This is a genomic window from Micromonospora sp. I033 (genome assembly GCF_053890995.1).
This window is the reverse complement of the sequence record NZ_JBSSLX010000022.1, coordinates 1-48,281: the sequence shown is the minus strand read 5'-3', so window position 1 is coordinate 48,281 and position 48,281 is coordinate 1. Positions and strand designations below refer to the sequence as shown.

Annotated in this window: 41 protein-coding genes and 1 tRNA gene; 23 read left to right on the top strand and 19 right to left on the bottom strand. The window is 74.5% G+C overall.

The window, feature by feature from the left end:
• Window positions 1–577: 577 nt before the first annotated feature.
• Complete coding sequence (locus tag ACW0Q9_RS06570) at window positions 578–1,084, top strand: inorganic diphosphatase (protein WP_091266984.1); 507 nt, start codon at window positions 578–580, stop codon at window positions 1,082–1,084.
• 63 nt (window positions 1,085–1,147) lie between these two features.
• Here ACW0Q9_RS06570 and eccD read toward each other — a convergent pair whose 3' ends face one another.
• Complete coding sequence (gene eccD / locus ACW0Q9_RS06565) at window positions 1,148–2,554, bottom strand: type VII secretion integral membrane protein EccD (protein ID WP_456179033.1); 1,407 nt, start codon at window positions 2,552–2,554, stop codon at window positions 1,148–1,150.
• Window positions 2,555–2,654: 100 nt separating this feature from the next.
• Between eccD and eccCa the strand changes: the two genes are divergently transcribed.
• From eccCa to ACW0Q9_RS06545, 4 genes are all read left to right on the top strand, one after another.
• Entirely contained in the window at window positions 2,655–6,599 is a 3,945-nt protein-coding gene (eccCa, locus tag ACW0Q9_RS06560) for a type VII secretion protein EccCa (RefSeq protein ID WP_456179032.1), read from the top strand.
• Window positions 6,600–6,669: 70 nt separating this feature from the next.
• The gene (gene mycP, locus ACW0Q9_RS06555; RefSeq protein ID WP_456179031.1) at window positions 6,670–8,004 is read left to right on the top strand and encodes a type VII secretion-associated serine protease mycosin; all 1,335 of its coding nucleotides are present in this window, start codon (window positions 6,670–6,672) and stop codon (window positions 8,002–8,004) included.
• Window positions 8,005–8,050: 46 nt separating this feature from the next.
• A complete protein-coding gene (locus ACW0Q9_RS06550; protein WP_456179030.1) occupies window positions 8,051–8,878 on the top strand; it encodes a phosphatase PAP2 family protein in 828 nt (275 codons plus the stop codon).
• Between the two features lie 30 nt (window positions 8,879–8,908).
• Window positions 8,909–9,631 (top strand): phosphatase PAP2 family protein, encoded by a 723-nt coding sequence (locus ACW0Q9_RS06545; protein ID WP_456179029.1) that lies wholly within the window; start codon window positions 8,909–8,911, stop codon window positions 9,629–9,631.
• A 21-nt stretch (window positions 9,632–9,652) separates the two neighbouring features.
• Here the strand turns inward: ACW0Q9_RS06545 and ACW0Q9_RS06540 are convergent, their stop codons facing one another.
• The 6 genes from ACW0Q9_RS06540 to ACW0Q9_RS06515 all read right to left on the bottom strand — a co-directional run bounded on the left by ACW0Q9_RS06540 (window position 9,653) and on the right by ACW0Q9_RS06515 (window position 15,011).
• Complete coding sequence (locus ACW0Q9_RS06540) at window positions 9,653–10,831, bottom strand: MarP family serine protease (protein WP_456179028.1); 1,179 nt, start codon at window positions 10,829–10,831, stop codon at window positions 9,653–9,655.
• 86 nt (window positions 10,832–10,917) lie between these two features.
• Window positions 10,918–11,610: an NUDIX hydrolase gene (locus ACW0Q9_RS06535; protein ID WP_456179027.1), complete on the bottom strand. Its 693-nt coding sequence runs from the start codon at window positions 11,608–11,610 to the stop codon at window positions 10,918–10,920.
• Window positions 11,607–12,212: a TlpA family protein disulfide reductase gene (locus ACW0Q9_RS06530; RefSeq protein WP_456179026.1), complete on the bottom strand. Its 606-nt coding sequence runs from the start codon at window positions 12,210–12,212 to the stop codon at window positions 11,607–11,609. Before ACW0Q9_RS06530 ends, ACW0Q9_RS06535 begins: the two co-directional genes overlap by 4 nt.
• A complete protein-coding gene (gene nth, locus ACW0Q9_RS06525) occupies window positions 12,209–12,988 on the bottom strand; it encodes an endonuclease III (RefSeq protein WP_456179025.1) in 780 nt (259 codons plus the stop codon). Before nth ends, ACW0Q9_RS06530 begins: the two co-directional genes overlap by 4 nt.
• A gap of 59 nt (window positions 12,989–13,047) precedes the next feature.
• Entirely contained in the window at window positions 13,048–14,271 is a 1,224-nt protein-coding gene (locus ACW0Q9_RS06520; protein WP_456179024.1) for a CapA family protein, read from the bottom strand.
• An 80-nt stretch (window positions 14,272–14,351) separates the two neighbouring features.
• Complete coding sequence (locus ACW0Q9_RS06515) at window positions 14,352–15,011, bottom strand: adenosylcobinamide amidohydrolase (RefSeq protein WP_456179023.1); 660 nt, start codon at window positions 15,009–15,011, stop codon at window positions 14,352–14,354.
• Window positions 15,012–15,230: 219 nt separating this feature from the next.
• On the opposite strand from ACW0Q9_RS06515, the gene ACW0Q9_RS06510 reads away from it, so the two are divergent.
• From ACW0Q9_RS06510 to ACW0Q9_RS06470, 9 genes are all read left to right on the top strand, one after another.
• Complete coding sequence (locus ACW0Q9_RS06510; protein ID WP_007073398.1) at window positions 15,231–15,908, top strand: Crp/Fnr family transcriptional regulator; 678 nt, start codon at window positions 15,231–15,233, stop codon at window positions 15,906–15,908.
• A 121-nt stretch (window positions 15,909–16,029) separates the two neighbouring features.
• The gene (locus ACW0Q9_RS06505; RefSeq protein WP_456179022.1) at window positions 16,030–16,773 is read left to right on the top strand and encodes a metallophosphoesterase family protein; all 744 of its coding nucleotides are present in this window, start codon (window positions 16,030–16,032) and stop codon (window positions 16,771–16,773) included.
• Window positions 16,774–17,050: 277 nt separating this feature from the next.
• A complete protein-coding gene (locus ACW0Q9_RS06500; RefSeq protein WP_456179021.1) occupies window positions 17,051–17,695 on the top strand; it encodes a TetR/AcrR family transcriptional regulator in 645 nt (214 codons plus the stop codon).
• 16 nt (window positions 17,696–17,711) lie between these two features.
• Window positions 17,712–18,506 carry a TIGR03084 family metal-binding protein gene (locus tag ACW0Q9_RS06495; RefSeq protein WP_456179020.1) on the top strand — a complete coding sequence of 265 codons (795 nt, stop codon included), beginning with the start codon at window positions 17,712–17,714 and terminating at the stop codon, window positions 18,504–18,506.
• Window positions 18,503–20,182 carry an acyclic terpene utilization AtuA family protein gene (locus ACW0Q9_RS06490; RefSeq protein ID WP_456179019.1) on the top strand — a complete coding sequence of 560 codons (1,680 nt, stop codon included), beginning with the start codon at window positions 18,503–18,505 and terminating at the stop codon, window positions 20,180–20,182. Before ACW0Q9_RS06495 ends, ACW0Q9_RS06490 begins: the two co-directional genes overlap by 4 nt.
• Complete coding sequence (locus ACW0Q9_RS06485) at window positions 20,179–21,318, top strand: acyl-CoA dehydrogenase family protein (RefSeq protein ID WP_456179018.1); 1,140 nt, start codon at window positions 20,179–20,181, stop codon at window positions 21,316–21,318. The genes ACW0Q9_RS06490 and ACW0Q9_RS06485 overlap by 4 nt, the downstream gene beginning before the upstream one ends.
• Window positions 21,315–22,916, top strand: coding sequence for an acyl-CoA carboxylase subunit beta (locus ACW0Q9_RS06480; protein ID WP_456179017.1), 1,602 nt, complete (start codon window positions 21,315–21,317; stop codon window positions 22,914–22,916). The genes ACW0Q9_RS06485 and ACW0Q9_RS06480 overlap by 4 nt, the downstream gene beginning before the upstream one ends.
• Window positions 22,917–22,924: 8 nt before the next feature.
• On the top strand, window positions 22,925–24,883 hold the full coding sequence (locus ACW0Q9_RS06475; RefSeq protein WP_456179016.1) for an ATP-binding protein: 1,959 nt from the start codon (window positions 22,925–22,927) through the stop codon (window positions 24,881–24,883).
• On the top strand, window positions 24,880–26,043 hold the full coding sequence (locus ACW0Q9_RS06470) for an acyl-CoA dehydrogenase family protein (RefSeq protein ID WP_456179015.1): 1,164 nt from the start codon (window positions 24,880–24,882) through the stop codon (window positions 26,041–26,043). The genes ACW0Q9_RS06475 and ACW0Q9_RS06470 overlap by 4 nt, the downstream gene beginning before the upstream one ends.
• A 57-nt stretch (window positions 26,044–26,100) precedes the next feature.
• Here the strand turns inward: ACW0Q9_RS06470 and ACW0Q9_RS06465 are convergent, their stop codons facing one another.
• Window positions 26,101–27,303 carry a GH25 family lysozyme gene (locus tag ACW0Q9_RS06465; RefSeq protein ID WP_456179014.1) on the bottom strand — a complete coding sequence of 401 codons (1,203 nt, stop codon included), beginning with the start codon at window positions 27,301–27,303 and terminating at the stop codon, window positions 26,101–26,103.
• Window positions 27,304–27,514: 211 nt separating this feature from the next.
• Here ACW0Q9_RS06465 and ACW0Q9_RS06460 point away from each other — a divergent pair, with 211 nt between their 5' ends.
• A complete protein-coding gene (locus tag ACW0Q9_RS06460) occupies window positions 27,515–28,237 on the top strand; it encodes a hypothetical protein (protein WP_456179013.1) in 723 nt (240 codons plus the stop codon).
• Window positions 28,238–28,291: 54 nt separating this feature from the next.
• On the opposite strand, the gene ACW0Q9_RS06455 is transcribed toward ACW0Q9_RS06460, so the two are convergent.
• The gene (locus ACW0Q9_RS06455) at window positions 28,292–30,076 is read right to left on the bottom strand and encodes an alpha/beta hydrolase (protein WP_456179012.1); all 1,785 of its coding nucleotides are present in this window, start codon (window positions 30,074–30,076) and stop codon (window positions 28,292–28,294) included.
• 255 nt (window positions 30,077–30,331) lie between these two features.
• On the opposite strand from ACW0Q9_RS06455, the gene ACW0Q9_RS06450 reads away from it, so the two are divergent.
• Window positions 30,332–30,796, top strand: coding sequence for a hypothetical protein (locus tag ACW0Q9_RS06450; protein WP_456179011.1), 465 nt, complete (start codon window positions 30,332–30,334; stop codon window positions 30,794–30,796).
• On the opposite strand, the gene ACW0Q9_RS06445 is transcribed toward ACW0Q9_RS06450, so the two are convergent.
• The 7 genes from ACW0Q9_RS06445 to ACW0Q9_RS06415 all read right to left on the bottom strand — a co-directional run bounded on the left by ACW0Q9_RS06445 (window position 30,783) and on the right by ACW0Q9_RS06415 (window position 38,584).
• Window positions 30,783–32,303, bottom strand: coding sequence for a protein kinase domain-containing protein (locus ACW0Q9_RS06445; protein WP_456179010.1), 1,521 nt, complete (start codon window positions 32,301–32,303; stop codon window positions 30,783–30,785). The genes ACW0Q9_RS06450 and ACW0Q9_RS06445 overlap by 14 nt on opposite strands.
• A gap of 30 nt (window positions 32,304–32,333) precedes the next feature.
• Entirely contained in the window at window positions 32,334–32,816 is a 483-nt protein-coding gene (locus tag ACW0Q9_RS06440) for a hypothetical protein (RefSeq protein ID WP_456179009.1), read from the bottom strand.
• A gap of 110 nt (window positions 32,817–32,926) precedes the next feature.
• Entirely contained in the window at window positions 32,927–36,508 is a 3,582-nt protein-coding gene (locus tag ACW0Q9_RS06435; RefSeq protein WP_456179008.1) for an adenylate/guanylate cyclase domain-containing protein, read from the bottom strand.
• The gene (locus ACW0Q9_RS06430; RefSeq protein ID WP_456179007.1) at window positions 36,505–37,332 is read right to left on the bottom strand and encodes an MBL fold metallo-hydrolase; all 828 of its coding nucleotides are present in this window, start codon (window positions 37,330–37,332) and stop codon (window positions 36,505–36,507) included. Before ACW0Q9_RS06430 ends, ACW0Q9_RS06435 begins: the two co-directional genes overlap by 4 nt.
• 117 nt (window positions 37,333–37,449) lie before the next feature.
• Window positions 37,450–37,911 (bottom strand): RidA family protein, encoded by a 462-nt coding sequence (locus tag ACW0Q9_RS06425; RefSeq protein WP_456179006.1) that lies wholly within the window; start codon window positions 37,909–37,911, stop codon window positions 37,450–37,452.
• Window positions 37,912–37,916: 5 nt separating this feature from the next.
• Complete coding sequence (locus ACW0Q9_RS06420) at window positions 37,917–38,072, bottom strand: DUF4177 domain-containing protein (protein WP_013289021.1); 156 nt, start codon at window positions 38,070–38,072, stop codon at window positions 37,917–37,919.
• A gap of 62 nt (window positions 38,073–38,134) precedes the next feature.
• Window positions 38,135–38,584, bottom strand: coding sequence for a hypothetical protein (locus ACW0Q9_RS06415; protein ID WP_456179034.1), 450 nt, complete (start codon window positions 38,582–38,584; stop codon window positions 38,135–38,137).
• A 344-nt stretch (window positions 38,585–38,928) separates the two neighbouring features.
• Between ACW0Q9_RS06415 and ACW0Q9_RS06410 the strand changes: the two genes are divergently transcribed.
• The 3 genes from ACW0Q9_RS06410 to ACW0Q9_RS06400 are packed head-to-tail and all read left to right on the top strand — an operon-like array spanning window position 38,929 to window position 41,723.
• A complete protein-coding gene (locus tag ACW0Q9_RS06410; RefSeq protein ID WP_456179005.1) occupies window positions 38,929–39,516 on the top strand; it encodes an Rv0361 family membrane protein in 588 nt (195 codons plus the stop codon).
• Between the two features lie 26 nt (window positions 39,517–39,542).
• Window positions 39,543–40,517, top strand: a complete 975-nt coding sequence (locus ACW0Q9_RS06405) for an ArsA-related P-loop ATPase (RefSeq protein WP_456179004.1) — start codon at window positions 39,543–39,545, stop codon at window positions 40,515–40,517.
• Between the two features lie 54 nt (window positions 40,518–40,571).
• A complete protein-coding gene (locus ACW0Q9_RS06400) occupies window positions 40,572–41,723 on the top strand; it encodes an ArsA family ATPase (RefSeq protein ID WP_456179003.1) in 1,152 nt (383 codons plus the stop codon).
• Between the two features lie 24 nt (window positions 41,724–41,747).
• On the opposite strand, the gene ACW0Q9_RS06395 is transcribed toward ACW0Q9_RS06400, so the two are convergent.
• Window positions 41,748–42,068 (bottom strand): WhiB family transcriptional regulator, encoded by a 321-nt coding sequence (locus ACW0Q9_RS06395; protein ID WP_091266889.1) that lies wholly within the window; start codon window positions 42,066–42,068, stop codon window positions 41,748–41,750.
• A 403-nt stretch (window positions 42,069–42,471) separates the two neighbouring features.
• Here ACW0Q9_RS06395 and ACW0Q9_RS06390 point away from each other — a divergent pair, with 403 nt between their 5' ends.
• A complete protein-coding gene (locus ACW0Q9_RS06390; RefSeq protein ID WP_456179002.1) occupies window positions 42,472–44,907 on the top strand; it encodes a penicillin-binding protein in 2,436 nt (811 codons plus the stop codon).
• 64 nt (window positions 44,908–44,971) lie between these two features.
• Here the strand turns inward: ACW0Q9_RS06390 and ACW0Q9_RS06385 are convergent, their stop codons facing one another.
• Complete coding sequence (locus ACW0Q9_RS06385; RefSeq protein ID WP_313724044.1) at window positions 44,972–45,427, bottom strand: GatB/YqeY domain-containing protein; 456 nt, start codon at window positions 45,425–45,427, stop codon at window positions 44,972–44,974.
• 25 nt (window positions 45,428–45,452) lie between these two features.
• On the opposite strand from ACW0Q9_RS06385, the gene ACW0Q9_RS06380 reads away from it, so the two are divergent.
• The 3 genes from ACW0Q9_RS06380 (at window position 45,453) to ACW0Q9_RS06370 (ending at window position 47,747) form a co-directional block, all read left to right on the top strand.
• Window positions 45,453–46,346: a metallophosphoesterase gene (locus ACW0Q9_RS06380; RefSeq protein ID WP_456179001.1), complete on the top strand. Its 894-nt coding sequence runs from the start codon at window positions 45,453–45,455 to the stop codon at window positions 46,344–46,346.
• A gap of 67 nt (window positions 46,347–46,413) precedes the next feature.
• Window positions 46,414–46,490: transfer RNA gene (locus ACW0Q9_RS06375), tRNA-Pro, on the top strand.
• Between the two features lie 144 nt (window positions 46,491–46,634).
• On the top strand, window positions 46,635–47,747 hold the full coding sequence (locus tag ACW0Q9_RS06370; RefSeq protein WP_456179000.1) for a calcium:proton antiporter: 1,113 nt from the start codon (window positions 46,635–46,637) through the stop codon (window positions 47,745–47,747).
• A 4-nt stretch (window positions 47,748–47,751) separates the two neighbouring features.
• On the opposite strand, the gene ACW0Q9_RS06365 is transcribed toward ACW0Q9_RS06370, so the two are convergent.
• Window positions 47,752–48,225, bottom strand: a complete 474-nt coding sequence (locus ACW0Q9_RS06365; RefSeq protein ID WP_456178999.1) for a hypothetical protein — start codon at window positions 48,223–48,225, stop codon at window positions 47,752–47,754.
• Window positions 48,226–48,281: the final 56 nt, after the last annotated feature.

Here is a 48,281-nt window from a genome sequence, read left to right as displayed (position 1 = left end):
GCCAGCTCACCGGTGCGGCCGGGCCCGCGCCCCGGTCCCGCGGGTCGGGGTGGCCGTACTGCCGGGGGTCGGCGTGACCGTATTCCCCCGGCCCGGCGTGTCCGTACTCCCGTGGCCCGGCATGTCCGTACTCCCGCGGCGCGGCATGTCCGTACTCCCGTGGCCCGGGGTGGCCGTACTCGCGCGGCGCGGCGTGGCCGTACTCGTTGGGCGCGGCGCGGCCGTGGTCCGGGGGCCCCGGACGGCCGTACTCCCCGGGGTTGGCGCGGCCTACCTGGGCGGACCCGACGGCCGGCCCGGGGCCGTGGGCGGGGTTGGTGCCGGGGACCGAGACGCGGCCGGTGGCCCCGCCGGAACCGGAACCTGCGGACCCGCGCCCGTCAAGCCCTCCGGGGCGGTAGTGTGAATCTTCCCTCCCCACGACCCCCTCCTCCCCCGCTCAAAAGCGCCTTGGGTGACACTACTTCGGTCCGAACACTATGCGGCGGCCGGAGCCGGCGGGGGGCGTTCACCCCGTCCGGTGGGCGGCGCCACTGGTTTCCGTTAGCCAGCGTGGGCAAACGAGGGAGCGTGCGAGATGGATTTCGACGTCACGGTTGAGATCCCCAAGGGTCACCGCAACAAGTACGAGGTGGACCACGCGACCGGCCGGATCCGGCTGGACCGCACCCTCTTCACCTCCACGCAGTACCCGGCCGACTACGGCTTCATCGAGGGCACCCTGGGCGAGGACGGCGACCCGCTGGACGCGCTGGTGCTGGTGCCCGAGCCCACCTTCCCGGGCTGCCTGATCCGCTGCCGCACCATCGGCATGTTCCGCATGACCGACGAGAAGGGCGGCGACGACAAGGTCCTCTGCGTGCCCTACGAGGACCCGCGCCAGGAGCACCTGCGGGACATCCACCACCTGGGCGAGTTCGACCGGCTGGAGATCCAGCACTTCTTCGAGGTCTACAAGGATCTGGAGCCGGGCAAGTCGGTCGAGGGCGCCACCTGGGTGGGCCGCACCGAGGCCGAGGCCGAGATCGTGGCGTCGTACCAGCGCGCCAAGGAGGCCGCCGAGCGCGGCGAGACCCTGCACTGACCTGATCCGCGCCGACGGGCCCGGGCCGCTCCACCGAGCGACCCGGGCCCTCGTGCGTGCCGGTCAGCCGAGCAGGCCGCGGGCCCGGTCGTAGAGGTCGAGCACCGCGCAGGCCACCGGGACCACGGCGACCACCAGCGCGGTGTCGGTCAGGTCGGCCAGCCGACCGAGGTACGGGGAGACCGGCCGCCGGGCGTACGTGGCGCCGGCCGCGACGGCCACCAGGGCCAGGACCAGGCCGCCCACGGTCAGCGCCAACCGGCCCGCCGGGCCGGCCCGGCCGGCGAGCACCGCGCCGAGCAGGGCGTACCCGGCCAGCCCGGCGGCGACGGCGGGCACCCGGTGCCGGACCGCCACGAAGAGCCGGGAGCGCAGCAGCAGCACCCCGCAGCCGACCGCCACCAGCAGCCGGCCGGCGACCCCGCCGGTGGTGACGAGCACCGCGGTGGCCGCGACGGCCAGCAGCGCGTGCCCGAGCAGCATCCCGGTCAGCATCTCCTCGGTGCGGGCCACGGCCGCGTGCACCCGGCCCCGGTCGGGCAGGTCACGGACGCCGGGCGGGCCGCCGGCCGGAGCGGGCAGGGTGATCGGCGGCAGCGGCACCTTGCCGAGCCGGATGGCCAGCAGCGGCAGCCCGCCCAGCGCGAAGACCAGCGCGCAGAGCAGCACGGCGGCGGTGCCGGCCGGGTCGAGGAACAGCGCGCCGAAGCCGGCCCCCGCGCCGGCCGCGCCGGTGGTCGCGCCGGCCAGGAAGACCCGGGACCGGCTGGCCACGCCGAGCAGGCCGAGCACCGACACCAGCAGCAGCGCCACCGAGCCGGCGAGCAGTTCGGGCGCGCCGACCCAGCGCAGCGGCGCAAGCCACCCGAGCGGGCCGACCGGGTCGCCGGAGCCGACCACCAGGGCGCCGGCCGCGGCGGCCCAGGGCAGTGCGTACCCGCCGAGGGTGGCGCCGACCGGGCCGTCCCCGTAGGCCCGGGAGGCAGCGGTCGCGGCGAGCACCAGGAGCAGGGCCACCGCGGCGGCGACCGGCCAGCCGCTGCCCGGCCCCGGGCCGGCGGCCAGCACGGCGAGCAGCCCGACGGCCAGCGGCACGCCCGCCCCGGCCAGGGCGGCGGCCCGGGTGGCACCGGCTGACCAGGCGGCGCCCCGGCGGCGCGCCCCGTCGGCGATCGCCTCGACCACGTCGTCGTACTCCAGTTCGGGCCACTCGGCGCGGGCCGGGACGAGGTGCAGCACCTCGCCGTCGCGGACACCCTGGGGCAGCAGCGCCTGCGCGGTGGCCAGCACCGCGCCGTCGATCCGCCGCAGCACCCAGCCGCCGTGCCGTTCGCCGTCGTCGGCCAGCCCCTCCCCGGCGTGCCGGAGCACCTCGGGCAGCAGCTCGGCGAGGGGGACCTGCTCCGGCAGGGCCACGTCGACCCGCCGCCGGGGGGCGCTGATCGTGACCCGGGCCAGCCCGCTTGTCATCGATGTCTCTCCATATCGAGCGGGAACGGTGGCTGACGGACGAGTGGACTTTACCTACGATGAGCCAGGCTCGGGTTACCGAGAGCAATGGGGAGGCCGAGTGTCCACTGTCGTCATCAAGCGGCCGCCGCGCCGCCCGGCACCGGAGATCCCGGCCGGTGAGCTGCCGGTCGAGCCGCCGCCGGAGATCCCCCCGGTGGCCGGTGGGCGCTGGCAGCAGGCGCTGATGGTGCTGCCGATGCTCGGTGGGACGGTGGCCATGGCGATGATGTTCGGACGGGGCGGCGGGGCCTACTCGTACGTGGTGGGCGGCATGTTCGGGCTCTCCTCGGTGGCGATGCTGGTGACCTCCTGGGGCAGCGCCGGCCCGAAGAAGTCGGAGATGATGGCCGCCCGCCGGGAGTACCTGCGGCACCTCGCCGCGCTGCGCCGCCGGGTCCGGGAGACCGCGGGGGCGCAGCGGGCCGGGCTCTACTACCGGCACCCCGATCCGGGACGGCTCTGGTCGACGGTGGACAGCCACCGGGTGTGGGAGCGCCGGCCCGGCGACCCGGACTTCGCCGTGGTCCGCGTCGGGGTCGGGCCGCAGACGCTGGCCACCCCGCTGGTCCCGCCGACCACCCGGCCGCTGGACGAGCTGGAGCCGATGACCGCGGGGGCGCTGCGGCGCTTCCTGGACGCGTACTCGGTGGTGCCGAACCTGCCGGTGGCGCTCTCGCTGCGCAGCTTCGCGCGGGTATTCGTGCGCGGCCCGGCGGGCGACGTCCGCGGCGCGGGCTCGCCGGCCGCCCAGGCGCTGGCCCGGGCCGTGCTCACCCAGCTCGCCGTCTTCCACGCCCCCGACGAGCTGCTGATCGCGGTCTGCGCCGGGCCGGAACGCCGGGCGCGGTGGGAGTGGGTCAAGTGGCTGCCGCACGCCCACCACCCCGCCCGCACCGACGCGCTCGGCCCGGTCCGGCTGGTCACCAGCTCCGCCGCCGAGCTGGAGCGGCTCCTCGACGACGTGCTGGCCAGCCGGTCCCGGTTCAGCCCGGCCGGTCCGGCGACCGACGGGCCGCACGTGCTGGTGGTGCTCGACGGCGGCGACCTGACCGGTGCCACCGACCTGGCCGGCGACGGTGGGATCGACGCGGTCACCGTGCTCGACCTGGACACCCCGCCGCCCCGCCTGCTCGACCGGTACGCCCTCCTGCTCGACCTGGTCGACGGCCGGCTGCACTCGCGCTCCGCCGAGGGGCACGCCGAGGTGGGCGTCGCCGACGCGCTGGAGCCGGCCGACGCCGAGGCGGTGGCCCGCCGGCTCGCCCCGCTGCGGCTGGCCGGCACGGTACGCGGGCCGGACGCCCCGCCCGGCGCCGAGCCGGGCCTGCCCGAGCTGCTCGGCCTCGGCGACCCGGAGAACTTCGCCGCCGAGCAGGGCTGGGCCCCCCGGGCGGCCCGCGACCGGCTGCGGGTGCCGATCGGGGTGGGCGCCGACGGCGGCGCCATCGAGCTGGACCTCAAGGAGTCGGCGCAGGACGGGATGGGCCCGCACGGGCTGCTCATCGGCGCCACCGGCTCGGGCAAGTCCGAGCTGCTCCGCACGCTGGTGCTCGGGCTGGCCGCCACGCACAGCTCCGAGCAGCTCAACTTCGTGCTTGTCGACTTCAAGGGCGGGGCCACCTTCGCGCCGTTCGAACGGCTGCCGCACACCGCCGCGGTGATCACCAACCTGGCCGACGCGCTGCCGCTGGTCGACCGGATGGTCGACGCGATCAACGGCGAGCTGATGCGCCGGCAGGAGCTGCTGCGCCGGGCCGGCAACTTCGCCGGGATACGCGACTACGAGCGGGCCCGGGCGGCCGGCACGCCGCTCGCCCCGCTGCCCTCGCTGCTGCTCGTCTGCGACGAGTTCTCCGAGCTGCTCTCCGCCAAGCCCGACTTCATCGACCTCTTCGTGCAGATCGGCCGGCTGGGCCGGTCGCTCGGCGTGCACCTGCTGCTCGCCTCGCAGCGGCTCGAGGAGGGCCGGCTGCGCGGGCTGGACACCCACCTGTCGTACCGGATCGGGTTGCGCACCTTCTCGGCGCTGGAGTCCCGGACGGTGCTCGGCGTGCCGGACGCGCACGAGCTGCCGCGCAGCCCGGGGCACGGCTACCTGCGCTCGGGCACCGACCCGCTGGTCCGGTTCAAGGCCGCGTACGTCTCCGGGGCGGTACGCCGGCGCGGCGGCCCGGCGGGCGCGGCCGGCGCCGGCAGCCCCCGGCTGCTCGCCTTCTCCACCCACCTGGTGCCGGCGCCGGAGCCGGCCACCCCGGCCGCCCTCCCGGCCGAGGAGGAGACCGGCGAGACCCTGCTCGACCTGCTGGTGGGGCGGCTCGCCGGGCAGGGCCCACCCGCGCACCAGGTCTGGCTGCCCCCGCTCGACGAGTCACCCTGTCTCGACGAGCTGCTCGGCCCGGTCGGTGCGGACCCGGCCCGCGGGCTCACCGTGGGCAACCCGGAGCTGCACGGCGCCCTCCAGGTGCCGGTGGCCGTGGTGGACAAGCCGTTCGAGCAGCGCCGTGACCTGTTCTGGCTGGCGCTGGACGGAGCGGCCGGGCACGTCGCCGTGGTCGGCACCACGCGCAGCGGCCGGTCCACCCTGCTGCGCACCCTGGTCTGCGCGCTGGCGCTCACCCACACCCCGGCCGAGGTGCAGGTCTACTGCCTCGACTTCGGCGGCGGGGCGCTCGGCGCGCTGCGCGACCTGCCGCACGTCGGCGGGGTGAGCGGCCGGGCCGACGACACCGCGGTCCGCCGGACCGTCGGCGAGATCGCCACCCTGCTCGGGGAGCGGGAGCGGCGGTTCGCCGAGGCGGGCGTGGAGTCGATGGCGGCCTGGCGCCGGCGGCGGGCCGCGGCGCCGGCCGGCACCGACCCGTTCGGCGACGTGTTCCTGGTGATCGACGGCTGGAACACCCTGCGCGGCGAGTACGAGGACCTGGAGCCGCTGGTCACCGAGCTGGCCACCCGGGGCCTGGCGTACGGGGTGCACGTGGTGGCGAGCGCGCTGCGCTGGTCGGACTTCCGGCCGGCGATCCGGGACCTCTTCGGCTCCCGGCTGGAGCTGCGCCTCGGCGACCCGGCCGACTCGGTGGTGGTGAAGCGCGCCCTCGCGGCGACCGTGCCCGAGGAGCGACCGGGGCGCGGGATCACCGCGGGCGGGCTGCACTTCCTCGCCGCCGCGCCCCGGGTCGCCGGCCTCGGCGCCGAGACCGGGGACCTGGTCAAGGCCGTCGCCGGAGCCTGGTCCGGACCGGTCGCTCCCCCGGTGCGGCTGCTCCCGCCGGTGCTCCCCTACGCCGAGCTGGACCAGGCCGCGACAACCGGGCTGGCCTTCCCCATCGGGGTGGCCGAGGCGGACCTGCGCCCGGTGGTGCTGGACTTCGCGGCCGAGCCGAACTTCGTGGTCTTCGGCGACGCCGAGTGCGGCAAGTCCTCGTTCCTGCGCGCGCTGGCCACCTCGATCGTCCGCCGGTTCACCCCGGAGCAGGCCCGGGTGATCCTGGTCGACTACCGGCGCAGCCTGATGGGCGCCATCGAGACGGCCCACCTCATCGGGTACGGGACCGCCGCACCGCACACCACCGAGCTGGTCGAGTCGGCGGCCGGCTACCTCCAGGGGCGGCTGCCCGGGCCGCAGGTCACCCCGGCCGAGCTGCGTACGCGGTCGTGGTGGACCGGGCCGGAGCTGTTCGTGCTGGTGGACGACTACGACCTGGTGGCCGGCGGGCCGACCAACCCGTTGCGGGCGCTGGAGGAGCACCTGCCGCACGCGCGGGACGTCGGCCTGCACCTGGTGCTGGCCCGCCGCTCCGGAGGCGCGGGCCGGACCTCGTTCGAGCCGATCATCCAGCGGTTGCGGGAGCTGTCCACGGCCGGGCTGGTGATGTCGGGCGGCCCGGAGGAGGGTCCGCTCGTCGGTCAGGTGAAGGCCGGCCCACTGCCACCGGGCCGTGGCCGCCTGGTCACCCGGCGGGAGGGCGTGCGCCTGGTCCAGCTGGCCCATCTCCCGCCCGGGTGACCGGCCTCACCGACTTGCACCGTGGCGCGCGGGAAAACCGGTAATCTCCGAGCAGCATGTGTCTGACGCGATGAAATGGCTGGGGAATGTGACCAGGGATCGGCAGGGAGCTCCCACCGCGCCACCCCGGCGGCTCGCCGGACGCGCGCTGCTCGGCGCGGTGGCGGTCGTGGCCACCGTGGCCGGTCCACTGGCCCCGCCCGCGCACGCCGCCCCGGCAGCCGCCGCACCGGAAGCTGCCCGGCTGGCACCGGTGGACGAGCTCACCGGGATCGACCCGGCCCGCGACGGCCAGTGGCAGCTCGCCAAGTTGCGGGCGCAGACCGCCTGGCAGACGTCCACCGGTCGGGGCGTCATCGTCGCGGTGATCGACTCCGGTGTGGACGGCACCCACCCCGACCTGGCCGGCCAGGTGCTGCCCGGCGTCGATCTGGTCTCGTCCGGTGCCGACGGGCCCGATCCGGTGGGGCACGGGACGACGGTCGCCGGCCTCATCGCCGGGCGTAACGACGACGACCGCGGCGCGGTCGGGCTGGCGCCGGATGCCAAGATCCTTCCGGTCCGGGTGCTCGACCAGGAGAACCGGTACGACCGGGCCATCACCGTCGCCAACGGGGTGCGCTGGGCGGTCGACCACGGCGCCCGCGTGATCAATCTTTCGCTCGGCGGCACCGACACCAGTGAGACCCTGGCCGCCGCCATCGACTACGCCTTCGCCCGCAACGTCGTGGTGGTCGCCTGCACGGGCAACCTGGCCACCTCGACGAGCCGCAAGGTCTGGTACCCGGCCCGTGAGCCGGGCGTCCTCGCCGTCACGGGGCTGGACGGCAACGACAACCTCTGGTCCGGCTCCATCACCGGCCACGAGACGGTGCTGAGCGCCCCGGCCACCGCGATCAACGGCGCCCGCCCCGGCGGCTACTGGCTGATGCAGGGCACCAGCTTCGCGGCTCCCCTGGTCGCGGCGACGGCGGCCCTCATCCGGGCCCGGTACCCGCAGATGTCGGCCGCGGACGTGGTCAACCGGATCATCACGACCGCGCGGGACCTCGGGCCCACCGGCCGGGACGACCGGTTCGGCTACGGCATGGTGGATCCGGTGGCCGCGCTGACCTCCGACGTGCCCTCGGTGGGGAGCAACCCGCTCGACGACAGCGGATCCCCCGGCGAGGTGGGCTTCGGCTGGGCACCCGGCCTCGGCCCGGACACCCGGGCCGCCGCCGGGCCGGGCACCGGCCCGGCGCCCTTCGGCTCACCCAGGCAGCAGGCCCGGTGGGCGGCCCACCCGGCCGGCCAGGTCGACGACTCGGCGCCGGAACGGCTCTGGCCGGGGCTAGCCCTCTTCGTCGCCCTGGTCACCAGCGCCGCGCTGATGGTCCGCCGGTTCCGGCAGCCCCGCCGCTGACCGGCCGCCCGTCTGACCAGGCCCCACCGTGGGTAGTGACCAGCGCATGAACACGTCCGGTGACCTGATGTCCACGCCCGAACGGTCCTGGCGGCGGCGCCGCCTCGACCCGGACCATTCCCTGGGCCTGCGGCTCACCCTCGCCGCCACCGCGGCGTTCCTGGTGCTGGTGCCGTTCGCCCTGCTCGCGCTCCTGGTGCTGGGCGCCTGGTCGCCGCTGTCCCGGCTGGACGCCGCGATCACCGACGCCCTGCACGGGTACGCCCTCGACCACCCCGCCTGGGTCACCGTGATGGCGGTCTGGACGGACGTCTTCGGGCCCGGCCCGCTCCGGGTGGCCGCCGCCGGGGTGGTGGTCTGGTTGCTGCTGCGCGGCGCGCCCCGGCTGGCCCTCTGGGTGGTCACCACGATGACCGTCGGCGGGCTGCTCGGCGCGCTGCTCAAGCTGCTGGTGGGCCGGCACCGGCCGGACCTGCTCGAACCGGTGGCCCGGGCGGCCGGCTACTCCTTCCCGTCGGGCCACGCGCTGAACGCCACCCTGGCCGCCGGGGTGCTGCTGCTGGTCTTCCTGCCCTTCGCCCGGCACAGCCGGCCACTGCGCGGCGCGCTGTGGGCGGCGGCGGTGCTGATCGCGGTGGTGACCGGGCTCAGCCGGATCGCGCTGGGCGTCCACTGGACCAGCGACGTGGTCGGCGGCTGGCTGCTCGGTGTGGCGGTGGTCGCCGCCACCACGGCCGCCTTCTCCACCTGGCGGACCCGGGTCGGCCGCCGGCCGGCGCGTACGGCCCGGGAGGGGGTCGAGCCGGAGCTGGCCGAACCGGGGCCGGACGAGCCGGAGTTGGCGGAACCGGGGCCGGACGGCCGCCACGCGTAGTCCGGCACCCGTCGGGGTAAAGGGCGGCTCATGTCCGATGTCGCGGTCCAGATCGCCCGGCGGGTCCTGCTGCCGGTGGCCCTGCTCTTCGCCGTCCTGGTGGCGCTGGGCCTCCTGGTCACCAGGGTGCTCGCGAGGACCTGGCCGTTCACCGTGGAGGACACGGTCAACCGCGAGTTCGCCGCGCACCGGACCGCTGGCTGGAACGACGTCTCGCTGGTGTTCAGCACGCTGGCCAGCACCCAGGTGATCGTCGTGGTGACCGTGCTGGTGGCGCTGGTGCTGCGGCTGGTGCTGCACCGCTGGCGGGAGCCGATCTTCCTCTGCGCCGCGGTGAGCGCGCAGGCGCTGATCTTCCTCTTCACCACGATGGTCATCGACCGGCACCGGCCGGCCGTCGAGCACATGGACGACTCCCCGCCGACCTCCAGCTTCCCGTCCGGGCACACCTCGGCCGCGATGGCGCTCTACGTCGGCATCGCGGTTCTGCTCGCGCTGCGGGCGCGGAGCACCCCGGCCAAGGTCGGCTGGTGGGCCCTGCTGGTGCTGGTGCCGGTCGGGGTCGCGCTCACCCGGATGTACCGGGGCATGCACCACCCGAGCGACGTGGTGGCGTCCTTCCTCAACGGCGGCGCCTGCGTGGCGATCATGGCGCGGGCGGTGCTCGACCGCACGCTCACCTGGGGCAGGGCCAAGCTGCCGATCGGCCGCTCCGACGACGACGTCACCCCGGCGGGCGCCTCCGCCGGCTGACCGCCGCCGGCCGCCGCCGGCTCAGGTGCACTCGCCGGTGGCCACCCCCCGGGTACGCTCCGCGCCCGCCAGCGCCACCGACCGCGCCTCGGCGGCGGTGACCGCGAACCCGGTGTTCGGGTCGTCCGCGGCGGCCGCGAAGATCACGCCGAGGACCAGCCCGTTCGAGGAGACCAGCGGCCCGCCCGAGTTGCCGCTGCGGACCAGCGCCCGGATCGTGTAGATCTCCCGGGTCACGTCGCCGGCCGAGTAGATGTCCGGCCCGGTGATCCGGTCGACGTCGCGGATCCGGGCCGGTCGGGCGTCGTACGGGCCGTCGAGGGGGAAGCCCAGCACGATGGCGTCGGCCCCGCTGCCGGCCTCCCCGGCGGCGAAGCGCAGCGACGGCCCGGGCAGCCCCGGGACGTGCAGCACGGCCAGGTCCCGATCGGGGTCGTAGACGACGACCTCGCCGTCGTAGCGCTCGCCGCGCAGCTCCACCGCCACCGTGCGGGTGCCCGCCACGACGTGCGCGTTGGTCATCACCCGGTCGTCGGCGTAGACGAAGCCGGAGCCCTCGATGCGGCGGGCGCAGCTCGGCGCGGAGCCGAGCACCTTCACCACCGACCGCTGGCTGTTCTTCACCACCTGGGAGTTGGCCAGCGTCGGGTCGGGCGGGGAGACCTGCCGGGCCCGGGTCGGCGCGAGGTCGCCGAAGACGTCCGGGAAGCCGTTGGTGTCGACCGTGTCGCGCAGCGCCGTGGACAGCTCCTGCGCCTTGTCCGGCAGCACCCGGTCGACCACGGTGAGCAGCGCGCTGTTGCGGACGGAGGAGGCCAGCCAGGGCACCGACGACGAGCCCAGCGGCACGGCGACCAGCCAGGCCACCAGCATGACCGCGAAGACCGAGATGATCGCGCCGCCGGCGTCGTCGATCTTCCGCCCGGCCGGCCCGGTGATCGCCGCCCGCAGGTTCGAGCCGAGCCAGCCGGCCAGCGCCTGACCCAGCACGGCCAGCCCGAAGATGGCCACCAGGGAGATCAGAACGCGGGTGCCGCTGTCGGTGAACTGCCGGGCGACCAGCGGGCCGAGCTGGAGGCCGAGCAGCGCGCCCAGGAAGAATCCGGAGAACGACAGCGCCCCGATGACGAAGCCCTGACGGTATCCGCTGATCGCGAACACGAGCATGAGCAGGAGCAGTACGAGATCCACGGCGGACACGCCCCCAGGGTACGGGCACCGTGCCCGGAAGAGGCTGTCCGCTCGCTGAACGTGACCTTCGGATACGCGCCGGTGAGGCCCGTCGGCTAGCGGACCGGGCTCTCGTCGACCGCGTCGGTGCCGGCCGAGGGGGCCGGGGCGGCGCCGGTCGGCGGCAGCTCCACCACCCGGGACCGCGGCCACGGGCGGGACCAGCCGCCCATCTCCAGCAGCGTGTTCAGGACCCCGGCGGTGAAGCCCCAGACCAGCATCCCGCGCACCGAGAAGGCCGGGCCGATCCAGCCGCTCGGGTGGCGTACCCGCATCCGGTTCTCGGGGTCGACCAGCTCGGCGACCGGCAGCCGGGCGACGTGTGCCACCTCGGCCGGCTCGCGCGGGTGCACCGGGTGCGGGGCGTGCCACCAGGCGAGCACCGGGGTGACCACGAAGTCGCTGACCGGGATCCACAGCTTGGGCAGCTCGGCCAGCACGGTCACCGTGGCCGGGTCGAGGTCGACCTCCTCGTTCGCCTCGCGCAGCGCGGTGGCGCTGGCGTCGACGTCCTCCGGGTCGGCCGCGCCGCCGGGAAAGGCCGGCTGCCCGGCGTGGTTGCGCAGCGTGGCGGCGCGCTGGAGGACCAGCACGTCCGGGCCGACGCCCGGCTCCTCACCGAGCAGCACCAGCACGGCGCTCTCCCGGCCGCCGCTCTCCGGGGTGGCGAGCCGGGTGAAGTCCTCGGCGCGCGCGGTGCCGAGCCGCTGGAGCAGCGGGTCGAGCCAGTCCGGCGGCCGTCGGGTCACAGCCGCACCCCGAGGTGGGTACGTACCAGCTCGGCGAGGCGGGCGTCGTCCAGCGCGCCGGTCGAGTCGGTGTGCCGGATCCGCCCGTCGGCGTCGACCAGGACGGTCAGCGGGAAGGCGTTGCGGCCGAGCGCCCGCTCGAACGCGTCCCCCTGGTCGACCAGCATGGGGAACCGGACGCCGAAGTCCTCGCCGATGGACTGCGCGCCGCCGCGGCTGTCCCGGCTGTTGACCCCGATCACCTGGAACCGGCCGCCGGCCCGCTCGCTGAGCCGCTGGAAGGCGGGCAGCTCCTTGCGGCACGGCGGGCACCAGGAGGCCCACACGTTGATCACCGCCGGCCCCCTGATGTCGCGGACGTTCACCGGGGCGCCGCCGGTGAAGCAGGAGAGAGCCAGGTCGGGCAGCGGATCACCCGAGGTGCCGGACGCGCCCGGGCCGGCCGAGGCCGGCGCGGCGGTCAACGGGGCGCAGTCGGCGAACGGCGAGGGACGCTCGGCCCGGGTGGCCGGCGCCGGGCCGGCCGGCTCCTCGGTGCTGCCGGTGCAGCCGGCCACCGCGAGGAGCAGCGGGACGAGCACGTACGCGAGCCGGCGGGTCACGGCACCTCCGCCGCGACGGCCTGCTGCGGCACCAGGTCGGGGTCGATGCCCACGGCCGCCGCCAGGTCCCGGGCCCGGGGGCCCTTGAGCAGCTTGGCCGCGGCCACCGGGTCGGTCGGCCCGGTGCCGTACGCGGGGCAGAGCTTGGCCAGCGTGCAGGCGCCGCAGGCCGGCTTGCGGGCGTGGCAGACCCGCCGGCCGTGGAAGATGATCCGGTGCGACAGCATCGTCCAGTCGCGCTTCGGGTAGAGCGCGCCGATCGCGTGCTCGATCTTGACCGGGTCGGTCTCGGTGGTCAGCTGCCACCGCTGCACGAGCCGCTGGAAGTGGGTGTCGACGGTGATGCCGGGGACGTCGAAGGCGTTGCCGAGGATCACGTTGGCGGTCTTGCGCCCGATGCCCGGGAGGGTGACCAGGTCGGCCAGCTTGCCGGGGACCTCGCCGTCGTAGCGCTCGCAGAGGGCCCGGCCGAGGTTGATCAGGGAGCTGGTCTTGTTCCGGTAGAACCCGGTGGGCCGGATCAGCTCCTCCAGCTCGGCGCGGTCGGCCCCGGCGTAGTCCGCCGCACTGCGGTAGCGGGCGAACAGCTTCGGGGTGACCTCGTTGACCTTCTTGTCCGTGCACTGCGCCGAGAGGATCGTGGCGACGGCCAGCTCCAGCGCGTTGGAGTGGTCGAGTTCACAGTGCGCGTCGGGGTGGGTCTCGGTCAGCACCCGGCCGATCCGCCGGGCGCGGCGCGTACGACCGAGGTCGGTCTCGGGGGAGCGCGTGGTCACGCCGGCCAGCCTACGTCGCGGGGACGACGTCCCGGCGGGCCCACGCGGGCGGCGGTGGGTCAGCCACCCGCCGGAGCGCTGATCTTGCCGGAACCGTCGAGCCGCGCGCCGGTCTTCGGGAAGTCGCTCCGGCTCAGCTGGCGGACCAGCCCGAGGCCCTGGTCCGCCCGGTCGACGGCCGGCCGGCCCACGCTGTTCATCCGGGTGGAGGTGAACTCGCCCCCGACGAAGCGGCCCTCCGCGGTCAGCGACACCTTCAGAACGCCACCCCAGCCGAGCCGGCCCGAGCTGTTCAGCGACTTCCCGCCGCCGGCGAAGTTGCCCAGGCTGTAGGCGATCAGCCGGCCCTTGTAGAACTCCAGGCCGCGCAGCACGTGCGGGCCGTGCCCGATCACCAGGTCGGCGCCGGCGTCGATCACCGCGTGCGAGAACCGGATCGGATCACCCCGGTTCTCCCCGAAGAACATCTCGGTGCCCGGCTTCACCCGGGTCCGGTCGGCGCCCTCGGCGCCCATGTGCACCTGCACCACGACCAGGTCGGCCATCCCCTTGGCCATGGTGATGACCTGCTTCGCCGCGTCGATGTCGACCAGGCTGTTCGACCACGGGTACGAGGAGAAGCCCGCCACCGCGACCTTGATGCCCTTGACGTCCACCACGGTGATCTCGCCCGGCGCGCCGGTGTGCTTGAGCCCGTGCGCCTCCAGCGCCGACTGGGTGTTCTCGTAGCCCTGCTGGCCGTAGTCGTAGCCGTGGTTGTTGGCCTGGTTGAGCAGCTGGAACCCGGCCGAGCGCAGGTGCGCCGCCCAGCCCGGGGGTGCCCGGAACTGGTAGCAGTTCTTCGGCTGCGGGCCGCACTTGCCGGCGCCCGTGTCGTCGGTGAGCGGCTCCTCCAGGTTGCCCATCACCAGGTCACCCTTGAGCGCGGCCTTGACGTCGTCGAAGAAGCCCTTCCCGCCGTTGGGCGGCAGCCGGGACGGGGCGTTGCCCATGATCACGTCACCGGTCGCGGTCAGGGAGATCGACTTCTCGACCGGCTCACTCGACGCGCCGGGCTGGTCGGCCTCGGCGGGGGCGCCCGACCCGGTCGACCCCCCACCCTGGCCCGGCTGCCAGACCGGCCCGTCGCCGGAACCGTCGCCGCAGCCGGCGACGAGCAGGACGACGAGCAGCGCGCCCAGGGCCGCGGCGAGGCGCGCGCCGAGGGCCGCGGGGCGACCCCCGCCGTGGGCCGCGGAGCGGCGGAGGCGGGGACGAGGCACGGAGAGGGCGGGAGCGTACATCGTCGGCGACGCTACCGTCCCGGGAACACCGCGACGAGGGCCGATCGGTCGGAAAACCGGATCGGCGGGACCGGCCACGCTCAGGCCCGCCGGTCGGACCAGGGCACGACCGGCCCGGCGCCGCCGGCCAGGACGGCCGCGTGCACGGCCCGGGCCAGCGGAGCGCCCCAGGCCGAACGCGGACCGCCGTACGGGGCGGGGTCGCCGTCGGCCGGGCAGAGCACGGTGACCGCGTCGGTGGGGGTGCCGGTGGCCGGCAACCCCAGCTCCCAGATCGCCTGCGCCTTCGCCTCGGTGGCCGTGGCCACCGCGTTGACCAGGGCGGCCTCGCCGAGCCGGGCCGGGACGTGCACGACGATGTTGACCGTGCCGACCCGCTGGGCGGGGGTCGCCGGCGCGGGCGCCGCGGCCCAGACCGGGGTGCCGAGGCCGACGGTGGCCCAGACCCGTACGCCGCCGTCGGTCCGGGCCACCACCTCGGTCACGTCGACCCCGGTCAGCAGCCCGACGCCGGGGCCGGCCAGCCCGAGCCCGCCGGCCAGCTCGGCCAGGTGCGCCGCCGGGTCGTCCCGGTCGTACGACATCGGCACGGTCGCGTTGACCACCCACCGGCGTACGCCGATCCCCCCGCCCAGCGGGGCGGAGCCGACCGCGAGCAGCGGCGCCTCGGCCCGCCAGACCAGCAGCGGGATGTCCGACCCGTCCTCGGGCCGGCTGGTCAGGAACGGCTCGCTCAGCACGCCGGCCACCCTACGATCACAGGTGGGGACGGGTGGTGCCGGCCCGCGCGGGAGTCGGGATACTAGTCGTCGACCGGGTCGGGCGGGTTACGCCCAACGATCAAGATTCCAGGGGTGCACCTCTGATTCCTGCTCATGTGCGCCTAGACTGGCGGCGCGCGAGGGATCAGCGGACGGCGGACCCGGCCGACGGACGGCACGCGCAAGCGGAGGTGCGCGATGGACGAGGTACTGGCCCGCAGCGGGATCTTCCAGGGTGTCGACCCGGAGGCTGCCGAGGCGCTCGCCAAGGAGATGGAGACGATCGAGGTCCGTAAGGGCGAGGTCGTCTTCAACGAGGGCGAGCCCGGTGACAGTCTCTACATCCTCCTGTCCGGCAAGATCAAGGTGGGTCGCCGCGCCGCGGACGGCCGGCAGAACCTGATCGCCGTGATGGGCCCGTCGGACATGGTCGGTGAGCTGTCGCTCTTCGACCCCGGCCCGCGTACGGCGACGGCCACGGCGGTCACCGACACCCGGCTGGTCCGGCTGCGCAAGCAGGCGCTGCGGCCCTGGCTGAACAACCGGCCCGAGATCGCCGAGCAGCTGCTGCGGGTGCTGGCCCGCAGGCTGCGCCGGACCAACGACTCGCTGGCCGACCTGATCTTCACCGACGTGCCCGGGCGGGTCGCCAAGAACCTGCTCCAGATGGCCGGCCGGTTCGGCACCCGCGACGGCGGTGTGCTGCGGGTGACCCACGACCTGACCCAGGAGGAGATCGCCCAGCTCGTCGGCGCCTCCCGGGAGACCGTCAACAAGGCCCTGGCCGACTTCGCCTCGCGCGGCTGGCTGCGGCTGGACGGCAAGAGCATCATCATCCTCGACCCGGAGCGCCTGGCCCGCCGCGCGCGGGTCTGACACCTCCACCAGCGTCCCGGCCCGGTCCCGCATCCGCGGGTCCGGGCCGGTTGCCGTCCGCCGGCTCTGCCCGGCGCAGAATTCCTTGGAGCAGCCGGCCGGTGGGGCGCAGGCTGAGGCGATGATCGAGCGGGTAGCTGTCCTCTCCGACATCCACGGCGTGCTGCCGGCGCTGGAGGCCGTCCTGGCCGAGCCGGACGTTGCCGCCGCCGACCTGATCGTGCTCACCGGCGACATCGCCGCCGGCCCGCAGCCGGTCGAGGTGCTCGACCTGCTCGCCTCGCTCGGCGACCGGGCCCGCTGGGTCGGCGGCAACGCCGATCGCGAGCTGGTCGAGGCGCGGGCCGGGCGGCCGGCCTCGATCGAGGTGTCGGACTGGGCCGCCAGCCAGCTCCGCGAGGACCAGGTGGCCCCGCTGGCCGCTCTGCCGCCGACCGTCACGCTGCCCGTCGCCGGCCTCGGCGAGGTGCTCTTCTGCCACGCCACCCCCCGCGACGACGAGGAGGTCGTGCTTGTCGACTCCCGGCTGGAGCGCTGGGCCGAGGTCTTCGCCGGGCTGCCGGCCGAGGTCGGCACCGTGGTCTGCGGGCACACCCACATGCCGTTCACCCGGCTGGTGGACCGCCGCCTGGTGGTCAACCCGGGCAGCGTCGGCATGCCGTACGGCGGCGCGGGCGCCTGGTGGGCGCTGCTCGGGCCGGGTGTGCAGCTGCGCCGGACCGGCTACGACATCGACGCCGCCTGCGCCCGGGTGGCCGCCGGGTCGGGCTTCCCGGACGCGGTCGCCTGGGCCGACGAGTACCTGCGTTCCCGCCACAGTGACGCGGACGCGCTCACCGTCTTCGGCCCGCGCGACGGCCGTTGATGCGCCGCGCCGGCGGCGACTCCCCGCGGCCGGGGTAGGTGGTCGTACCGCTGTCGAGCTGAGTCGTTCGTGACGTCGTCGCGCTGCCCGCCGGCACCGGTGGCAAGGGCTGGCCATCGGGGACCCGGGGGGCGGGTCGGAGCCGCGCGCCGGTCAAATCGTGAATCGTTTGTGACATCAGCTCGACAGCGGCCCGCGGAAACCCGTGCCACGACGGCCGAGGGTCCAAGAAAAAGTCAGGCTTGACTGTTTGTTTCGAGGGCGGCACGCTGTTTCCGTGCCCGCCGCATCGACCCGCGTCCCTCAACAGGAGCGCAGCCGCGCCACCCAGGCCCGGCTGCTGGAGGCGACCGTCGAGTGCCTGGTGGAGCACGGCTGGTCCGGCACCACCACGACCGTGGTGGCGGCCCGGGCCGGCGTCTCCCGGGGCGCCCAGCTGCACCACTACCCGACCAAGGCGGCCCTGGTCACCGCCGCGGTCACCCACCTCACCGAGCGCCGGGCGGTGGAGCTGCGCACCGAGGCCGCGGCGCTGCCCGCCGGCCCGCGGCGGCTCGACCGGGTGGTCGACCTGCTCGCCGCCGCCTTCACCGGGCCGCTCTTCGTCGCCGCCCTGGAGCTGTGGGTGGCGGCCCGCACCGACGCCGAGCTGCGCGACGCGCTGGTCCCCCTCGAAGCCCGGGTGGGCCGGGAGATGCACCGGCTGACCGTCGAGCTGCTCGGCGTCGACGAGCGCCGGCCCGGCGTCCGCGAGGCGGTGCAGGCCACCCTCGACCTGCTCCGCGGCCTCGGCGTGGCCAACCTGCTCAGCGACGACTCGACCCGCCGCACCGCCCTGCTGCACACCTGGAAGCGCCAGCTCGCCGCCCTGCTCACCCCCGACGCCGGCCCGCCCACGCCCGGGAGCGCGCGGCCGCACTGAGTTCCCCGGAGGCACCATGGTCGACCTGACAGCCCTGCTCGCGGACCTGGCCGCCGAGTCCGAGCAGCTCGACGCCCTCGTCGCGCCGCTGCCGCCGGACGACTGGGCGCGGCCGACCCCGGCTCCCGGGTGGAGCGTCGCGCACCAGATCGCCCACCTGGCCTGGACCGACCACGTGGCCCACCTGGCGGCGACCGACACGCCGGCGTTCTTCGCCTCGGTCACCTCCGCCCCGGATCCGTCCCGGCTGGTCGACGACGGCGCCGAGGCGTTCCTGGCCCCGCCCGCCGCGCTGCTGGCCCGCTGGCGGGCGGGCCGGGCCGCGCTCGCGGGGGCGCTCGCCGCCGCTCCGGCCGGGGAGAAGCTGCCCTGGTACGGCACGCGGATGTCGCCCGCCTCGATGGCGACCGCCCGGCTCATGGAGACCTGGGCGCACGGCGAGGACGTGGCCGACGCGCTGGGCGTCCGGCGTACCCCGTCGGCCCGCCTGCGGCACGTCGCGCACCTGGGCTTCCGTACCCTCGGGCACGGCTTCGCGGCCCACGGCCGGCCGGTGCCGGCGGCGCCGGTCCGGGTCGAGCTGCTGGGTCCCGCCGGGGACACCTGGGCCTTCGGGCCGGTGGACGCGGCCGACCGGGTCACCGGCCCGGCGCTCGACTTCTGCCTGCTGGTCACCCAGCGCCGGCACCGCGCGGATCTGGCGCTCGTCGCCACCGGGCCGGTCGCCGACGAGTGGCTGGACGTGGCCCAGGCGTTCGCCGGGCCGCCCGGCCGCAAGCGGGAGGCCGCGGGCAGCGGGGTGGTCCGGTGAGCGTGCTGCGGGTCGGCAACGCGTCCGGCTTCTACGGCGACCGCCTCTCCGCCTGGCGGGAGATGCTCGACGGCGGCGAGCTGGACGTGCTGACCGGCGACTACCTGGCCGAGCTGACCATGCTGATCCTCGGCCGGGACCGGATGCGCGACCCGTCGCTCGGCTACGCGAAGACGTTCCTGCGCCAGCTGGAGGGCACCCTCGGCACCGCGCTGGACCGCGGGGTCCGGCTGGTCACCAACGCCGGCGGGCTCAACCCGGCGGGGCTGGCCGCCGCGATCGGCGCGCTCGCCGACCGGCTCGGCCTCACCGTCCGGATCGGGTACGTCGAGGGCGACGCCCTCGCCCGGCCGGACGCGTTGACCGCGAACGCATACCTGGGGGCCTTCGGGATCGCCGCCTGCCTCGACGCCGGGGCGGACGTGGTGGTGACCGGGCGGGTCAGTGACGCCTCGCTGGCGGTCGGCCCGGCCATTTCCCGCTTCGGCTGGACCCGGGACGACCTCGACGCGCTGGCCGGGGCCACCGTCGCCGGGCACCTCATCGAGTGCGGGGCGCAGGTCACCGGCGGCAACTTCAGCTTCTTCACCGAGCTGCCCGACGGCGGGCACCGCCCCGGCTTCCCGATCGCCGAGCTGCACCCGGACGGCTCCGCGGTGCTCACCAAGCACCCCGGCACCGGCGGCGCCGTCACCGTCGAGACGGTCACCGCCCAACTGCTGTACGAGGTGGGCGGCCCGGCGTACCTGGGGCCGGACGTGGTGACCCGGCTGGACACGGTGGAGCTGGCCCAGGAGGGGCCGGACCGGGTGCGGGTCTCCGGTGTCCGGGGGGCGCCCCCGCCGGCCACCCTCAAGGTGGGCGTCAACAACCTGGGCGGCTTCCGCAACTCGATGACGTTCGTGCTCTGCGGGCTGGACATCCCGGCCAAGGCGGCCCTGGTCCGGGGTCAGCTGGAGGAGGCGGTCGGCAAGGACGGGCTGGAGTTCACGCTGGCCCGCACCGACCATCCGGACGCCACCGACACGGAGGCGGCGAGCGCGCTGCTGCACGTACACCTGCGGGACGGCGACAAGGCGCGGGCCGGGCGGGCCTTCTCGGCGGCCGCCGTGGAGCTGGCGCTGGCCTCCTATCCGGGCTGCACGCTGACCACCCTGCCCGGCGACGCCACCCCCTACGGGGTCTTCACCGCCGACGCGGTGCCGCAGGAGGCGGTCGCGCACGTTGCCGTGCTGCCGGACGGCACCCGGGTGCCGATCGCACCGCCGGCGCGGACGGCAGCACCGCCCCCGTACGAGCCGGTGACCGGACCCGAGCGCGAGACCGGGCCGACCCGGCGGGCGCCGCTCGGCGAGCTGGTCGGGGCGCGCTCGGGCGACAAGGGCGGGGACGCCAACCTCGGCGTGTGGGCCCGGACCGATGCCACCTGGGCCTGGCTGCGCGGCTGGTTGACCGTCCCGCGGCTGGCCGAGCTGCTGCCGGAGACCGCCCCGCTGACCGTCGAGCGGTACGAGCTGCCGAACCTGCGCGCGGTCAACTTCGTGATCCGGGGGCTGCTCGGCCAGGGGGTGGCCGCCTCCACCCGCTTCGACCCGCAGGCCAAGGCGCTCGGCGAGCTGCTCCGCTCCCGGGTCGTCGACCTGCCCGCCGACCTCACCCCGGGGGTGCCGTCGTGACCATCGTGGACACTCCCGAGCGGCGGCAGCTCCGCGAGCTGACCCGGGCCTTCGTGACCAAGGAGGTGCTGCCCTGCCTTGACGACTGGGAGCGGGCCGGCGAGGTGCCCCGGTCGCTGCACGAGACCGCCGCGAAGATCGGGCTGCTCGGCATCGGCTTCCCCGAGTCGGTCGGCGGCAGCGGCGGGGACCTGCTCGACTCGATCCTGGTCACCGAGGAGATCATCCGCTCGGGCGGCTCGTCCGGCCTGATCGCCGCGCTCTTCACCCACGGCATCGCGCTGCCGCACATGGTCGCCGCGCGGGACGACGGCCACATCGAGAGGTACGTCCGGCCCACGCTCGCCGGCACGATGATCGGCGCGCTGGCGATCACCGAGCCGGACGGCGGCTCCGACGTGGCGGGCATCCGCACCTGTGCCCGGCGGGACGGCGAGCACTACGTGGTGAACGGGTCGAAGACCTACATCACCAGCGGCGTCCGCGCCGACTTCGTGACCACCGCCGTCTGCACCGACTTCCCCGGCTCCGGCTCGCTGAGCCTGCTCGTGGTCGAGAAGGGCATGCCCGGGTTCACCGTCGGCCGGCGGCTGGAGAAGCTGGGCTGGCACTGCTCGGACACCGCCGAGCTCTCCTTCGTCGACGTCCGGGTGCCGGTGGCGAACCGGATCGGCCCGGAGGACACCGGCTTCCTGGCGATCATGCAGCAGTTCGCCACCGAGCGGCTCTCCCTGGCCACCCAGGCGTACGCCACGGCGCAGCGCTGCGTGGAGCTGACCACGCGCTGGTGCCGGGACCGCGCCACCTTCGGCCGCCCGCTGGCCAGCCGGCAGCTCGTCCGGCACCGGCTGGCCGAGATGCACACCCGTGCCGAGGCGGCCCGGGCCTACGTGCACGACGTGGCCGAGCGGGTCGCCGCGGGACAGCCGGTGGTGACCGAGGTGGCGATGGCGAAGAACGTCGCGGTGGCCGCCTGCGACTTCGTCGTCGACGCGGCGCTGCAACTGCACGGCGGCTTCGGCTACCTGCGCGACGCCGAGGTGGAGCGGCACTACCGGGACGCCCGGATCCTCGGCATCGGCGGCGGCACCACGGAGATCATGAACGAGATCATCGCGAAGGGCATGGGCCTGTGACCACACTGGAGAGCGCGATCGACCCGTCCGCACCGGCTCACCGCGCCAACCGGGAGGCCCTGCTGGAGCGCCTCGCCGAGCTGGAGGCCGCCCTCGACCAGGCCCGGGCGGGCGGCGGCGAGAAGTACGTGACCCGGCACCACAGCCGGGGCAAGCTGCTCCCCCGGGAACGGATCGAGCTGCTGCTCGACCCGGACAGCCCGTTCCTGGAGCTGTCGCCGGTGGCCGCGTACGGGACGGACTTCCCGGTCGGGGCCAGCACGGTCACCGGCATCGGGGTGGTCGAGGGCGTGGAGTGCCTCGTGATCGCCAACGACCCCACGGTACGTGGCGGGGCGGTGAACCCCTGGGCGCTCGCCAAGACCCGGCGGGCCGGCGAGATCGCGCTGGCCAACCGGCTCCCCATGATCAACCTGGTGGAGAGCGCCGGCGCGGACCTGCCCACGCAGGCGGAGATCTTCATCCCGGGCGGCCGGGTGTTCCGCGACCTGACCCGGCTCTCCGCCGCGAAGATCCCCACGATCAGCGTGGTCTTCGGCAACGCCACCGCGGGTGGGGCGTACGTGCCGGGCATGTCGGACCACACGATCATGATCCGGGACCGGTCGCAGGTCTACCTGGCCGGGCCGCCGCTGGTGAAGATGGCGACCGGCGAGGTCACCGACGACGAGTCGCTGGGCGGGGCGGCCATGCACGCCACGAAGTCCGGCCTGGCCGACTTCCTCGCCGAGGACGAGCGGGACGGCATCCGGCTGGCCCGGCAGTGCGTACGCCGGCTCAACCGGCGCAAGCAGGGCCCGCCGCCCCGCAACCCGTTCCCCCAGCCGCCGAGGTACGACCCGGAGGAGCTGCTCGGCATCGCCAGCGCCGACCTCAAGGTGCCGTTCGACCCGCGCGAGGTGCTGGCCCGGGTCCTGGACGGCAGCGAGTTCGACGAGTTCAAGCCGAACTACGGCACCGCGCTGGTCACCGGCTGGGGCGAGCTGCACGGGTGGCCGGTCGGCGTGCTGGCCAACGCCCGGGGCGTGCTGTTCAGCGAGGAGGCGCAGAAGGCGGCCCAGTTCATCCAGCTCGCCAACGCCGCCGACACCCCGCTCGTCTTCCTCCAGAACACCACCGGCTACATGGTGGGCACCGAGTACGAGCAGCGCGGCATCATCAAGCACGGCGCCCTGATGATCAACGCGGTGTCGAACTCGACGGTCCCGCACCTGACGGTCAACCTCGGCGCCTCCTACGGCGCCGGCAACTACGGCATGTGCGGCCGGGCGTACGAGCCGAGGTTCCTGTTCACCTGGCCGAACGCCAAGTCCGCGGTGATGGGGCCCGCGCAGCTCGCCGGGGTGCTGTCGATCGTCGCCCGGCAGGCCGCCGCCGCCCGGGGCCGCGAGTACGACGAGGACTCCGACGCCGCCATGCGGATGATGGTCGAGCAGCAGATCGAGTCCCAGTCCGGGGCGCTCTTCCTCTCCGGCCGGCTCTACGACGACGGGGTGATCGACCCCCGGGACACCCGTACCGTCCTCGGGCTCTGCCTGTCGGCGATCCACAACGGACCGGTGAAGGGCGCCGACGGCTTCGGCGTCTTCCGGATGTGAGGGGTTCGATGATTACGAGGCTGCTGGTCGCCAACCGGGGGGAGATCGCCCGCCGGGTCTTCGCCACCTGCCGGGCGCTCGGCGTGGAGACGGTCGCCGTGCACTCCGACGCGGACGCCGGCGCGCCCTTCGTCGCCGAGGCCGACCGGGCCGTCCGGCTGCCCGGGAACACGCCGGCCGAGACGTACCTGCGGATCGACCTGGTCCTCGCCGCGGCCCGGCGGTCCGGCGCGGACGCGGTCCACCCGGGCTACGGCTTCCTGGCGGAGAACGCCGAGTTCGCCGCGGCCGTCACCGACGCCGGGCTGACGTGGGTCGGACCGTCGGCCAAGGCGATCGCCGCGATGGGCGACAAGATGGCCGCCAAGGCGCTGCTCGCCGACGCGGGCGTGCCGATGCTGCCCACCTGGACCGAGGCCGACCAGGTGACCGGTTTCCCGGTGCTGGTCAAGGCGTCGGCGGGGGGCGGCGGTCGGGGCATGCGGGTGGTCCGCGACGCCGCCGGGCTAGCCGAGGCCGTCGCGGGCGCGCGCCGCGAGGCGGCCGCGGCGTTCGGCGACGGCACGGTCTTCATCGAGCGGTACGTCGAGCGCGGCCGGCACGTCGAGGTGCAGATCTTCGGCGACACCCACGGCACGGTGGTGGCCCTCGGGGTCCGCGACTGCTCGATCCAGCGCCGGCACCAGAAGATCGTCGAGGAGGCGCCGGGCGTCCTGCCTCTCGATGTGCGCGAGCGGCTGCACGAGGCGGCGGTGGCCGCCGGCCGGGCGGTCGACTATGTCGGCGCCGGCACGGTGGAGTTCCTGCTCGCCCCGACCGGAGAGATCTTCTTCCTGGAGATGAACACCCGCCTCCAGGTGGAGCACCCGGTCACCGAGGCGGTCACCGGGCTGGACCTGGTCCGGCTGCAGCTGCTGGTCGCCGAGGGGGAGCCGCTGCCGGTCACGGCCACCCCGCCGGCCGACGGCCACGCCATCGAGGTGCGGCTCTGCGCCGAGGATCCGGCCCAGGGTTTCCGCCCGGCCACCGGCGCCCTGCACCGCTTCGCGATCCCCGGGGTGGCCGGCGAGTTCACCCCGACAAAGGGCCTGCGGCTGGACTCCGGGGTGGTGGACGGCTCGACGGTGAGCGTGCACTACGACTCGATGCTCGCCAAGCTGGTCGCCTGGGCGCCCACCCGCGCCGAGGCCGCCCGGGCGCTGGCCGGTGCGCTGGCCCGGGCCGAGCTGCACGGCGTCGCCACCAACCGGGACCTGCTGGTCCGGGTGCTCCGCAGCCGGGAGTTCGGCGCGGCCGAGGTCGACACCGGCTTCCTGGAGCGGCACGAGGAGGTCTTCGCCCCGCTGCTCCCGGCGGATCAGCTTCCCCTGGCCGCCCTCGCCGCCGCGCTGGCCGGGGCCGCCGGTCGCCGCGCGTCGGCTCCCGTGCTCGCCGGCCTGCCCTCGGGCTGGCGCAACGTGCCGGCCTTCCCGCAGGTCAGCCGGTTCACGGGGGCGGACGGCGAGATCGAGGTGCGGTACCGGCTGGACCGGACGGGGGCGCTCGCCGAATGCTCGGTGGCACCGGGTGCCGCCCTGGTCGAGGCCGCCCCGGACCGGGTGGTGCTCGACGCCGACGGGGTGCGGCGGGCGTTCCGCGTACACCGGGTGGGGCCGGAGGTCTTCGTGGACGGCCCGGACGGGGCGGCGAGCCTCACCGAGCTGCCGCGCTTCCCCCTGCCCACCGCGGAGCTGGCGGCCGGGTCGCTGCTGGCGCCGCTGCCCGGCGCGGTGACCCGGGTGCACGTCGAGGTCGGCCAGCGGGTCACCGCCGGCGACCTGTTGCTGACCCTCGAAGCGATGAAGCTCGAACACCCGGTGCTCGCCCCGACCGACGGAGTGGTGGCGGAGCTGCCGGTGCCGGCCGGCGGCCAGGTCGACACCGGAGCCGTGCTGGCCGTGGTCACCACGAAGGAGGACTTGCGATGAACTTCGACCTCACCCCCGAGCAGGACCAGCTCCGCGACGCCGTCCGGGCGCTGGGGCGGAAGTACGGCCACGGCTACTTCGTCGAGAAGGCCAAGGCCGGTGCGCACACCACCGAGCTGTGGCAGGAGGCCGGCCGCCTCGGCTACCTGGGCGTCAACATCCCCACCGAGTACGGCGGCGGGGGCGGCGGCATCACCGAGCTCGCCATCGTCTGCGAGGAGCTGGCCGCAGCCGGCTGCCCGCTGCTGCTGCTCGTGGTCTCCCCCGCCATCGCGGCCACCGTGATCAACAAGCACGGCACCGACGAGCAGCGCAAGCGCCACCTGCCCGGTCTCGCCGACGGCTCGCAGAAGATCGTCTTCGCGATCACCGAGCCGGAGGCCGGGTCGAACTTCCACCGGCTCGGCACGGTCGCCCGCCGCGACGGCGACGACTGGCTGCTCACCGGCCGCAAGTGCTACATCTCCGGGGTCGACGAGGCGAAGCACGTGCTGGTGGTCGCCAGGACCGAGGATTCCGCGACCGGCAAACTGAAGCCGGCGCTGTTCATCGTGCCGACCGACGCCCCGGGGCTGGAGAAGTCGAAGCTCGACATGGAGATCCTCTCCCCGGAGAACCAGTTCCTGCTCTACCTGGACGACGTCCGGCTGCCCGCCGACGCGCTGGTCGGCGAGTCGCTGGACGCCGGGCTGCCGGCGCTCTTCGCCGGCCTCAACCCGGAGCGGATCACGGTCGCCGCGATGGGCGCCGGCACCGGCCGGTACGCCATCGAGCGGGCCAGCGCGTACACCGCCACCCGGACGGTGTGGGGTGGGCGGAGCATCGGCTCGCACCAGGGCGTCGCCCACCCGCTCGCGCACGCGGCCGTGCAGGTGGAACTCGCCCGCCTGATGATCCACAAGGCGGCCACCCTCTACGACGCGGGCCGCGACCTGGAGGCCGGCGTCGCCGGCAACATGGCCAAGTACGCGGCCGGCGAGGCCGCCGCGCTCGCCGTGGACACGGCCGTGCAGGCGCTCGGCGGCGCCGGCATGACCACCGAGTACGGCGTGGCCACCCTGCTCGGCGCGGTCCGGGCCGGCCGGATCGCCCCGGTCAGCCGCGAGATGATCCTCAACTTCGTCGCCCAGCACGTCCTCGGCCAGGACAAGTCCTACTGACCCGACCAGCGCCGTTGCCCGGCGCCCCTGGTCAGGGCACCGGGCAGCGGCGGCGGTTCAGGACGTGGCGATCTTGTCGAACTTCTCCCACGGGCCGATCGCCGTCCGGTTGGCGATGAGCGGCTTGGTGCCCGCGCTCTCCGCCACCACGTACCGGCCGTTGGCGTTGGCCCGGAGGCTGATGCTGCCGTCCGAGTTGTTGATGACGGTGAACTTCTCCCACGGCCCGATCGCCGTGCGGTTGGCGATCAGCGACTTGGCGCCCGCGCTCTCCGCCACCACGTACCGTCCGTTGGCACGGGAGCGGAGGGCGACGAACCCGCCGCCCGCGTCGACCATGTCGAACTGCTCCCACAGCCCGACCGAGGTCCGGTTGGCGATGAGCGGCTTGGCGCCCGCGCTCTCGGCCACCACGTAGCGGCTGTTGACCCGGGCGCGGAGGGCGACCGGCGCCGCGACCGCCGGAGCGCCGGTGAGCCGGGTGAGGGCCGCGTAGTCGCCGTTGAACACGTTCTGGCTGTAGTTGCCGGGCTGGCTGGGGTTGCCGGCGGCGTACTGCCAGATGGTCTCCGTCGTCCAGCCGGCGGGCAGCGGCGGGCGGGTCGTGGTGTAGCCGGCGATGTCCAGCGGGTTGGCGCCGAACGTCGCGTTGTTGCCGGTGCACGGGTTCCAGTAGTTGGTGTTGGTGTAGATCATCACCGGCCGCCCGATGCGGGCCTTGACCTGGTCGGTGAAGGACCGGATCCAGTTGGACATCTCCGTCGGGGTCAGCCCGTAGCAGGTGGGCGCGCCGGTCCAGTAGGGCCACTCGATGTCCACCATGGGCACCAGCGTCTGGCTGTCCTTGGCGAACCTGGCGTTGTCGATGAAGAAGTTCGCCTCGGTGATCGGGTCACGCCCGTCCGGGCGGGCGAAGTGGTAGGCGCCGACGAGCAGGCCGGCCGCCTTGGCCGCCGCGTAGTCCTCGGCGAAGTAGGGGTTGCGGTACGTCTGCCCCTCGGTCGCCTTGACGTAGGCGAACTTGTAGCCGTTGGTCGCCACGGCCGGCCAGTTGATCGGGCCGAGGTTGTGGTCGTGGCTGGAGACGTCGATGCCCCGGATCGTGTAACCGGCCGGGATGGCGGCGCTCGTGGACGCCGAGGCGGTGCGCGCGCCCGGCTTGACGCCGGCGTTCGCCCGGCCGCCACCGTCAGGAGCGGAGTCGGCCGCACTGGCCGGCTGGGACATGCCGAGCGCGCCGAGCGCGAGCCCGGCGGACATCAGGACAGAGATCCATCTTCTTGACATGGCTGTCGAGAATCCTCTTGGTCGGAGGTCGAGGGCCGCCGGTCGCCAGAGGGGGGCGGATCACGGCGGCGGAAGTGCTCCTCGCATGTCGGCCCGGGATCGGCCAGGGCGAGGTGCCGCCGTACTCTAACCCGCCGCACCGGCTGCACAGTGTCCCGCCGCGGCGGACTGGGAGACTTGCGGCATGTTTCCGCCGGACCTGGAGCGGGCGAAGGACCGGCTCTACGCCGCCTTCGCCCACCACGCCCTGCCGCCCGGGATGGCCGAGGCGTGCGACCACTGCGTCGACCCCGAGGAGGTGGACGCCTTCCTGCGTACGCCGCTGCGCGCGCTCACCCCGGACCAGCTCGGCACCTACCTGTCCAACCCGGGCACGTGGGGTGACGGGACCGAGCTGCCGCACCTGGCACCCCGGCTGCTGGAAGCGTATGCCGGCGGAGAGATGGCCGACTGGTGGTACCCGGAGCTGGTGGCCGAGCGGATCAGCGCGCGCTGGCAGGACCGGTCGCCCGCCGAGCGGAGCGCGGTCGTCGGCTTCTACCGGGTGTGGTGGCGCTGGACCCTGACGTCCTGGCCGTCCACGAACCCGGCCTGGGACCTGTTGACGGCCGTCGCCACCCTCGGCCTCGACGTCGGCACGTATCTCGCGGACTTCACCGAGCTCACGGGCGAGGTGCCGGCGCGGCACCTGGCCGAGGTCGTCGACTCCTGGTCGTGGGGCGGTCCCGGATCCCTGCCCGAGGACGCGAAGCGGGTGGTGCGGCGCTGGCTGGCCGACGGCACACCGGCGCGACTGCTGTGGGAGGCCGCGGTGGCCGATGCGGCCTCCCCGGTCGCCGACGAGCTGACCACGGCCGCCGAGCACGCCGACCTGCTGCGTGACGCGCTGGCCGAGGAGGCCGTCTGACGAGAGCCCGGGGTACGGCGGATGCCCGATCACCCGCCGTACCCCGGGGGTCCGTCAGCGGACGGTCAGCGTGCCGACCGCCGGCAGCGGCGCGACCACCGGCGGCAGCCGCTTCGGCTCGCCCCGGCCGGGCTCGCCGGCCCGGGCCAGGTCGCTCTTCGACGCCTCCGCCCGGGTGGCCGCCGGCTCGTCCTGGAACGGCTGCGCGTCACCGGTGCAGAGCGTGCCGTTGGCGGGCAGCGTCCCGTTGAGCAGGTACGCGTCGACCGCGCCGGTCGCGCACGCCGAGGTGCCGTAGGCGGTGTGCCCCCAGCTGTCGCTGCTCAGCAGCCGGCTGTTCGGCAGCAGCTTCGCCGAGCTGACCGCGCCCTGGTAGTTGGTCGCCGGGTCCCAGTAGTTGCCGACCACCAGCACCGGGGCCGCGGTGGTCCGGTTGAACGGGCCGGTGAAGGCGTCCTCGTCCCGCACCGTCCAGGTGTTGCGGGCGCAGGGCGCCGTGCCCCAGGCCCAGGCCCGGCCGAAGTACGGCGCCCGCTTGTCCTCCCTGGCCGACAGCGCCGGCCAGGCGTCCGCGCTCTTCGGGTGGTAGGCGTCGGTGCAGTCGACGGTCAGGAAGGTCTCCAGCCCGTTGTCGTACGGGAAGTCGTAGCCTCGCTGCCGGCGGGCCTCGGCCGCCCGCTGGGCCAGCGCGGTGCGCGCCTCCGCCCGGGCCGGGGCGACGGCGGCCGGGTCGGTCAGCACCAGCAACTCACCGGTGAGGTCCACGATGTACTGCCAGCCGCTCGGGTCGTAGAGGTAGCTGAGGGTGGCGCCGACGAAGTCGGCGTAGCTCACGGTGAACTGCCCGAGATCCGGGTCGTCCACCACCAGCGGCTTCTTGCGCAGCCGCTGCGCCACCGTCTCGTACGTGGCGACCGGGTCGCCGGCGGACGCCAGCGCGCACTTCTCCGCGCCGGCCTTGGCGCACCGGATCAGGATCTCGTGCAGCGCCCGGTACGCGCCGTCGGCGCTGCGCAGCCGGGTCTCCTGGAGCAGGTTGCGGGCCTTGCCCTGGCCGACCCAGGCGTTCGGGTTGAGCACGCCGTCGACCACCAGGGCGCGGAACCGGTCCGGGAACATGTTGGCGTAGTACTGCCCCAGCGCGCTGCCGTAGCTGAAGCCCAGGTAGCTGAGCTTCTTGTCGCCGACCGCCCGGCGCAGCACGTCCATGTCGCGGGCCACCTCGGCGGTGGACGCCGCGCCGGTCAGCGGCCTGCCGGTGGTCGAGCAGCCCCGGCCGACCGCCTTCGACGCGGCGAGGTACGCCTTCTCCTCGGCCTTCGTGTACGGGAAGGCGACGGTCAACCCGGCGTACGCCCGGGTCTGGTCCTTCACGGACGGGAAGCACTTGACGTTGTCGCTGGCGGCGACGCCGCGCGGGTCGACGCCGACGATGTCGAAGCGGTCGAGCAGGTCGTCGCCGAGGAAGTAGGGCGCGGCCAGCGCGATGCTGGTGCCGGAGCCGCCCGGGCCGCCCGGGTTGAGGAACAGGCTGCCGATCTTGTGCTGCTGGTCTCGGGCCTTCACCCGGAGCACCGCCACCTCGGTGGTGGCCCCCTTCGGGTTGTCGTAGTCCAGCGGGAGCCGGACGGTGGCGCACTCGGCGTAGTCGTAGCAGGCGTACCAGTCGAGCTTCGGCGTGGGCACGCGGTCGACCCGGCGCGCCTCGGCGGCGCTGGTCCGGTCGTACGCCGGCGGCTGCGGCGTCGCGGCCGCCGCCGCGGCGGGCCAGACCGCCGATCCGGCGAGGACGATGCCGGCGATCCCAGTTGCGGTGAGGGACCGGTGTGCACGTGGCATGTGGCTGCCTTCCGGTGGGGAACGTGGTCCGTCGAGGAGACCTCGACCCCCGTCACTTTAGGGATCACGACCAACCGGAGCGGCCCGCCATACGCGGACAGAAGCGACAGATTGCCGATTGATGTAACGAATTTTTCTTGATCGACGTTTTTTGCCTCCTCCATCCTGGAGGGTGAGCCGGCCGGAGACGGGTCCGGCGGGACGCCGTCCCGGTCCGGCGGTTGACAGGTCGACGCCCTGGGCCATGCTTGTCGGGTGAGTTCGTTCCCGAAGCCCGATGCGCGGGTCAAGGCCGTCGTCGCGTCGCTGGCGGCGGTCGCGGCGCTGGTGACGCTGGCGGTGTGGCGCCCCGCCGGCATCCTGTCGGTGGTGCTGGCCCTGGTCTGTGTCCTGCTCGGCATGATCGCCGGGGTGACGGTGACCGCCGCCCGGCAGGCCCCCCGCAGCGCCGACGCCCCGACCGAGGAGTGGCCGTCCCCCGCCGCGTACGGAGTGGACGCCGACACGCTGGAGGCGATCGACCCCCGGGCCGTCCGGCGGCTGCGCACGCCCGACGGCTACGCGGGTGACGCCGACACGTTGGAGACGCTCGACCCGCGGGCGGTCCGGGAGCTGCGGGAGTCCGGTGGCGGCTACCCGGTGGACGCCGAGACGCTGGGGACGCTCGACCCGCGGGCGGTGCGGCAGCAGCGGGCGGCGAACGGGGTCAGCGACCGGTGAGGGTGGGCACGGCCAGCGCGTCCACGCCCCGCCCCGCCAGACACCGGTAGGTGCGGTCCAGGCCCGTCCCGGCCGGCGGCAGCACCTCCAGGTTCCAGCCGGTCACCTGCCGGATGCCACTGGTCAGCCGGAACGTGCTGACGCTGCAGACGCGCTGGACCGCCGGGTCGGCGACCACCGCGTCGTGGCCGGCGCCGGCCAGCGCGGCCGGCAGGTCGCCCTCGACGTAGGTCTCCCAGGTGTGCCGGCCGTCGCACGGCACCCGGGTCGCCTCGGCCCGGTCGCGGCGCAGCCGCACCGGCCCGTAACACTCCAGTTCGGACGCGCAGTGGGCGCCCGCCGGCAGCCGGACGTCGCCCGCCGCGCAGCCGGGCAGCACCCGCGCCCCGGACGGCTCGACCGCCCCGCTGGCCACCGGCGTCGGTGACACCACGGTCGGCCCGCCGCCGGCCAGCCAGGCGCCGGCGCCGGCCGAGGCGGCCAGCGCGAGCATGCCCGCCCCGCCCAGGAACCAGCGGCGCGGCCAGCGCCGGCCGCGGGTCGGCACGGTCGGGTGGGCGTCCTCCGCCGGCGGCCGGGGGCTCGGCTGGCCGGTGCGGGCCAGCGGGTGGCCGCCGGTGGTCGGGCCGCCGCTGACCGGCCCGCCCGGGTACGGCGCGCCGCTCACCGGGGCGGCGCCCGGGTCCAGCGGCAGCGCGGCGAGCATGCCGCGCAGCTCGACGGCGGAGGGGCGCTCGCCCGGGTCGTTGGCCATGCCCAGCCGCAGCACGTCGACCAGCTCGTCGGGCACCCCGGGCAGGCCGGGGATCGGCTGCTGGAACATCTCCAGCACGGTGACCAGGCTCGGGTTGCGTTCGGACTGCCACCGGGGCGGGCGGCCGTGCATCACCGCGTAGAGGGTGGCGCACAGCGCGTAGACGTCGACCGCCGGGCTGGGCGGGCTGTGGCTGAACATCTCCGGCGGCGCGTACGCCGGGGTGAGCACCTCCAGCGTGACCGAGGCGTCGCGCACCTCGGCCAGCACCGCCAGCCCGAAGTCGGCCAGCACCGCCGGGTTGAAGTGCGAGTAGAGGATGTTGGCCGGCTTCACGTCCCGGTGCAGCACCCCGGCCGCGTGCGAGTGGGCCAGCGCGTCGGCGATCTTCACACCGAGGTCACGGGCCTCCACGGCACCCAACGGGCGCCTGCGCATCCGCTCCGCGTACGAGCCGTCGCAGAGCTCCATGATCAGGTAGGGGTGCTGGTCGACGGTGACCCCGACGTCGAAGAGGTCCACCACGTGCGGGTGGGAGGACATCTTGCCGGCGGCCCGCGCCTCGCGCAGGAAGCGCGCCTGGTCCCGCTCGCTGTCCAGCGTGCGGTTCTCCACCTTGACGGCGACCTCACGCCCCACCGAGATCTGGGTGGCCCGGTAGACGGTGGCGTAGCCACCCCGGGCGAAGACCTCCAGGTCGGTCAGACCGGGCACGATGGGCAGCCGCAGGGCGCCGGGCGGGGTCTCGGTCACGGCTCGAAAATACCCAACGGTTCCGGTCGCTCAGCGCACCGCGTCGGTCGCCGGCACCGCGTCCGGGCCCGCGACGGTGTCGTCCGGCGCACCCGACCCGGCCGGCCCGGCGGCCGCCCGGCGGGCGTCCCACCACAGGCCGACGGCGGTCGCCACCGCGCCCAGGCCCTCCCAGGCGGCCACCCCGAAGAACCGGTCCGGGGCGACGTCGGAGAGCACCGCGATGCTGAAGACGGTGAAGGTGACCAGCCGGAACCAGACGGTGAACCGGTAGAACGGCCGCCATTCGGTGGCCACGGCGAGCAGGTAGTAGACGCCCATGTTGAACGAGGCCATCGAGGACGCGGTGAGGAACGTGCCGGTGTAGTCACCCGGGGCGCGCTCGGCCGGCACCTCGAAGCCGAGCAGGCGCAGCTGCGTCTCCGGCCAGATCAGCCCCAGCGCGCCGAGCAGCAGCGCCAGGAGCCCGAAGACCGCGATCGTCCAGCCGGCGCCGGAGCGCGGCAGCCTCATCGTTCCTCCCCAACCCGCGGCCGTCGACGTGGGCGGCCCTCCCTGGCCCCCCACGCTAACCGCCGCCTCCGACGGGCACATCCCCGGAACCGGCAGAACCGGCGGCGGGATCAGCCCCCGGCGAGGCGGGTGCGGAGCGCGTCGGCGACGGCCCGTTCACTGCGCTGCTCCGTGGCGTACGCCAGCCGTACCGCCTCCTCGGCGCTGGCCAGCGCCTCGGCCGGGCGGCCGCAGGCGGCCAGCGCCTCGGCCAGCACCATCCGCGCGATGACCTGGCTGCGCACGTCCTCGGCCGGGGCGGAGACCGCCCGCTGCGCCCAGTCCAGCGCCTGCTCGCGCTGGCCGTGGGCGAGCAGCGCGGAGGCGTACCGGGCCATGGTCTGCCGACGGGAGAAGAGCAGCGACGGACTGTTCGCGGCGGCGGTGGCGACCGGCGCGAGCAGCCCCACCGCGGTCGCCGGGTCGCCGGCGGCGAGCCGGGCCATGGCGAGCAGCACCCGGGGCGCCACCTGGGCGGGGGCCTGCGGATTGTGGGGCTCCACCGTGGTCAGCACCGACCGGGCCTCCCGCTCGGCGGTCCCCGCGTCGCCCATGTCCAGCGCCACGAAGCCGCGCATGGTCCCGGCCATCCCGGTGAGCAGCGGGTGCGCGGTGCGGTCGGCGTAGGCGAGCGCGTCGGTGAGCAGGTCGGCGGCGTGCTCGGGCTCGCCCAGCCCGCGGGCCACCACCCCGCGCACGACCAGCGCGAAGCCCTGCCCCCAGTCGTCGCCGACCTCGGCGAACTCCCGGTACGCCCGGCGGGCCGCGCGGTCCGCCTCGGCCAGCTCACCCAGCTCGGCCGTGGCGTACGCCTCGACGGCGCGGAGCGTGCCCACCGCCCACGCCTCGCCGACCCGCTCGCCGAACGGCAGGAACACCTGCGCCATCCGGCACGCCTCGCGGAGCCGGCCGGCGAGCAGCCGGGCGAACGCGGTGGTGCCGCGCAGCCAGGCCCGCCCGTACGGGTCCTTCAGCTCGGCGAAGAGCCGGGCGGCCCGGCCGAGCACCGCGTCGGTGCCGGCGAAGTCGCCCCGGGTGGTGGTCACCCAGGCGAGGTTCTGCAACGACCAGGCCTGCCCGCGCGGGTCCTTGGCGGCGAGGCTGACCTGGTAGGAGGCGGCCAGCCGGCTGCTCGCCTGACCCAGCCGGCCGGCGATGAAGTCGGCCATGCCGAGCCGGCGCATGGCGGAGGCGCGCATGGTCGGCAGGTTGGCGGCCGTGGCCACCTGCAACGCCTCCTGCCAGCTCCGCTCGGCGCGGGCGGCGTCGCCCAGGGTCTGGTGGGCCTGCCCGGCCAGCAGCAGGGCGCTGGTCCGGGTGGCCGCCGCGTCGCCGGCGTTGGCGGCGATCTTCTCGGCGAAGGCGAGCGCGTCGGTCGGGCGGCCGATCTGGAGGAGTGCCCGGGCGTGCACCACCCGGTCGGCCAGCGGCACCCCGTCGCGGGCCAGCTCGGCGGCGCGTTCGGCGTACTCGACGGCCAGCGCCGGCTCCCCCGACCGCAGCGCGCGGCGGGCGGCCCGGCCCAGCGCGGCCACCCCCAGCGGGACCACCGCCCGGGCCGGCGCGTCCGGGCGGAGCTTGACGGCGTCGGCGAGCCCGGCGGCCCGCTCGACGTGCTCGGCGACAAAGTCGTCCCGGGCGGACTCGGTGAACCCGCCGGGCGGCGTGGCGACGCCCTCGGCGCTCTCCGGGGCGGCCCAGCGGGCCAGCGCGGCATGCCGCTCGGCCAGCTCGGCCTTGCTCACCCCGGCGTACGCGGCCTCGCGCATCAGCGGGGTGGCGAAGGCGAACCCGGTGCGGGAGCGGTGCAGCATGCGGCGTTGCAGCAGCTCCTCCACGGCCCGGTCCAGCTCGACCGCGGCCACCGCGGCCGGCCGGCCGTCCCGCCCGACGCGCTGCTCGCGCAGCGCCTCCAGCGCGCCGCCGGGCACCGCGTCGCCGACCACCGCGGCGTCCCGCAGCACCGAGCGGGCGTCCGGCGGCAGCGCGTCGATACGCGCGGCGAGCACGGCGGCCAGGTCCCGGGAGAGCAGCCGGCTGCCCAGCGAGCCGGGCGCCAGCCGCCAGCCGACGTTGGCGTCCCGCCCCGGGCCGGCGGTCAGCGCACCGCGCTCCATCAGCAGGGTGACCAGCTCGGCCAGGTAGAACGGGTTGCCCTGGGCGGTGGCGAGCAGCCGGTCGGCGTCGGCCGGCGACAGCTTGCCGCCACCCAGGTAGCTGGTGAGCAGCCGGGAGGCGTCGGCGCCGCGCAGCGGGGGCAGCGCGTGCACCTCGGCGTCCGCGACCCGGGTCAGCGCGCCGGCGGTCCGCACCAGCTCGGGCCGGCCGAGCAGCAGCACCAGCACCGGGCCACCGAGCCGGTGGAGGGTCAGCGCGAGCGACTTGATCGTCTCCGCCGTGGCGTCGTGCAGGTCGTCCACCACGATCACCAGCGGCGCCTCCAGGGCGAGCGCGCTGAGCAGCTCGGCGACCGCGTTGGGCACCGCCTCGGCGTCCGGCGGCGGGGAGGCGGCGTTCCACTCGCCGTTCTCGCTGGCGGCGGGCAGTTCGGCGTACCCGAGCAGGGCCAGGAGCTGGTCCACGGCGAGCGGGGGCAGGTCGCCGGGGAGCCGGGCCAGGCGCTGCCCGAGGCGGCGCAGCCGCTCCTCGACGGCCGGCCGGGTGAGCGCGGTGGCGGCGTCGTTGGGCAGGCCGACCGCCGCGCGGACCAGGTCGGCGAGGGGCGCGAGCCGGCGTCGCTCGCCGAACGCGGCGCAGCGGACGGAGAGCACCCGGGCGCCGGTGTGCGCGGCGTACCGGCCGGCGCCGACGTCGTAGCCGGCGGCGAGGCGTTCCACCTCGGCGGCGAACCGGGACTTGCCGATCCCCGCCTCGGCGGTCATCAGCAGCACCCGCGGCTCGCCCCGGTCGATCACCTCGGCGAGCCGGCCGGCGACCCGGCCGATCTCGGTCTCCCGGCCCACGAAGGGCGCCTCGTCGCCGAGGCCGGACCGGGTGCCCGGCGCGTCCAGCAGGCCCAGCAGCTCGTACGCCTCCACCGGCTCGCGCTTGCCCTTGAGCCGCAGCGGCCGCAGCGCCCGCCACGAGGCGACGTGCCGGGTGGCGGCGGAGGTGCGCGCGCCGGCGTAGACCGCGCCGACGGCGGCGGCGTCGGCCAGCCGGGCCGCGGTGTTCACCGTGTCGCCGATGACCGTGTACTCGATGGCGGCCTGGATGCCGGCGATCACGTCGCCGGTGTTCAGCCCGACCCGCAGGCCGAGCGGCGCGCCGCCGCCCCGCTCGTCGTCGAGCACCCGGCGGACCGCCCGTTGCATGGAGAGCGCGGCCCGGACGGCCCGCTCGGCGTCGTCCTCGTGCGCCACCGGCGCGCCGAAGACCGCCATGATCCCGTCGCCGGTGAGCTTGTCGACGTGCCCGCCGAAGGTCTTGACCGCGCCGGCCAGGGCGGCCAGCACCCGGTCGGTGACCGCGCCGACCCGTTCCGGGTCGAGGTCCTCCGACCAGGAGGTGAAGTCGGAGAGGTCGCCGAAGAGCACGGTGACCACCCGCCGCTCGGCGGCGGGCAGCGTGGCGGCGGCCGGCAGCGCGGCTCCGCAGTTGTGGCAGAACCGCGCGCCGGGTACGGCGACGGTTCCACACACCGGGCAGGTCACGGTTGCTCCAACCCCGTTGCCCCGGTGCCGGATTCCCGGGACGGCACCCCGAGGTACTCCAACTGGGCCCGGACCGACCATTCGGCGGCCCACCACAGCGACCGGTCGACGTCCGCGTAGACCCGCTCGACCACCTCGGGCGCGGTGGTCGCGCCGGCGGCGACCGCCGCGCGGACCTGATCGAGCCGGGCCCGCCGGTGGGCCAGGTAGAACTCGGCCGCCGCGCCGCAGTCGGCCAGCGCCGGGCCGTGCCCCGGCAGCGCCGGGATCCCCCGGTACGTGGCGAGCAGCTCCAGGCTCGACAGGTAGTCGCCGAGGTGCCCGTCCGGGTGGGCGACCACGGTGGTGCCCCGCCCGAGGATGGTGTCGCCGGTGAGCACGACCCGCTCGTCGCCGTGCCCGGCCAGGAAGCAGACCGAGTCGGCGGTGTGCCCGGGCGTGCTCAGCAGGCGGATCTCCAGGCCGGCGTCGAGCGCGGCGTCCGGGGTCAGCGGCGCGGCGCCCACCGTGTACGCCGGGTCGACGGCGAGGACCGGCGCCCCGCCGAGCAGCTCGCTCAGCCGCGGCGCGCCCTCGGTGTGATCGGCGTGCCCGTGGGTGATCAGCACGAAGCCGACCGGGCCGTGCGCGGCGAGCGCGGCCAGGTGCTCCTCGTCGGCCGGACCGGGGTCGACCACGACGGCGTGCTCCGCGCCCGGGGCACGCAGCACCCAGGTGTTCGTGCCGTCGAGCGTCATCGGCCCCGGGTTCGGGGCACGCACCAGCGTCACCCACTCCGGCAGCTCGTCCGCGAGCGCCCCGGCGGCTCCGGTCACAGGCCCCATGGCAGCGATCGTACGACCCCGCCCGCCACCTCCCGCGATCTTGCAGTTCCGGAACGGGTTATGTCCCCTTGCGGGCCGTCTGCCCACCCGGCACCGCAAGATCGCGGGTACGGAGCGTCAGGCGACCTCGACGATGACCTCGACCTCGACGGGGGCGTCGAGGGGAAGCTCGGCCACGCCCACCGCGCTGCGGGCGTGCCGGCCGGCCTCGCCGAAGACGGCGCCGAACAGCTCGGAGGCGCCGTTGACCACGCCGGGCTGGCCGGTGAAGCCGGGCGCGCTGGCCACGAAGCCGGTCAGCTTCACGATCTTGACCACGTTCTCCAGGCCGACCAGCGAGTCGATCGCGGCGAGCGCGTTCAGCGCGCACCGCTGCGCCAGGTCCTTCGCCTGCTCGGCGGAGACGCCGTTGCCGACCTTGCCGGTGGCGAGCAGCTTGCCCTCGGCGAGCGGGAGCTGGCCGGAGACGTAGACGTGCTGCCCGGACTGGACGGCCGGCACGTAGCTGGCCAGCGGCGCCGCCACCTCGGGCAGGGTCAGGCCCAGTTCCGCGAGCTTCGCGTGCGGTCCGTTGCTCATCCGCCTCAGCCCTTCGGACGCTTCAGGTAGGCGACGAGCTGCTCCGGGTTCGGCCCGGGAACCACGGAAACCAGCTCCCAGCCGTCCTCGCCCCAGTTGTCGAGGATCTGCTTGGTCGCGTGGACCAGCAACGGGACCGTGGCGTATTCCCACTTCTGCATCGGGTAGAGGCTCCCTTGCCTGGCATGTACTTCGGTCAGGCACAGCCTACGGTCCGGCGCCGCTACGAGGACGCGGGACGCTGCCCGGGCGTACCGGACGGCTCGCCGCAGGGGCCCTCGTGCTCGTACCGCTGCGGGCACCGGGTGCGGTCGGGCAGCAGCAGGTCGCAGAAGACCCGGTGCCGGTTGTTCTGGTCGTCGGCCGTGGACACGGTGGTCTCGCCGGCGTCCAGCTCGGTGAGGAAGCCCAGCGAGGTGGCCACGGTGCCGGCGAGCGCGGTGGCGGCGGCCAGGTCGGGAACCCGGACGGGCAGGTGGATGACGTAGCCCGGCTCGTCCTCGTCCCGGCCCCGCCCGGCCGGCCGGACCAGGGTGCGGACCACCTCGGCCGGCGGGCGGTACGACCGCTCGTTGAACGGCCCTCCCGTGCCGGGCCCCTCGGCGTCGCCGGGCCGTCCCGCCCGCTCGCCGGGGGGAAACTGGGCTCGGGGAATGTTCTCCGCGTCGCGCATCCGCTGCCTCCGGGCGTCGTTCCTGTTCACCGTCACCACCATCCGGCTCGGCACCTTCGCCCGGTCCGGCCCCCGCGTCGCGACGAACGTAGGACCTGCGCGGAGTCCCGGCAACGGGACGCGCAGAGCCGATCACCTCCAGTCACATATGCGACACATTCCCGATCGGGAACGTGACGGCGGGTTCACGCCCGGCGTGGCGCGGCGCGGCGTACGCGGGGCTGGCAACCCGCCCGCCGACCGCTACCCTTCCGGTCTGGACGAGCGCCCCTGCTCGCCCGCCACGCTCGATCCCGTGTCCGTCGCCTGGGGCGGCGGCGGCGCGCCGCACTCCGGGGGAAGACATGACCCAACCGCCCATCGGTGGCGCCGCCGGCTCGCCCGGAGGTCCCGCCCACCACGAACCGCCCGCCGGCGCCGCGCCGGCCCCCGGGGCCCTGCCCGCCCCGGCGCCCGGCTACCCGCCGTACCCGCAACCGGCGGCCCCGAAGAAGCGGCGTGGCGTGCTGATCGCCTCGATCGTGCTGGCCGCGGCCATCCTGCTCTGCGGCGGTGGCGGCACGGCCGCGTTCCTCACCCTGCGGCAGGCCGAGGACGGTCAGGGCGCCAAGGAGCCGACGGTCGCGGTGGACGGCTTCCTCACCGCGGTCTACCAGGATCGGGACGCCCGCAAGGCGGCCACCTTCGTCTGCTCCGCCTCGCGCGACGACGAGAAGATCGCCGCCAAGATCGCCGAGGTGCGGAAGTACGCCGGGCAGTACCAGAGCCCGCGGTTCCGCTGGACCACCCCGAAGGTGGACAACCAGACCGGGGACCGGGCCACGGTCAGCACCAAGGTCACCATGACCACCGCCGACGAGAAGGTGGCCGACCAGGAGCTGCGCTTCACCGTGGTGCGGAAGACGGGTTGGTGGGTCTGCGAGGTCGCCTGACCGCGGCGGCTGGATAGGCTCGACGGGTGGCAGCGACTGAGCAGCCGGCCGAGTCCGCCGGCAGATGGCCGGCCCGCCTGCACGTGGTGACCGGCAAGGGCGGCACGGGCAAGACCAGCGTGGCGGCGGCGCTGGCCCTCGGGCTGGCCGCCGGCGGCCGGCGCACCCTGCTGGTCGAGGTGGAGGGGCGGCAGGGCATCGCCCAGCTGTTCGGCACCGACCCGCTGCCCTACGAGGAGCGGCACCTGGCCGACGCCCCGGGCGGCGGCGAGGTGCGCGCCCTGGCCGTGGACGCCGAGGAGGCGCTCCTCGAGTACCTGGACATGTTCTACAAGCTCGGCGCGGCCGGCCGGGCGCTGCGCAAGTTCGGCGCGATCGACTTCGCCACCACCATCGCGCCGGGCCTGCGGGACGTGCTGCTCACCGGCAAGGTCAAGGAGGCGACCACCCGCACCAGCGGGCAGCGCCGGACGTACGACGCGGTGGTGCTGGACGCGCCGCCGACCGGACGGATCGGCCGCTTCCTCAACGTCACGGCGGAGACCGCCCGGCTGGCCAAGGTCGGCCCGATCAAGACCCAGAGCGAGGGGGTCTCCGCGCTGCTCCGCTCACCGATGACCGCGGTGCACGTGGTCACGCTGCTGGAGGAGATGCCGGTCCAGGAGACCGTCGACGCCATCGCCGAGCTGACCAAGCTCGGCTTCCCGGTCGGCCGGGTGATCGTCAACGGAGCCCGGCCCCCGGTGCCGGCCGGCCGCCCGGTGACCAGCGCCGAGCTGAAGCGCGGGCTGGCCGCCGCCGGCCTGCCGACCGACGCCCGCACCGTGGCCGGCCTCGCCGCGGAGGCCCGCGACCAGCAGGTACGCCGGGAGCTGGAGGACTCGCTCCGCGCCGACCTGGTGGAGCTGGGCCTGCCCCTGACCGAGCTGCCGCTGCTGCCCGGCGGGGTCGACCGGGCGGGGCTGGCGACGCTGGCCGAGACGCTCGTCCGGGCGGATTGACTCACACCTGCGGCCGGCACGGAGCAGAGAGACCCTCAGGCCCGATACGCTCGATTGGTGCCTTCCGAAGACGCGGCGCCACCGCTGGACGTCGACCAGATCCTCGCCGACCCCGGCGTGCGGATCGTGGTCTGCTGCGGGGCGGGCGGAGTGGGCAAGACGACCACCGCGGCGGCGCTGGCGCTGCGGGCGGCCGAGCGGCACGGCCGGCGGACGGTGGTGCTCACCATCGACCCGGCCCGCCGGCTGGCCCAGTCGCTCGGCCTGACCGAGCTGGACAACACCCCGCGCCAGGTCAAGGGGATCGACGTCGAGTCCAGCGGCGGCCAGTTGCACGCCATGATGCTCGACATGAAGCGCACCTTCGACGACGTGGTGCTCCAGCACACCGATCCGGCGAAGGCGGCGGAGATCTTCGCCAACCCCTTCTACCAGGCCATGAGCTCCACCTTCGCCGGCACGCAGGAATACATGGCGATGGAGAAGCTGGGCCAGCTGCACGCCCGGGGCGAGTGGGACCTGATCGTGGTGGACACCCCGCCGTCCCGCTCGGCGCTGGATTTCCTTGACGCGCCGGCCCGGCTCTCCCGGTTCCTCGACGGCCGGATGCTGCGGCTGCTGCTCGCCCCGGCCCGCTCCGGCGGGCGGAGCATGTTCAGCTTCGTGACGGCCAGCTTCGGGATGTTCTCGAAGGTGGTGCAGAAGGTGATCGGCGCGCAACTGCTCACCGACCTGTCCGGCTTCGTCGCCGCGCTGGACTCGATGTTCGGCGGTTTCCGGCAGCGGGCCGAGCAGACGTACCGCATCCTCCAGGCCCGGGAGACGGCGTTCCTGCTGGTCGCGGCGCCGGAGCCGGACGCGGTCCGGGAGGCCGCCTACTTCGCCGGCCGGCTGCGCTCCGAGCGGATGCCGCTGGCCGGCCTGGTGCTCAACCGGGTGCACCGGCCGGCGGTGCCGGAGCTGTCCGCAGCGGACAGCCTGGCCGCCGCGGAGCGGCTGGCCGGCACGGGCGGGCACGAGGGTGCCGCCGAGGTGCTGCGGGCGCACGCCGCGCTCGCCGAGCAGGCGGTACGCGAGCAGCGGGTGGCGGCCCGGTTCACGGAGGAGTTCCCGGCGGTGCCGGCGGTGTCGGTGACGGCGCAGCCCGCCGACGTGCACGACGTCGACGGGCTGCGGACGATCGGCGAGGCGATCAGCCGGCGCTGAGGCGCGGACCGACCGGCGCGTCGGTCAGTTGGCCGTGGTCACGAGGACCTTGTCCCGACCGGCCTTCTCCTTGGCGTTCTTCTTCATGGCCGCCTCGAACATCTTGCGCCAGCTGGTCACCTGCGGGTGACGGCGCAGCAACGCCCGCCGCTCGCGTTCGGTCATGCCACCCCACACACCGAACTCGATCCGGTTGTCGAGCGCGTCGGCCAGGCACTCGTACCGAACTGGGCAACTCCGGCAGATCCTTTTCGCCACGTTCTGTTCGGCGCCCTGTACGAACAACGCGTCCGGGTCCCCGTTCTGACACGCCGCCAGTGACGGCCAGTCAGTGATCATGCCCATCTGTACACGTCCCCCCTTGCAGTACCTACCGACTTCGCGCGACCAGCCGTCAAATTCCCCCCCGGTCGTCCGGGCCGGCCTCCCCAGGGCGGCGCGGACGACGTGTGGCTGCTGTCGCCGCCACCATCATGCTGTGTAGTCGCCCGATTACGCAACGTTGTCGGCGAAATCCATCATTCCGGACACTCCCGGCTTCCCGGGCTTTCGCCCGCCGTCTACCCCGCCCGAGTACGGGAAAACGCTGCGCCACTCCCCCGTTCGGAGGAGACTTCTGCCAGGTTTCACGCAACCACGCACCGGGGTTCGTGCGTTTAGCACAACGAGGCCGGCGCGCGCAGGAAATGGGGAAACTTCCCCGCGCGCCCCTCGTTCCCTACTCGCGTACCCTGTCGAGGTGACCTGGATGCGGAAACGTGACCACAACGTGCTGACCAACGCCGCATCGCTACTCATCTGTGGCCTGTTGGCCGGCGTGGTGGTCGCGGCGGCGGCCTTCCCCGCGGTGGCGATGTCCGGCCTTGCCGCCAAGGCTGGCGCCGAGACCTTCGGCGCGCTCCCCAAGGAACTGACGGTGGCCCGGGCCCCGCAGATCAGTTACCTGCTCGCCGCCGACGGCAAGACCCCGCTGGCCACCATGTACGACGAGAACCGGCGCGACGTGAAGCTCAAGGACATCTCGCCGATCATGCAGAAGGCCATCATCGCGGCCGAGGACCACGACTTCTACAAGCACAACGGCGTGGACCTCAACGGCGTGGCCCGGGCGTTCGTCAACAACCAGTCCGGGGCCCAGCGGCAGGGCGCGTCGACGCTCACCATGCAGTACGTCCGGCTGGCCATCTCCTACTCGGCCACCCACCCGGCCGACGTGGTCGCCGCGACCGAGGACACCAGCGCCCGCAAGCTGCGCGAGATGCGCTACGCGCTCCAGATCGACAAGGAACTCTCCAAGGACGAGATCCTGGAGCGCTACCTGAACATCGCCGCCTTCGGCAACGGCGCGTACGGCATCTACGCCGCCAGCCAGGTCTACTTCGGCAAGGTGCCGAGCAAGCTCGACATCCAGGAGTCGGCGATGCTCGCCGGCATGGTGAAGGCGCCGACCGCGTTCGACCCCACCACCCCGGCCGGCTACCCGGAGGCGGTCGGCCGGCGCGACTACGTCATCGACAACATGGTGCAGACCGGCGCCATCACCCAGGAGCAGGCCGACCAGGCCAAGAAGATCAAGCTCCAGGTCAAGTCGAAGCGCACGCCGAACGGCTGCGTCTCCACCAACACCCGGTCCTGGGGCTTCTTCTGCGACTACTTCTACCGCTGGTGGCTCCAGCAGGAGACCTTCGGCGCCACCTCCTACGACCGGGAGCGGCGGCTGAAGAGCGGTGGCTACACCATCACCACCACCCTCGACGTGCAGGCGCAGAAGGCCGCCGACAAGGCGGTCCGCAACCACCTGAGCGAGGACAACAAGGCGGCCCGGATGGTCGCCGTCGTCGAGCCGGGCAGCGGCCGGGTCCGCGCCGTCGCGGTGAACCGCAACTTCAAGCTCGACGACCCGAACCGCCCGCAGAACAAGATCTCCAGCGATCCGAAGAAGGCCAAGAAGAACATCCGGGGCAACCGCCCGAACACGGTCAACCCGCTGATCAGTGGCGGCGGCGGCATCACCGGCTACCAGGCCGGCTCGACCTTCAAGATCTTCACGCTGGTGGCGGCCCTGGAGAAGGGCTACCCGCTCGACTACACGATCAACGCGCAGCCGCAGTTCAAGTCGGAATACATCATCGACTCGGGCAACGACGCCGCCTGCCCGGGCACGCACTTCTACTGCCCCACGAACGCCTCGAAGTCGATGGCCGGCGTGCACAACATGTGGAGCGCGTTCGGCTTCTCCGTCAACACCTACTTCGTCGCGCTCCAGCAGCAGGTCGGCGCGGAGAACGTGGTGAAGGCCGCGCAGAAGCTCGGCATCAGCTTCCGGGCGTCGAACGACGCCAAGTTCGCCGCGAACAAGGACGCCGCGCACCAGTGGGGCGCGTTCACCCTGGGCGTCTCGCAGACCACCCCGCTGGAACTGGCCAACGCGTACGCCACTCTGGCCGCGGACGGCAAATACTGCGAGCCGATCCCGGTCCAGGAGATCCGCGGCCCGGACGGCGAGAAGCTCGACATCGCCAACCCGCACTGCGAGCAGCGGGTGAGCACCGAGGTGGCCCGGGCCGCCGTGGACGCCGCCCGCTGCCCGGTCGGTGACCGCTCCTCGACCACCAAGTGCAAGACCGCCACCGCCGGCAACGTCCACAGCATCGTCAAGGCCCCGGTGGCCGGCAAGTCCGGCACCACCGACTCGGACAAGACCTCGGCCCTGGTCGCCATGACCAAGCAGTACGCGGTGGCCGGCATCCAGGCCGACCCGGACTGGCCGCAGACCAACCAGAAGATGGGCCACGACGTCCCGAACGGCATCAACCCGGCGGTCTACGAGACGCTGCGGGACGCCATGAAGGGCAAGGAACGGAAGGACTTCACCCCGCCCAGCGGGAAGATCGTCCTGGGCGACCAGCGGTCCATCCCGGGTGTGAAGTGCCAGTCCATCGACGACGCCAAGTCGCGGCTGCGCGGCGCGGGCTTCGAGCCGGTGGTGTCCAGCCAGAAGGTCCCGTCGGAGTGCCCCGAGGGCACCGCGGCCGGGACCAGCCCGGACGGGCGCACCATCAAGGGCGGCGTGGTGACCATCGAGGTCAGCGCCGGTGGCGGCAACCAGCCGAAGCCCGGACCCGGCGGGGTGATCGTCCCGCCGCCGGTCGGCCCCACCAAACCGGGCCGACCACGCGGCTGACCCGAGCAACGCCAGCGGGCGGGCACCCCACCGGGTGCCCGCCCGCTTCGTCGTCAGGAGGAGATCAGAGACCGAGCTGCCGGCGTACCTCGGCGGCGACGCGGCCGCCCTCGGCCCGGCCCGCCACCGCGGCCTGGGCCGCCTTCATGGCCGGGCCCATCTGCGCCTTGCCGGTGAAGCCGCCCGCGGCGAGCGCCCCCGAGACCAGCTCGGCCAGCTCGTCGTCGGAGAGCTGCTTCGGCAGGTAGCGCTCCAGCACCTCGCCCTCGGCGGTCTCCTTGCCGGCCTGCTCGGCGCGACCCGCGTCGGCGAAGGCGGTGGCCGCCTCGCGGCGCTTCTTCGCCTCCTTGGTCAGCACGGCGAGCACCTCGTCGTCGCTGAGCTCGCGCTTTTCCCGGCCGGCGACCTCGGCGTTGCCGACGGCCGCGAGGGCCATACGCAGCGTGGAGGTGGTCAGCTCGTCGCGCGCCTTGAGGGCGGCGCGCATGTCGGCGGTGAGACGGTCCTTCAGCGTGCTCATGGACGGTCAAACTACCCTGAACGCCATGCGAAAGCGCACACTATTCCGGCTCGCGGCCGGGACCGTCGTCGCCGGGGCGGCCACCCTGGCCTACGCGTCGCTCATCGAGCGCAACATGTTCACCCTGCGCCGGTACGACGTACCGGTGCTCCCGACCGACGCCGAGCCGCTGCGCGTACTGCACCTGTCGGACCTGCACATGATGCCCAACCAGCGGCGCAAGCAGGACTGGGTGGCCTCGCTGGCCGCCCTCGACCCCGACCTGGTGGTGGTCACCGGGGACAACATGGCCCACCCGGACGCGGTGCCGGGCGTGCTGCGCGCCCTGCAACCGCTGCTCGACCTGCCCGGCGCCTTCGTCTTCGGCTCCAACGACTACACCGGGCCGGTCCTGAAGAACCCGTTCACCTACTTCCTGCCCGACCGGGAGTACACCGAGGGCGTTCCGCTGCCGTACGAGGAACTGCGCGACGTCTTCACCGGCGCCGGCTGGGTCGACCTCAACAACGCGCGGACCACCCTCAAGGCCGGGGGCCGGGAGATCGAGCTGGTCGGCGTGGACGACCCGCACATCGAGCGGGACGACTACCCGGCCGTGGCCGGGCCGGTCAGCCCGGGGGCGGCGCTCTCCGTCGCGCTGGCCCACTCCCCGGAGCCGGCCGTGCTGGACCGGATGGCCGCCGACGGCTTCGGGCTGCTGCTCGCCGGGCACACCCACGGTGGGCAGGTCTGCGTGCCCGGCTACGGCGCCCTGGTCACCAACTGCGGGCTGCCCCGGTCGATGGCCCGCGGGCTGCACCGCTGGCCCGGCTCCGACTCCTGGCTGCACGTCTCGGCCGGCCTGGGCACCCACCCCACCGCGCCGGTGCGCTTCGCCTGCCCGCCGGAGGCGAGCGTCCTCACGCTGATCCCCCGCTGACCGCACGACCCCGGGGGTACCGAGTTTGACCATCGGAGCGGGTGGGCTACTATTTGTCGGCACGCCTCGGGGTGTGGCGCAGCTTGGTAGCGCGCTTCGTTCGGGACGAAGAGGTCGTCGGTTCGAATCCGGCCACCCCGACCAGAGGTAAGAGGCCGCATTCGGTTCACCGGGTGCGGCCTCTGGCGTTCCCCGGAACACCACCGCAGGCTCCCACACCGTCGACGGGACGGGCTGCACGCGTCCGGCCACCGGCGGTTGATCCGATCACCTGGCAAGGTTGATGCCATGGCCGCCAAGATCCGATCCCGCCTGACCGATTGGACCACCGTCCTCCCCGTGGTCGCGATCCTGGTGCTCGCGGCCACCTGGGATCGGCACCTCCCGGGCCCGCTGGTCGCGGTGGTGGCCGCGCTGCTCGCCGGGGCCGTGCTGGCGGCCGTGCACCACGCCGAGGTGGTGGCGCACCGGGTGGGCGAGCCGCTGGGCTCGCTGGTGCTCGCGGTGGCGGTCACCGTGATCGAGGTCGGCCTGATCGTCACGCTGATGATCAGCGGCGGCGACAAGACGCAGGCGTTGGCCCGGGACACCGTCTTCGCCGCCGTGATGATCACCTGCAACGGGATCCTCGGCCTGTCGCTGCTGCTCGGCGCGCTACGCCGCCGGGTGGCGGTGTTCAACCCGGAGGGCACCGGCGGGGCGCTGGCCACCGTGGCCACGCTCGCCACCCTCAGCATGGTGGTGCCCACCTTCACCACGAGCCGGCCCGGTCCGGAGTTCTCCCCCGCGCAGCTCGCCTTCGCGGCGGTCGCCTCGCTCGCCCTGTACGGCCTGTTCGTGATGGTGCAGACCGGCCGGCACCGCGACTACTTCCTGCCGGTGACCCAGGAGGGCAGCATCATGCCCGAGGACGCCGACGGCGACGGGCACGCCGACCCGCCGTCCACCCGTACCGCCCTGGCCAGCCTGGCGCTGCTGGTGGTGGCCCTGGTCGCGGTGGTCGGGGACGCGAAGTCCATCTCCCCGACGATCGAGGCGGGCGTCGAGGCCGCCAACCTGCCGCAGGCGTTCGTCGGCGTGGTCATCGCGTTGCTGGTGCTGTTGCCGGAGACCCTGGCCGCCGCCCGGGCGGCCCGCCGGGACCGGGTGCAGATCAGCCTGAACCTGGCGCTCGGTTCGGCCATGGCCAGCATCGGGCTGACCATCCCGGCCATCGCCCTGGCCTCGATCTGGCTGGACGGCCCGCTGCTGCTGGGCCTGGGCGGCACCCAGCTGACGCTGCTCGCGCTGACCGCGGTGACCGGCGTGCTCACCGTGGTGCCGGGCCGGGCGACCGTGCTCCAGGGTGGGGTGCACCTGGTGCTGCTCGCCGCGTTCGTCTTCCTGGCGGCCAGTCCGTGACGGGTCAGTCGTGCAGTTCGGTGCGCGCGACCTCGGCGAACGCCGCCGACAGGTAGTCGGCCAGGGGCCGTCCGGTGGCCGCCAGCAGGTCGGCCACGAGCAGCGGGGCGTGCCGGGCGATCGCGGCCGGATCGGGCGGCGCGTCGTCGTCGCCCGGGTCGTAGACGCCGAGCGCGCTCGCCAGCAGCACCAGCAGCACGTGCGGGTCGACGTCGGGCCGCCAGGTCGCGGTGGACCGGACGCAGCGCTCCAGCACCTGGCGTACGTCGTCGCCGGCCAGCCCGTCCGGGTGGCTCTCCTCCAGTAGCAGCCGGACCACCCCGCCGAGCACCAGCCCGGCCCGGTCCGCGGCGGCGAGCCGCTCGACCGCCGGCTGGTACGCCCCGGCGTCCCGGGCCCGGGCGGCGTCGACCGCCTCGGTGGCGGCCTGCGCGATCTCGCGCGCCGGGGCGGGCAGGTGGCGCCAGGTGGTGGTCACCGCGCCAGCATGGCAGACGCCGTTAGCTTGCTCACCCGCCGGCTCTGCCCAGCGCG

Bases quoted from the DNA above. Each gene is read 5' to 3' on its own strand.
- ACW0Q9_RS06370 (WP_456179000.1), top strand. From the start codon at position 46,635: ATGGCCGCCAAGATCCGATCCCGCCTGACCGATTGGACCACCGTCCTC.
- ACW0Q9_RS06465 (WP_456179014.1), bottom strand. From the start codon at position 27,303: ATGTCCGCCGGGCTCGCGCTCGGCGCGCTCGGCATGTCCCAGCCGGCC.
- ACW0Q9_RS06410 (WP_456179005.1), top strand. From the start codon at position 38,929: ATGACCCAACCGCCCATCGGTGGCGCCGCCGGCTCGCCCGGAGGTCCC.
- ACW0Q9_RS06470 (WP_456179015.1), top strand. From the start codon at position 24,880: ATGAACTTCGACCTCACCCCCGAGCAGGACCAGCTCCGCGACGCCGTC.
- ACW0Q9_RS06430 (WP_456179007.1), bottom strand. From the start codon at position 37,332: ATGGGGCCTGTGACCGGAGCCGCCGGGGCGCTCGCGGACGAGCTGCCG.
- mycP (WP_456179031.1), top strand. From the start codon at position 6,670: ATGAAATGGCTGGGGAATGTGACCAGGGATCGGCAGGGAGCTCCCACC.
- ACW0Q9_RS06495 (WP_456179020.1), top strand. From the start codon at position 17,712: ATGGTCGACCTGACAGCCCTGCTCGCGGACCTGGCCGCCGAGTCCGAG.
- ACW0Q9_RS06545 (WP_456179029.1), top strand. From the start codon at position 8,909: ATGTCCGATGTCGCGGTCCAGATCGCCCGGCGGGTCCTGCTGCCGGTG.
- ACW0Q9_RS06510 (WP_007073398.1), top strand. From the start codon at position 15,231: ATGGACGAGGTACTGGCCCGCAGCGGGATCTTCCAGGGTGTCGACCCG.
- ACW0Q9_RS06380 (WP_456179001.1), top strand. From the start codon at position 45,453: ATGCGAAAGCGCACACTATTCCGGCTCGCGGCCGGGACCGTCGTCGCC.
- ACW0Q9_RS06550 (WP_456179030.1), top strand. From the start codon at position 8,051: ATGAACACGTCCGGTGACCTGATGTCCACGCCCGAACGGTCCTGGCGG.
- ACW0Q9_RS06420 (WP_013289021.1), bottom strand. From the start codon at position 38,072: ATGCAGAAGTGGGAATACGCCACGGTCCCGTTGCTGGTCCACGCGACC.
- eccD (WP_456179033.1), bottom strand. From the start codon at position 2,554: ATGACAAGCGGGCTGGCCCGGGTCACGATCAGCGCCCCCCGGCGGCGG.
- ACW0Q9_RS06415 (WP_456179034.1), bottom strand. From the start codon at position 38,584: ATGCGCGACGCGGAGAACATTCCCCGAGCCCAGTTTCCCCCCGGCGAG.
- ACW0Q9_RS06520 (WP_456179024.1), bottom strand. From the start codon at position 14,271: ATGTACGCTCCCGCCCTCTCCGTGCCTCGTCCCCGCCTCCGCCGCTCC.
- ACW0Q9_RS06390 (WP_456179002.1), top strand. From the start codon at position 42,472: ATGCGGAAACGTGACCACAACGTGCTGACCAACGCCGCATCGCTACTC.
- ACW0Q9_RS06385 (WP_313724044.1), bottom strand. From the start codon at position 45,427: ATGAGCACGCTGAAGGACCGTCTCACCGCCGACATGCGCGCCGCCCTC.
- ACW0Q9_RS06395 (WP_091266889.1), bottom strand. From the start codon at position 42,068: ATGGGCATGATCACTGACTGGCCGTCACTGGCGGCGTGTCAGAACGGG.
- ACW0Q9_RS06505 (WP_456179022.1), top strand. From the start codon at position 16,030: ATGATCGAGCGGGTAGCTGTCCTCTCCGACATCCACGGCGTGCTGCCG.
- ACW0Q9_RS06475 (WP_456179016.1), top strand. From the start codon at position 22,925: ATGATTACGAGGCTGCTGGTCGCCAACCGGGGGGAGATCGCCCGCCGG.
- ACW0Q9_RS06440 (WP_456179009.1), bottom strand. From the start codon at position 32,816: ATGAGGCTGCCGCGCTCCGGCGCCGGCTGGACGATCGCGGTCTTCGGG.
- ACW0Q9_RS06460 (WP_456179013.1), top strand. From the start codon at position 27,515: ATGTTTCCGCCGGACCTGGAGCGGGCGAAGGACCGGCTCTACGCCGCC.
- ACW0Q9_RS06455 (WP_456179012.1), bottom strand. From the start codon at position 30,076: ATGCCACGTGCACACCGGTCCCTCACCGCAACTGGGATCGCCGGCATC.
- ACW0Q9_RS06570 (WP_091266984.1), top strand. From the start codon at position 578: ATGGATTTCGACGTCACGGTTGAGATCCCCAAGGGTCACCGCAACAAG.
- ACW0Q9_RS06425 (WP_456179006.1), bottom strand. From the start codon at position 37,911: ATGAGCAACGGACCGCACGCGAAGCTCGCGGAACTGGGCCTGACCCTG.